49 protein-coding genes and 2 pseudogenes (1 of these 51 cut by a window edge) are annotated in these 56,402 nt (G+C 73.7%); 28 read left to right on the forward strand and 23 right to left on the reverse strand.

Annotated features, from left to right (window positions below; all coding sequences use genetic code 11):
- Positions 1-133 precede the first annotated feature (133 nt).
- On the reverse strand, positions 134-1,000 hold the full coding sequence (locus ACZ5OX_RS20775) for an SAM-dependent methyltransferase (protein ID WP_465631798.1): 867 nt from the start codon (positions 998-1,000) through the stop codon (positions 134-136).
- 255 nt (positions 1,001-1,255) lie between these two features.
- Here ACZ5OX_RS20775 and ACZ5OX_RS20780 point away from each other — a divergent pair, with 255 nt between their 5' ends.
- The 3 genes from ACZ5OX_RS20780 to ACZ5OX_RS20790 all read left to right on the forward strand — a co-directional run bounded on the left by ACZ5OX_RS20780 (position 1,256) and on the right by ACZ5OX_RS20790 (position 3,746).
- Positions 1,256-1,732 (forward strand): hypothetical protein, encoded by a 477-nt coding sequence (locus ACZ5OX_RS20780; protein ID WP_465631800.1) that lies wholly within the window; start codon positions 1,256-1,258, stop codon positions 1,730-1,732.
- Between the two features lie 276 nt (positions 1,733-2,008).
- Positions 2,009-2,809 carry an aldolase gene (locus ACZ5OX_RS20785; protein ID WP_465631802.1) on the forward strand — a complete coding sequence of 267 codons (801 nt, stop codon included), beginning with the start codon at positions 2,009-2,011 and terminating at the stop codon, positions 2,807-2,809.
- A 1-nt stretch (position 2,810) separates the two neighbouring features.
- Entirely contained in the window at positions 2,811-3,746 is a 936-nt protein-coding gene (locus ACZ5OX_RS20790; protein ID WP_465631803.1) for a dihydrodipicolinate synthase family protein, read from the forward strand.
- A gap of 82 nt (positions 3,747-3,828) precedes the next feature.
- Here the strand turns inward: ACZ5OX_RS20790 and ACZ5OX_RS20795 are convergent, their stop codons facing one another.
- Positions 3,829-4,404, reverse strand: coding sequence for a helix-turn-helix domain-containing protein (locus ACZ5OX_RS20795; protein WP_392877441.1), 576 nt, complete (start codon positions 4,402-4,404; stop codon positions 3,829-3,831).
- Positions 4,405-4,683: 279 nt separating this feature from the next.
- On the opposite strand from ACZ5OX_RS20795, the gene ACZ5OX_RS20800 reads away from it, so the two are divergent.
- Together ACZ5OX_RS20800 and ACZ5OX_RS20805 are read left to right on the forward strand one after the other, a co-directional pair.
- The gene (locus ACZ5OX_RS20800) at positions 4,684-5,871 is read left to right on the forward strand and encodes a cytochrome P450 (RefSeq protein WP_465631897.1); all 1,188 of its coding nucleotides are present in this window, start codon (positions 4,684-4,686) and stop codon (positions 5,869-5,871) included.
- A gap of 595 nt (positions 5,872-6,466) precedes the next feature.
- Entirely contained in the window at positions 6,467-8,455 is a 1,989-nt protein-coding gene (locus tag ACZ5OX_RS20805) for an ABC transporter ATP-binding protein (protein WP_465631806.1), read from the forward strand.
- An 88-nt stretch (positions 8,456-8,543) separates the two neighbouring features.
- On the opposite strand, the gene ACZ5OX_RS20810 is transcribed toward ACZ5OX_RS20805, so the two are convergent.
- Both ACZ5OX_RS20810 and ACZ5OX_RS20815 read right to left on the reverse strand, forming a co-directional pair.
- The gene (locus ACZ5OX_RS20810; RefSeq protein ID WP_465631808.1) at positions 8,544-9,839 is read right to left on the reverse strand and encodes a nucleotidyl transferase AbiEii/AbiGii toxin family protein; all 1,296 of its coding nucleotides are present in this window, start codon (positions 9,837-9,839) and stop codon (positions 8,544-8,546) included.
- Positions 9,836-10,573, reverse strand: a complete 738-nt coding sequence (locus ACZ5OX_RS20815; RefSeq protein ID WP_465631809.1) for a hypothetical protein — start codon at positions 10,571-10,573, stop codon at positions 9,836-9,838. The genes ACZ5OX_RS20810 and ACZ5OX_RS20815 overlap by 4 nt, the downstream gene beginning before the upstream one ends.
- 156 nt (positions 10,574-10,729) lie before the next feature.
- Here ACZ5OX_RS20815 and ACZ5OX_RS20820 point away from each other — a divergent pair, with 156 nt between their 5' ends.
- Together ACZ5OX_RS20820 and ACZ5OX_RS20825 are read left to right on the forward strand one after the other, a co-directional pair.
- A complete protein-coding gene (locus ACZ5OX_RS20820) occupies positions 10,730-11,530 on the forward strand; it encodes an ADP-ribosyltransferase (RefSeq protein ID WP_465631811.1) in 801 nt (266 codons plus the stop codon).
- Positions 11,531-11,719: 189 nt separating this feature from the next.
- Entirely contained in the window at positions 11,720-11,848 is a 129-nt protein-coding gene (locus tag ACZ5OX_RS20825; RefSeq protein WP_465631813.1) for a hypothetical protein, read from the forward strand.
- A 55-nt stretch (positions 11,849-11,903) separates the two neighbouring features.
- On the opposite strand, the gene ACZ5OX_RS20830 is transcribed toward ACZ5OX_RS20825, so the two are convergent.
- The 3 genes from ACZ5OX_RS20830 to ACZ5OX_RS20840 all read right to left on the reverse strand — a co-directional run bounded on the left by ACZ5OX_RS20830 (position 11,904) and on the right by ACZ5OX_RS20840 (position 13,331).
- Positions 11,904-12,128 carry a hypothetical protein gene (locus ACZ5OX_RS20830; RefSeq protein WP_465631815.1) on the reverse strand — a complete coding sequence of 75 codons (225 nt, stop codon included), beginning with the start codon at positions 12,126-12,128 and terminating at the stop codon, positions 11,904-11,906.
- Positions 12,125-12,610 (reverse strand): NUDIX domain-containing protein, encoded by a 486-nt coding sequence (locus ACZ5OX_RS20835; RefSeq protein ID WP_465631817.1) that lies wholly within the window; start codon positions 12,608-12,610, stop codon positions 12,125-12,127. Before ACZ5OX_RS20835 ends, ACZ5OX_RS20830 begins: the two co-directional genes overlap by 4 nt.
- 220 nt (positions 12,611-12,830) lie before the next feature.
- Positions 12,831-13,331, reverse strand: coding sequence for a hypothetical protein (locus ACZ5OX_RS20840; RefSeq protein WP_465631818.1), 501 nt, complete (start codon positions 13,329-13,331; stop codon positions 12,831-12,833).
- A gap of 275 nt (positions 13,332-13,606) precedes the next feature.
- On the opposite strand from ACZ5OX_RS20840, the gene ACZ5OX_RS20845 reads away from it, so the two are divergent.
- The 5 genes and pseudogenes from ACZ5OX_RS20845 to ACZ5OX_RS20865 all read left to right on the forward strand — a co-directional run bounded on the left by ACZ5OX_RS20845 (position 13,607) and on the right by ACZ5OX_RS20865 (position 17,039).
- The gene (locus ACZ5OX_RS20845; protein WP_465631820.1) at positions 13,607-14,599 is read left to right on the forward strand and encodes a Gfo/Idh/MocA family protein; all 993 of its coding nucleotides are present in this window, start codon (positions 13,607-13,609) and stop codon (positions 14,597-14,599) included.
- Positions 14,596-14,943: pseudogene (locus tag ACZ5OX_RS20850) on the forward strand (aminotransferase class I/II-fold pyridoxal phosphate-dependent enzyme); the annotation flags it as partial. The gene ACZ5OX_RS20845 and the pseudogene ACZ5OX_RS20850, both read left to right, overlap by 4 nt.
- 67 nt (positions 14,944-15,010) lie before the next feature.
- Positions 15,011-15,850: pseudogene (locus ACZ5OX_RS20855) on the forward strand (DegT/DnrJ/EryC1/StrS family aminotransferase); the annotation flags it as partial.
- Positions 15,847-16,281 carry an NUDIX domain-containing protein gene (locus ACZ5OX_RS20860; RefSeq protein WP_465631822.1) on the forward strand — a complete coding sequence of 145 codons (435 nt, stop codon included), beginning with the start codon at positions 15,847-15,849 and terminating at the stop codon, positions 16,279-16,281. The pseudogene ACZ5OX_RS20855 and the gene ACZ5OX_RS20860, both read left to right, overlap by 4 nt.
- A gap of 203 nt (positions 16,282-16,484) precedes the next feature.
- On the forward strand, positions 16,485-17,039 hold the full coding sequence (locus tag ACZ5OX_RS20865) for a GNAT family N-acetyltransferase (RefSeq protein WP_465631824.1): 555 nt from the start codon (positions 16,485-16,487) through the stop codon (positions 17,037-17,039).
- 53 nt (positions 17,040-17,092) lie between these two features.
- Here ACZ5OX_RS20865 and ACZ5OX_RS20870 read toward each other — a convergent pair whose 3' ends face one another.
- On the reverse strand, positions 17,093-18,082 hold the full coding sequence (locus ACZ5OX_RS20870) for an alpha/beta fold hydrolase (RefSeq protein WP_465631825.1): 990 nt from the start codon (positions 18,080-18,082) through the stop codon (positions 17,093-17,095).
- A 141-nt stretch (positions 18,083-18,223) separates the two neighbouring features.
- Here ACZ5OX_RS20870 and ACZ5OX_RS20875 point away from each other — a divergent pair, with 141 nt between their 5' ends.
- Complete coding sequence (locus tag ACZ5OX_RS20875) at positions 18,224-18,823, forward strand: helix-turn-helix domain-containing protein (protein ID WP_465631827.1); 600 nt, start codon at positions 18,224-18,226, stop codon at positions 18,821-18,823.
- Between the two features lie 109 nt (positions 18,824-18,932).
- Here ACZ5OX_RS20875 and ACZ5OX_RS20880 read toward each other — a convergent pair whose 3' ends face one another.
- A complete protein-coding gene (locus tag ACZ5OX_RS20880; protein ID WP_465631828.1) occupies positions 18,933-19,835 on the reverse strand; it encodes a LysR family transcriptional regulator in 903 nt (300 codons plus the stop codon).
- Between the two features lie 99 nt (positions 19,836-19,934).
- Between ACZ5OX_RS20880 and ACZ5OX_RS20885 the strand changes: the two genes are divergently transcribed.
- From ACZ5OX_RS20885 to ACZ5OX_RS20900, 4 genes are all read left to right on the forward strand, one after another.
- Complete coding sequence (locus ACZ5OX_RS20885) at positions 19,935-20,681, forward strand: SDR family oxidoreductase (protein WP_465631829.1); 747 nt, start codon at positions 19,935-19,937, stop codon at positions 20,679-20,681.
- Between the two features lie 156 nt (positions 20,682-20,837).
- Positions 20,838-22,223, forward strand: a complete 1,386-nt coding sequence (locus tag ACZ5OX_RS20890) for a carotenoid oxygenase family protein (RefSeq protein WP_465631831.1) — start codon at positions 20,838-20,840, stop codon at positions 22,221-22,223.
- A 369-nt stretch (positions 22,224-22,592) separates the two neighbouring features.
- Positions 22,593-24,794, forward strand: a complete 2,202-nt coding sequence (locus tag ACZ5OX_RS20895; protein ID WP_465631899.1) for a M4 family metallopeptidase — start codon at positions 22,593-22,595, stop codon at positions 24,792-24,794.
- Between the two features lie 260 nt (positions 24,795-25,054).
- Positions 25,055-25,867 carry an SAM-dependent methyltransferase gene (locus ACZ5OX_RS20900; RefSeq protein ID WP_465631833.1) on the forward strand — a complete coding sequence of 271 codons (813 nt, stop codon included), beginning with the start codon at positions 25,055-25,057 and terminating at the stop codon, positions 25,865-25,867.
- A 38-nt stretch (positions 25,868-25,905) separates the two neighbouring features.
- Here the strand turns inward: ACZ5OX_RS20900 and ACZ5OX_RS20905 are convergent, their stop codons facing one another.
- The gene (locus tag ACZ5OX_RS20905) at positions 25,906-26,574 is read right to left on the reverse strand and encodes a helix-turn-helix transcriptional regulator (RefSeq protein ID WP_465631835.1); all 669 of its coding nucleotides are present in this window, start codon (positions 26,572-26,574) and stop codon (positions 25,906-25,908) included.
- 161 nt (positions 26,575-26,735) lie between these two features.
- Here ACZ5OX_RS20905 and ACZ5OX_RS20910 point away from each other — a divergent pair, with 161 nt between their 5' ends.
- Positions 26,736-29,939 (forward strand): bifunctional cytochrome P450/NADPH--P450 reductase, encoded by a 3,204-nt coding sequence (locus ACZ5OX_RS20910; protein ID WP_465631836.1) that lies wholly within the window; start codon positions 26,736-26,738, stop codon positions 29,937-29,939.
- A gap of 65 nt (positions 29,940-30,004) precedes the next feature.
- Here the strand turns inward: ACZ5OX_RS20910 and ACZ5OX_RS20915 are convergent, their stop codons facing one another.
- From ACZ5OX_RS20915 to ACZ5OX_RS20945, 7 genes are all read right to left on the reverse strand, one after another.
- A complete protein-coding gene (locus ACZ5OX_RS20915; RefSeq protein WP_465631838.1) occupies positions 30,005-30,892 on the reverse strand; it encodes a S1 family peptidase in 888 nt (295 codons plus the stop codon).
- A gap of 229 nt (positions 30,893-31,121) precedes the next feature.
- Positions 31,122-32,351, reverse strand: coding sequence for an MFS transporter (locus tag ACZ5OX_RS20920; protein WP_465631901.1), 1,230 nt, complete (start codon positions 32,349-32,351; stop codon positions 31,122-31,124).
- A 50-nt stretch (positions 32,352-32,401) separates the two neighbouring features.
- Complete coding sequence (locus tag ACZ5OX_RS20925) at positions 32,402-33,493, reverse strand: PLP-dependent cysteine synthase family protein (protein ID WP_465631840.1); 1,092 nt, start codon at positions 33,491-33,493, stop codon at positions 32,402-32,404.
- Positions 33,494-33,553: 60 nt separating this feature from the next.
- Positions 33,554-33,919 (reverse strand): hypothetical protein, encoded by a 366-nt coding sequence (locus ACZ5OX_RS20930; RefSeq protein ID WP_465631842.1) that lies wholly within the window; start codon positions 33,917-33,919, stop codon positions 33,554-33,556.
- A 124-nt stretch (positions 33,920-34,043) separates the two neighbouring features.
- Entirely contained in the window at positions 34,044-34,523 is a 480-nt protein-coding gene (locus tag ACZ5OX_RS20935; protein WP_465631844.1) for a hypothetical protein, read from the reverse strand.
- 100 nt (positions 34,524-34,623) lie between these two features.
- The gene (locus ACZ5OX_RS20940) at positions 34,624-35,199 is read right to left on the reverse strand and encodes a GNAT family N-acetyltransferase (RefSeq protein WP_465631845.1); all 576 of its coding nucleotides are present in this window, start codon (positions 35,197-35,199) and stop codon (positions 34,624-34,626) included.
- An 85-nt stretch (positions 35,200-35,284) separates the two neighbouring features.
- Positions 35,285-35,980 carry a phosphoribosyltransferase gene (locus tag ACZ5OX_RS20945; protein ID WP_465631847.1) on the reverse strand — a complete coding sequence of 232 codons (696 nt, stop codon included), beginning with the start codon at positions 35,978-35,980 and terminating at the stop codon, positions 35,285-35,287.
- A 430-nt stretch (positions 35,981-36,410) separates the two neighbouring features.
- Between ACZ5OX_RS20945 and ACZ5OX_RS20950 the strand changes: the two genes are divergently transcribed.
- The 7 genes from ACZ5OX_RS20950 to ACZ5OX_RS20980 all read left to right on the forward strand — a co-directional run bounded on the left by ACZ5OX_RS20950 (position 36,411) and on the right by ACZ5OX_RS20980 (position 46,429).
- Positions 36,411-36,884: an STAS domain-containing protein gene (locus tag ACZ5OX_RS20950; protein WP_465631849.1), complete on the forward strand. Its 474-nt coding sequence runs from the start codon at positions 36,411-36,413 to the stop codon at positions 36,882-36,884.
- An 11-nt stretch (positions 36,885-36,895) separates the two neighbouring features.
- Complete coding sequence (locus ACZ5OX_RS20955) at positions 36,896-37,393, forward strand: ATP-binding protein (RefSeq protein WP_465631851.1); 498 nt, start codon at positions 36,896-36,898, stop codon at positions 37,391-37,393.
- A gap of 194 nt (positions 37,394-37,587) precedes the next feature.
- Complete coding sequence (locus ACZ5OX_RS20960; RefSeq protein WP_465631853.1) at positions 37,588-37,959, forward strand: STAS domain-containing protein; 372 nt, start codon at positions 37,588-37,590, stop codon at positions 37,957-37,959.
- 183 nt (positions 37,960-38,142) lie between these two features.
- Complete coding sequence (locus tag ACZ5OX_RS20965) at positions 38,143-42,342, forward strand: HAMP domain-containing protein (RefSeq protein WP_465631855.1); 4,200 nt, start codon at positions 38,143-38,145, stop codon at positions 42,340-42,342.
- An 88-nt stretch (positions 42,343-42,430) separates the two neighbouring features.
- Complete coding sequence (locus ACZ5OX_RS20970; protein WP_465631857.1) at positions 42,431-44,785, forward strand: PP2C family protein-serine/threonine phosphatase; 2,355 nt, start codon at positions 42,431-42,433, stop codon at positions 44,783-44,785.
- A gap of 66 nt (positions 44,786-44,851) precedes the next feature.
- The gene (locus ACZ5OX_RS20975) at positions 44,852-45,196 is read left to right on the forward strand and encodes a hypothetical protein (protein ID WP_465631859.1); all 345 of its coding nucleotides are present in this window, start codon (positions 44,852-44,854) and stop codon (positions 45,194-45,196) included.
- A 75-nt stretch (positions 45,197-45,271) separates the two neighbouring features.
- Positions 45,272-46,429: a baeRF2 domain-containing protein gene (locus tag ACZ5OX_RS20980; RefSeq protein WP_465631861.1), complete on the forward strand. Its 1,158-nt coding sequence runs from the start codon at positions 45,272-45,274 to the stop codon at positions 46,427-46,429.
- 354 nt (positions 46,430-46,783) lie between these two features.
- Here the strand turns inward: ACZ5OX_RS20980 and ACZ5OX_RS20985 are convergent, their stop codons facing one another.
- The gene (locus ACZ5OX_RS20985; RefSeq protein WP_465631863.1) at positions 46,784-47,434 is read right to left on the reverse strand and encodes a DUF4937 domain-containing protein; all 651 of its coding nucleotides are present in this window, start codon (positions 47,432-47,434) and stop codon (positions 46,784-46,786) included.
- Between the two features lie 180 nt (positions 47,435-47,614).
- Between ACZ5OX_RS20985 and ACZ5OX_RS20990 the strand changes: the two genes are divergently transcribed.
- Together ACZ5OX_RS20990 and ACZ5OX_RS20995 are read left to right on the forward strand one after the other, a co-directional pair.
- Positions 47,615-48,625, forward strand: coding sequence for a GlxA family transcriptional regulator (locus ACZ5OX_RS20990; RefSeq protein WP_465631864.1), 1,011 nt, complete (start codon positions 47,615-47,617; stop codon positions 48,623-48,625).
- Positions 48,626-48,655: 30 nt separating this feature from the next.
- Positions 48,656-49,408, forward strand: a complete 753-nt coding sequence (locus tag ACZ5OX_RS20995; RefSeq protein WP_449806835.1) for an MBL fold metallo-hydrolase — start codon at positions 48,656-48,658, stop codon at positions 49,406-49,408.
- A 55-nt stretch (positions 49,409-49,463) separates the two neighbouring features.
- Here the strand turns inward: ACZ5OX_RS20995 and ACZ5OX_RS21000 are convergent, their stop codons facing one another.
- From ACZ5OX_RS21000 to gcvPA, 5 genes are all read right to left on the reverse strand, one after another.
- Positions 49,464-50,117: a GntR family transcriptional regulator gene (locus ACZ5OX_RS21000; RefSeq protein ID WP_465631866.1), complete on the reverse strand. Its 654-nt coding sequence runs from the start codon at positions 50,115-50,117 to the stop codon at positions 49,464-49,466.
- Between the two features lie 101 nt (positions 50,118-50,218).
- Positions 50,219-50,965, reverse strand: a complete 747-nt coding sequence (locus ACZ5OX_RS21005; protein WP_465631868.1) for an SDR family NAD(P)-dependent oxidoreductase — start codon at positions 50,963-50,965, stop codon at positions 50,219-50,221.
- A gap of 72 nt (positions 50,966-51,037) precedes the next feature.
- Positions 51,038-52,213, reverse strand: a complete 1,176-nt coding sequence (locus tag ACZ5OX_RS21010; RefSeq protein ID WP_465631870.1) for an ATP-NAD kinase family protein — start codon at positions 52,211-52,213, stop codon at positions 51,038-51,040.
- Positions 52,210-53,808 (reverse strand): aminomethyl-transferring glycine dehydrogenase subunit GcvPB, encoded by a 1,599-nt coding sequence (gene gcvPB / locus ACZ5OX_RS21015; protein ID WP_465631872.1) that lies wholly within the window; start codon positions 53,806-53,808, stop codon positions 52,210-52,212. Before gcvPB ends, ACZ5OX_RS21010 begins: the two co-directional genes overlap by 4 nt.
- Positions 53,805-55,163 carry an aminomethyl-transferring glycine dehydrogenase subunit GcvPA gene (gene gcvPA / locus ACZ5OX_RS21020; protein ID WP_465631874.1) on the reverse strand — a complete coding sequence of 453 codons (1,359 nt, stop codon included), beginning with the start codon at positions 55,161-55,163 and terminating at the stop codon, positions 53,805-53,807. The genes gcvPB and gcvPA overlap by 4 nt, the downstream gene beginning before the upstream one ends.
- 96 nt (positions 55,164-55,259) lie before the next feature.
- Between gcvPA and ACZ5OX_RS21025 the strand changes: the two genes are divergently transcribed.
- On the forward strand, positions 55,260-56,402 hold the 5' portion of the coding sequence (locus ACZ5OX_RS21025; RefSeq protein WP_465631876.1) for an ABC transporter substrate-binding protein. Its footprint extends 249 nt past the window's final position; only the first 1,143 of its 1,392 coding nucleotides appear in the window; its start codon is at positions 55,260-55,262; its stop codon lies beyond the right edge, outside the window.

The following is a 56,402-nucleotide window of genomic DNA, read 5'->3' on the forward strand; positions in this document are numbered from 1 at the left end:
ACACCCCCCCCCCCCCCCCCTTCCCCCCCCCCCCCCCCCCCCCACACCCCCCCCCCCCTCCCCCCCCCCCCCCCCCCCCCCCCCCCCCCCCCCCACGGCCGTTGGCGTGCCAGCCGCGACCGCGCGACGACACTCAGGGCTTGATGGCGACGGCCGCGTAGAAGGAGACCTGAGCGTCGGTGACGGTGGCGGGGAGGGTGTCCGCGGGGGTGTCGGTGTCGTCGCCGTGCCAGCGGTGGGCGGGGACGATGCCGGGGCCGAGGAGGTCGAGGCCGTCGAAGAAGGTCGCGAACTCGGCCTTGGGGCGCAGCCGGAGGGAGGTGCCGGCCTGGTTGTAGATCTCCTGCACCTTGGAGGCGCCGGCCGGGTCGAGTTCGGCGGTGGCGTGGGAGAGGACGAGCGCGGAGCCCGCGGGCAAGGGGTCCAGGAGGTGCTTGACGATGGCGTGGGCGTCGTCGAGGTCGGGGACGAAGTGGAGCAGGGCCACCATCGAGAGGACCACGGGCCGGGTGAGGTCGAGCGTCTCGGCGACCTGGGGGGTGGACAGGATGCCGGCCGGGTCGTGGACGTCGCCGTGGACGTACGCGGTGCGGCCCTGGGGGGTGCTGGTCATCAGGGCGCGGGAGTGGGCCAGGACGACGGGGTCGTTGTCGGCGTAGACCACGCGGGCCGACGGCTCCACGGCCTGGGCGACCTCGTGGAGGTTCGGCGAGGTGGGGATGCCGGTGCCGATGTCCAGCCACTGGCGCAGGCCGCGTCGGGCCAGGGCCCGGGTGGCGCGGTGCATGAAGGCGCGGTTGGCGTGGACCGCGGTGCGCATGGTGGGGAAGACGGTCAGGACGCGTTCGGCGGCTTCGCGGTCGACCGCGAAGTTGTCCTTGCCGCCGAGGAAGTAGTCGTACATCCGGGCGCTGTGCGGAATGTCCTGACGTATCTGCAGGGCTACCGATTCTTCGGACCCGAACTCGGCGGCCGTCGCCACGGTCTCGTCGGTGCTCATTCCCCGCCCCTTCATTGGTGATCACGCCAGGCCCGCGCATTCTAGCCAACTCGCCCGCGCCGCGCGGGAAGTCCGCCTCACGTCCCTCTCCGTCGCGCTCCTTCGGCATTCGGACCCGCGAACTCGCCTGCTGTGACACGATGGTGACGTTTCGTCCACAACCTGAGTGCGGAGCGTGGCGTCTCTACGGATGACAGCGCCCGAGTCGCACCGCTCATGTCTTGGGCCGGACCCTCCGTTGAAAGAGGTGTACCCGTGATCGTCTCCAAGCGGAACTCCCTGCGCCTGGCCGCCGTGGCCACCCTCAGCACCATCTCCCTCGCCCTGGCGGGCGCCGCGATGGCGGCCGCCCCGGCCTCCCAGCCCGCCCCCGCCGTCCCGTCCGTCGCCGCCGCCCCGTCCGCCCTCGTCGCCCAGCCCGTCGCCGTCGCCCCGGCCGTGCCGTCGGCGGCCGCCGTGGGGGCCGGCATCAGCGCCACGCCGTCGGTCAGCTCCGTCCAGGCGTGGCAGCTGTTCCGCGTCACCGGCACGACCACCGGCCTCAAGGCGGGAACCACGGTGACCCTGCAGCAGAAGCAGCGCGGCGCGTGGGTCAGCCTGCCCGCGTCCGTTGCCACGACCCGTACCGGCTCCTACTCCCTCGGCGTGAAGCTCGGCATCAAGGGCCTGAACGAGCTGCGCGTCATCAGCGGAACCGCCGCCTCGCCCGTCTTCACCGTCACCGTGCGCTGACCTCCGACCCATCGACACCCGCCCGCGCGGCGCGCCGAGGCGACCCGACCCTGACGTCGGGGAACCGGCTCGGCGCCCGTGCGGGCTTCGGCGTGCCGTCACGGCGCGGCCGGGCCGTCCGGGGAGTCGCGGGGGTGAACGGTCGACGCGAGGACACAAGGTGTCCTAAAGTGAAGGACGTGTCCTCGACGCTCGAGAGGGCGTCCTCGGGCGCCCTTGAGTGCCCTCGAGCGTCCTGAGGACCGCCGCGACCGTAGAGCGAAGGAGAACCACGGCATGGCCGACACGTTCCAGACGGACAAGTCCGACCTCGTGAACCTGGCCCATCACCGGATGCGGGCCGCGATACCCGACAGCGGCTGGACGGTGCGACAGAAGCTCGCACTGACCTGCCGCATCCTGTTCGACGCCGGGCACGACTCCGGGCTGGCCGGCCAGATCACCGCCCGGGCCGAGCGTCCGGGCACCTACTACACCCAGCGCCTGGGCCTGGGCTTCGACGAGATCACCGAGGACAACCTGCTCCTCGTCGACGAGGACCTCAACGTCCTGGAGGGCGACGGGATGGCCAACCCGGCCAACCGGTTCCACAGCTGGGTCTACCGGGCCCGCCCGGACGTCAACTGCATCATCCACACCCACCCGCTGCACATCTCCGCGCTGTCGATGCTGGAGACCCCGCTGGTCGTGTCGCACATGGACATGTGCCCGCTGTACGACGACTGCGCGTTCCTGGAGAAGTGGCCCGGCATCCCGGTCGGCAACGAGGAGGGCGAGATCATCGCCGCCGCCCTCGGCGACAAGCGCGCCCTGCTGCTCGCGCACCACGGCCAGCTGGTCGCCACCGGGACCGTCGAGGAGGCGTGCACGCTGGCCCTGCTCTTCGAGCGGGCCGCGAAGCTGCAGCTCCTCGCCAGTGCCGCCGGGAAGATCCAGGAGATCCCCGAACTGCTCGCCCAGGAGGCGCACGACTGGACCTCCACCCCCAAGCGTGGCCAGGCGAACTTCTCGTACTACGCCCGCCGCGCCCTGCGGGCCGGCCACGGCGACGCCCTCGTCAACCGGAAGGACTCCTGAGATGCCCATCGCCACTTCAGCCAGTACCGCCCTCGAGGGGATCATCGCCTACCCGGTGACCCCGTTCTCCGCCGCCGACGGCGGCCTGGACCTCGCCCGGCTCACCGAGCTGATCGACCGCTTGGTCGGCTCCGGCTGCCACGCCATCGCCCCGTTGGGGTCCACCGGCGAGAGCGCCTATCTCGACGACCAGGAGTGGTACGCCGTCACCGAGGCGGCGGTGTCGGCCGTCGCGGGCCGGGTGCCCACCGTCGTCGGCATCGCCGACCTCACCACCCGCAGCGCCGTCCGCCGTGCCCGGTTCGCCGAGAAGGCCGGCGCCGACGTGGTGATGGTGCTGCCGCTGTCGTACTGGAGGCTGGACGAGCGCGAGGTCACCCGGCACTACACCGAGATCGCCGGCGCGATCGGCATCCCGCTGATGATCTACAACAACCCCGCCACCGCCGGGGTCGACCTCAGCCCGGAACTCATGCACCGGCTGGTCGACCAGGTGGAGAACATCACCATGGTCAAGGAGAGCAGCGGCGACGTTCAGCGGATGCACCGGCTGGCCCAACTGTCCGACGGCGCCCTGCCGTTCTACAACGGGTCCAACCCGATGGCCCTGGAGGCGTTCGCGGCCGGCGCGGCCGGCTGGTGCACGGCGGCACCGTGCGTCATCCCCGAACTCACCCTCGAGCTGTACCGGGCGGTGCGCGACGCCGACCTGGACGCGGCCCGCCGGGTGTTCTACCGGCAGCTGCCGCTACTGCAGTTCCTGGTTGGCGGCGGTCTGCCGACCACGGTGAAGGCGGGTCTGGCGCTGTGCGGCCTGGACGTCGGCGAGCCCCGGCGCCCGCTGCTGCCGCTGGACGAGGCGCAGACGGCGCGGCTGGCCGCGTTGCTGTCGGAGGCGGGCGTCGCTCTGGCGGCCGATGCCGGGGCGAAGGCCTGAGCGCCGAGGCCTGAGCGCCGCGGCCTGAGCGCCGAGAACGGGCCGTCGAGGCCTGAGCGCCGAGAACGGGGCGCCGGGGCCGTCAGGGCAGGGTGGGAACCCGGTCCGAGGAGCCGTCCGGGTCGTCGTGGATGACCACGAGGATCTCGGCCGGCTCCGGCCCGGTGCTCCGGCAGCGGTGGGGCAGGGCCGAGTTGAAGTACACGCTGTCCCCGGGCCCGAGTTCGACGCTCCGCTCGGGGAACTCCAGGACGGCGGTGCCCGCGTGGACGAAGAAGAACTCCTCGCCCGTGTGCGACTTGAAGGGCGAGTCCGCCGGCTCGGTCGGCGGGTACATCATGAACGGCACCATCTGCTTGCCGCTGAGGCCGGTCGCGATGCCCTCGTAGCGGGAGGCCTCGGAGCCGGCCCCGGTGCCGACGGGGGTGCGCTCGCCGGCCCGGACGACGGTGACGAGCTCGGGCTCCACCTCGTCCGAGAAGAGCCGGCCGACGTCGACCTTGAGAGCGTGGGCCAGCTTGAGCGCGGTCGAGATCGACGGGTCGCTGATGCCGCGCTCGACCTTGGAGAGGTAGCTCTTGGTGACGCCGACCTGCTCGGCGAGTGCCTCCAGGCTGAGCCTGTTCTGCTTCCTCAGCACCCGCAACCTGCTGGCCATGCGTCACCTCTCACCCACGGAATCGTTCGGTCCATTATCGGTCCGGTCGCCCGACCGGCGACGACCGGGCCGTCGGCCGGCGCTCCGCCGCCGTGTCAACCGCCCGGTCAATCGCCCGGTGCCCGCGGCCCCACGGACGGGTGACAGTCGGGTGCGGTGATGGCCCCGCGCCTGCGGCTGCCCGTAGACATGTGCCGTACCGACCTGTCGGCCAGGAGAGTTGAAGGGCCGGGGGCCTCCCCGCTCGCACGGTCCGCACGCACGGCAAGGAGCCCCGTCATCACACCCGCCAGCACGAGCACTGTCCTCCCGCCGCTGCACCGGATCCCCTTCCAGTCGGCCCGGCCGCCCCGCCCGACCGTGCTGGCCGACGGGGTCCCCGCCTGGCTGGTGACGTGCTACCGGGACGTCCGCCAGGTCCTGACCGATCCGCGCTTCACCCGGGACGACCTGCACGCCGTCGGTGTCGACGGCGCGAACGCGGAGGTGATCGGGAACCCGGAGTCGATCTTCAATCTGGACGGGACCGATCACCGGCGGCTGCGGGTCACCGTCCAGCGGGCGTTCACCCCGCGTGCCGTCGAGACCTGGCGGCCCTGGGTCGCCGAGACCGTCCAGCACGCCGTGGACGCCCTGGTGGCGGCCGGCCCGCCGGCCGATCTGGTCGCCGGCTTCACCCAGCCGGTGCCCTTCGCGGTGACCAGCCGGCTGATGGGGCTGGGCGGCCCGGGTGGGGCGGACGAGGCCTCCGTGCACCGCTGGACGGAGGCCTTCCTGGCCGCCGGGGACCGGGGCGACGGCACCGCCGCCGAACTCGCCGAGTTCACCGCCTTCGCCGCCGACCTGATCGCCCGCCGCCGCCGTGAGCGCGGCGAGGACCTGGTCAGCCGGCTCGTGCGGACCGCCGACGAGGACGGCGGGATCCCGGAGACCTGGCTGGTCCAGCTGGTCTGCGGCCTGCTCGCCAGCGGCAACGACAGCGCTTCCGGGGCGCTCGGCAACGCCCTCGTCTACCTGCTCGGCGAGCGCCGGGACTCCTGGCCGGGCCTCGCCAACCCGGGCACCGCCGAACGGGCCACGGAACGGCTCCTGCACTTCATCCCGCTGGGCGACGACGAGACCACTACCCGCCGTGCCGCCGAACCGGTCGAACTCGGCGGGCGGGTGATCCCGGCCGAGGCCGTCGTGGCGGTCAGCATCAACAGCGCCAACCGCGACCGCGCGGTGTTCCCGGACGGCCTCGACGACGACCTCGACGCGCCGCTCGCCGCCCCCACCCTCGCCTTCAGCGCCGGCCCGCACCACTGCCTCGGCGCCTGGCGGGTCCGCCTGGAGATGCGCGAGGCCCTGCAGCGCCTCGCCACCGCCCTGCCCGGCCTCCGGCTCGCCCGCCCCGCCGAACCGGTCACCTGGCTGCTCGGCCGGACCACCCGCAGTCCCGAACGCCTGCCGGTCACCTGGCTCTGAGGCCCTGGCGCGCCCGGGCTGCGCCGGGCGCACCGGGGGGCCTGGGAGCGCCTGGGGGCGCCTGGGGGCGTCGAGTCGCCCCCGGGTTTCCCCGTGCCCGAAACCTGCTCGGGGAGCTGACCAGCCGAACGGATGAATCCGGCGACGGCTGTGCGCCGTGGGCCATCCTCACCTGCCGCGACCACCTCGAAGCCTTCCGGAGGCGGCGCTCGAACAGGCTCTCGCCGTCTGCCCACTGGGCTCCGGGGCCCTCCCGATCCCGTGCGCGACCGACGGGAGTACGGCCCCGGCCGCGTGCGGAGCGTGCTCGAAATGTCCCTGTTCGACCCGGGCTCGCCCGGAGGTAATCCACTTGAGCGCCGGATTCGAACAGCACCATCATCGGACGCCGTCAGCCCGTACAGGGCGACTCCATCGAAACCGTCAAATCGGCTTTGGGAAAGCCGACTTGTGTTCTCCCCTCGGTCGGATCCGGCGCGTCGGCGCGCCGCTCTGTGTCTGGAGGATCTGTGGCCTGTCACCCCGCCCCCGCGATCCACGTCCCACCCGCGCCGGAAGCCCTGGCGGCCCGCGCGCCGCGGAAGGAGGCGACCGCTTGAGCGCCGCGACGACGGCGGCCGGGGCCGCCACCGCCGACGAGGAACTGCGGTGGCTCGCCGACGGGCGCCGCATCGAGGCGATCGAGGCGATCAGCGTCAGCGCGATGGCCCGCCGCCTGCCCGCACTCGTCGTCCGCGCGTTCCGCCTCGGCTGGCGCATCGACCGGACCGCCGTCGTGCTGCTCCTGACCTGCCAGGCCGTGTCCGCGGTGCTCGGCGCGGCCGGGCTGTTCGCGACCACCGGCACGATCTCGGCGCTGTTCGGCCCCGGCCGGGTCGAGGACAAGCTCGCCCACGCGGCGCCGTCGATCCTCGTCATCGCGGCGGCGGCCGGCGCCCGCTCCCTGCTGGGCATCACGATCAGGACCGTCACCATCCACCTGTCGCCGCGCATCTCCCGGGCGGCGGAGGCCGAGGTGCTGCGCGCCACCGTGGCCGCCGAACTGACGGCCTACGACCACGCCGGCTACAACGACGAGCTGGAGGCCGCGGACCGCGGTGCCGAGGTCTGCGTGGACATCGTCGGGGAGGCGCAGAACCTGCTAGCCTCCCTCGCCTCGCTGCTCGGCGCGGCCGGCGTGCTGACCGTGCTCCACCCCGCCCTCCTGCCGCTGCTGGTGCTCGCGGCACTGCCCCAGGGCATCGCGTCGGTGCACGCCGCCCGGGTGCAGTTCCTGGCGAACCGGGCCACCATCGGCGACCGCCGGATCATGGCCAACCTGCGCTGGTACATCCACGTCAAGCGCAACGCCGACCAGGTCCGTTCCGACACCATGGGCGAGTTCCTCCTCGCCAAGTACGACCAGGTCGGCCGGCGGCTGGACGCCAGCTCGCGGCGGGCGGCGATGCAGAGCGCCCGGGTGTCGGTGATCGGTGCCGCCGCCTCCGGCCTCGGTGGCGCGGTGGTGTGGGCGGCGATGCTGTGGCTGGTGAGCACCGGCCGGATGAGCCTGCCGCGCGGCGGGGCGGCCGTGTTCGCCCTGACGGCCGTCGGCACCAGCCTGCGGGGCATCGTCGGCTACGGCGCGGACCTCTTCCGCACCGGCATGTACCTGGACGACTGGTCGAGCTTCCTCGACACCGCCGGCGGACACCGGCTCGAACGCGGCACCGACACCACCGGGGCACCGCGCCGGATCGCGGTGGAGAACCTCGACTACGCCTACCCCGCCTCCGACCGCAAGGTGCTGGACGGGGTGAACCTCCACGTCGAGCGGGGGGAGATCCTGGCCCTGGTGGGGGAGAACGGATCGGGCAAGACCACCCTCGCCAAGCTCCTGTCAGGGCTCTACCTGCCCGACGCCGGCACGGTGCGCTGGGACGGGCGCGACACCCGGGACCTCGATCCACACTCCCTGTGGCGGCAGGTCGCCGTCGCCCCGCAGGACTACGCGCGCTGGCCGCTGACCTGCCGCGAGAACATCACACTGGGCCAGCCCACCGCCGAGGGTGACGCGGCGGTGCTGCGCGCCGCGGACGCCTCCGGGGCGGCCGACGTCGTCGCCAGGCTCCGCCGGGGCCTGTCCACCCTGCTGGCGGTGGAGTGGATGGGCGGCGAGGAGCTGTCCGGCGGCCAGTGGCAGCGCCTGGCCATCGCGCGGGCGTTCCACCGCGAGGCCGGGCTGCTCGTCCTGGACGAGCCGACCGCCGCCCTCGACCCGCGCGCCGAGCACCGGATCTTCCAGAACCTGCGGGCGGTCGCGCGGGAACGGGCGGTCGTCCTGGTCACCCACCGGCTCACCAACGTGGCCGTCGCCGACCGGATCGTGGTCCTCGAGAACGGAAAGGTCCTCCAGGAGGGCACCTTCGCCGAGCTGGTGGCCGAGGAGGGAGGCCGCTTCAGGGAACTGTGGGACCTGCAGAACGAGCGCACCGGCCTCCCCGCGCAGCGGACCCGGCCGGATCAGCGGACCGTGCCGGATCAGCGGACTCGGCCGGGCCGGCGGACCGTGCCGGTCCGGGAGGGCGAGGGGAGCGGCGGGTAGGACGACCGCTGTTCGGGGTTCGGCGTTCGGTTCCTGTGGTCGAGGCCAGGACCTCGACCACAGGAACGATCGCGGGCCGACGTCCCCGTCAGGACGGGTCGTCGGCGGTGCGGCGGCCGTCGGCCAGTTCGGCGGCGTAGCGGGCGGCGGCCTCCTCCAGAGGGGCCGTCGACCGGCCCTGCTGGTCGGCGAGGTGGTCGGCGACGGCGCGGCGGGCGGCGTCGAGGTCGCCGTCGAGCAGTTCGCGGGTGATCACCAGGCCGTTGTCCGAGAACAGGTGGTGCCGGGTCATCCAGTGCTGCACCTTGTCCATGCCCTCGACGGCCAGCATCGTCCGCAGTTCCTCCGTCACCGGGGCCAGCCACCGGGCGCGCAGTGCGTACTCGCCGAGGCCCGCGAAGGTCGGCCGGAGGGCGGTCAGCAGCCGGCCCGGGTACTCCTCGACGGGCTCGGCGAACCGCGGGTAGTCCTTGGCGAACTCGTCCCAGTCGACGTCGAGTCCGGCGATCGACCTGGGGAGGACCGGCCAGCGCGACCAGCTCTCGTCGGACTGGGTGAAGACCTGCCGCAGCAGGTCGTAGGGGACCTCGGCGGTTCGCGAGAGCAGGAGCGCGTCGTAGAGGTCCTTGCCCTGCGGGTGGTTGTCCGAGACCAGCCAGAGGATCTTCCAGGCGAGGGAGAGCTGGGGCGTGGCCCCGAACAGCGGGCCGGTGACGCCGGGGAGCCGGTAGGACTGCGGCGGGACGGGCAGGTGCTCGGTGAAGACGAAGTCGAGCTGGACCGTCCCGCCGGGGACGCCCGGCGCCGTCCACGGCAGGACGAGCCGGCGGCCGGGGATCCTGCTGTACGTCCAGATCTCGTCGCTGAGCGCCTGGTCGGCGTGCAGCCGGACCGTGCCCGAGAGCCGCTCGGCGCCGGCCGCGAGCTCCTGGAGCATGCGGTCGGTGCGCTCGTCCTCCAGCTCCCAGTCCGTCGGGCGGACCACGAAGTCCAGGTCGCCGGGCTCCCGCGCCTGCTCGCCGTACCAGGCCCGGAGCAGGACGCTGCCGCGCAGCACCAGGTGCTCGGCCCACGGCGACGCGGCGACGGCGGACAGCGCGGTGTTCAGCGCCTCGCGCCGCGCCGCGGACCAGCGCTCGGCGAGCTGCGGGTCGGCGAAGGCGGGCTCGCTGGGGCGAAGGGCCCGGACGTACCCGGCGAGTGCGGGATCGAAGACCGGTTGCTGGCTCACCGACTCGTCGTCGATCGGCCGCAGGCTCCTGGGGAGGTCCTGCTCCTCGCGGACGTCCTCCGACGGCGGCTGCCCGGGCAGCCGGAGGCCCTCCCACGGCCCGTACTGCAGCTTCTCCCACGCCACCGGCGACTGGGACTGGTTCTCGGTCATATCGACTCTCCTTCTCCGTACGGCCCGGTGCCGTGTCCGTGCTCGGTGATCCACCCCGCGTCCAGCGCCTCGTCGCTGTCCACGACGACGAACTCGCGTTCCGCCGACACCACTTCGTGGCCGTCGGCGGCGAGGTCGTGCAGCAGTGCCTCCAGCCGGCGGCCCGCGGTGCCCAGACCGACCAGTCGGCAGCGCTGGGTCACGAACCACTCGCAGCGGCCGTCCTCGCGCACCCGGCGCGGATTGCGCGACAGGTGCGCGCCGTGCCGGACGGCCAGCTCGGTGAGGGCGGTGAGGCGGGCCGGGTCCGAGGCGGGAACCGGGCCCGGGAGCAGCAGTTTGACGTGGTGCTCGAAGTACCGGCCGGGCCCGTGCGCCGCGGCGTCCTCGTCCGAGGCCGGGACGCCCTGGGCCCACGGCGTGGCCTCGATCTTCGCCCGCAGGACGGTGAACCCGGCCCGTGCCAGTCGGCCGCCGGTCCTGGCGGTCTCCGTGGCGACCTCCGCCAGCGTGCCGCCGGCGCGCAGGGTGAGCATCGGCTGCGACGGCGCCGCGCCGCGCGCCAGCAGGATCTGGGTGAACTTCACACCGTGGCGCTCGGCCCAGGCGGCCAGCGCCTCGGCGGCGCCGGGTTCGACGGTCAGGTGCACCTCGAAGTCACCCCGGACGTCGGGAGGTGCGGGCGGGGTGTCACGGCACTGGTCAGGACGGGTGGCGAGCATGGTGATCATCATGCCAAGCGCCTCTGACAACGGGGCACGCGCCCGGGTGCGCGGAGCCGCTCCACGGCGGACGCGGGCGGGGCGAGAGCGTCAACCGGAAGCGCGGACACGCCCTCGATCCGGTGGGTTGCGATGCCTGCGGGGCGCGTGGCGGCCAGGGTAGCGGTTGTGATCAACATTCGAATTCGCACTGCCACCAGCGCAGTTGCCCTCGCCTGTGCCGTCGTCCTCACCCCCGGGAGCCTCGCCGTCGCGGCCCCCGCGGCCACCGCCGGTGCCACGCCGTTCCGCTGCCTCGACCCCAGCGGGAAGGCGCTCTGGAGCGGCCCCCAGTGCGACGGCCTCATCGTCCGCGAACTCGGAGCCAAGGCCGTCGCCATCGTCCTGGACGGCCGCCGGATCGACTTCGCCGACGAGGCCGAACTGCGCGCCGACGACTGCGCCACCCGGCCGGCCCTCACCCTCCCGCCCGGCAGCCTCCGGAGCATCCCGGAAGGCCCGGACCCGCTCTACGCCGCCGTGGACCGCCAGGTGGACGTACCCCGCATCACCCCCGCACCGCACTGGCGCAAGGACTGCCACCCGCTCTTCCGCTCCGACGGCCGCGATCCGTCCGTCATCTTCGAGCAGGGCTTCGCCGCGAAGGACACCGTCAACGGCCAGTACGACATCACCAGTTACGTCCTGCAGAACCAGCCCTCGCCGTTCGTCAGCACCACCTACGACGCCGCGCTCTACAAGAAGTGGAAGAAGGTGCCCTGGGACTACTTCATCGACGCCCCCGGCGGCATCGTCGTCAACGAGACCATCGGTGACCAGCACCAGTACGCCGACCAGGTGGAGGTCGCGTTCCCCGGCGGCGTGGACCGGCACTTCATCCGCCGGGCTTGCCCGGTCGACCGGGCCACCGCCTCGCTGGTCGAGTCCGGCTGCGTGGACAACCCGAACTACCAGCCCTGGCTGCACTGACCGCAGGGTGCCCGGAGGTGTCCACCGGTCCGGCGACGGCGCGTGGCGTGCCGCTTTCGGAGTGGTCGTGGCGGTCCGTTCGGCCGCCACGCCCCGCCACTGAACGGGAGGTGCCGGCGGGTTCGACGGCGGCGCTCCGGGCGGCGGCATCTCGATCACCGGTTTCCGGGCGGAAGGCCCGGGCGGGGGGTGGGGGCTTCCAGCGTCAGCGCGGGCGACTCCCCGCTGGTGGTCGACGGAGGCGGCGGTGCCGCCGCCCACACCGCCACCGGCCCCATCACCGTCAAGCCCGACAAGCACTGCTGTCACGTCAAGTGACGGACCGGAGGTGGGGCCCGCGGATCGCTCCCGCGGGCCCCGCCTCCGTGGGCGATCAGGGGGAGGGCGGCGGCGTGGAGTCCAGACGGACGAGGTGACGGTCGGTCGCGCCGTCCGGCCGGTGCACGGTGCGGTAGCCGTACGGAACGGTGCCGCCCGGAAAGACGACCACACCCTCCTCCACGACGGGCCGCCCCTCGGCGATGGCACGTAGCAGGGCGTCGGCGTCGGTCGGGAGGCGGGGGTCGGGCGGTCGGCGGTGCCGGCCCACCGCCGTCACGCGCCGATCAGCGAGCGCGGGTCGAAGTGCCCGTCGCCCCAGCCGTGGGTGGAGAAGCCCCTTCCGCCGGACAGGTGGTCGGTGAGGGCGGCGTGGGCCGTCGGGAACATCGGCAGCGGCAGCCGGTCGGCGGGGGACCAGACCACGTCGAGGTGCTTGTCCGGCTCGGTGTTCGCCAGCTCGCCGCGCCACGCGGTGGCGAGGAAGACCGACAGCAGGAACGGGCCCCGGCCGTCCCAGCCGTCGGCGACCTGGACCGTGTGCACGAGCCGCAGCTCCTCGGCCTCGACGAGCAGCCCGGTCTCCTCCCGCAGCTCGCGGGCGGCGGCCTCGTCGAGGCGCTCACCGACCTCGACCTTGCCGCCGGGGATCGTCCACACCGGCGTCGTGCTCCAGCCGTGCGCGGCGTAGTGGACCGTCGCGATCCGGCTCCGCTCCCGGTCGTGGGCGATCACGGCGACGGCTTGGTGAAGGCTCTCCACGGCGCTACCTCCAGGTCGGCTGAGCGGACGGGTGCTTCAGGCGGTCGATGCGGGGCAGTCCGACCGGTCCGGGGCGGTGTTGACGGGCGGCCGCGGTGGTGTCGGCCGGCCGACGGTGGAGAGCGGGTTGCCTCGGGCGTGGCGCTTGGCAGCCTGGCAGCGGCGGCTCGGACCGTCCTTGCCGGGCTGCTGATCACCGCGGCTCTGATCTGAGCGTCTGTCACGCAACTCGGACGCGCTCGATCAGGTCGGCGACACCGTCAACCTGGCGGTACGGCTTGAAGGCCGGCGCGAGTTCGCGGACCAGGGTGACGCACCGCTCGGCGCCGATGCGGGTGGCCAGATCGAGGGATTCGGTGGTGACAGCGAGAGCCTGCTCGACGTCGTTGGATTGCAGGAAGCCCTTGGCCTTGTAGGTCAGGAAGATGCCGCGCGTCTTGTCCCGAGTCCTGGGTAAGAGGGCCAGTCCCTCGGCCATCCTGGCGTGCGCCTCGTCGGCCCGGCCGAGATCGAGCAGGCACTGGCCGGAGTCGACCGCGAGGTCCGCAGGGCTCATCCATGCGCACCAGCCTGGCGCGGGGTCGGTAGCCCGCATCGACAGTGCGGTCTCGGCGTCGGACAGGTCGCGGTAGCACGCCGAGCGCTCGCCGAGCGCCGCGTAGGCCCTGGCCCGCCGGAGGAACAGCAGCGACCGGGCGGTGGGGTGCTTGGTCCCGGACACGCGCCGGAGCGGAGTCCGTGCTTGCGGGCGGCCCGGTCGAGGAACACGACGAGGTCGCTCTGTGACCACCCGCGCAGTTCACGGGCGTAGGCGAGGGGGTGCCGGATCGGGTCGTCCACGGGGCCAATTCCATCATCGACGGTGACAGGCAGCGTACTGCGCGCGAGCGCGGGACAACCCCGGGACTACAGACAATGCCTGTCCAGGGAAGCGGAGTTGGCGCTGTACTCGACACGCATCGACAAGTTCCTTCACGAAGCGGAAGGAGTCAGCCCATGAAACGACGTGCTGCGGTCATCGGCCTCGGCCACCAGGCGATCGAAGACCACCTGCCCGGCCTGCTCGCCTCCAGCAGGGCCGAGCTCGTCGCGATCTGCGACAGCAACCCCGACATCCTGCGGCAGCGGCAGGAACAGCTCCAGGTCCCGGGATTCGCCCGCGCCGGTGAGCTGCTGGACGCCGTGGCCCCGGACTTCGTGGTCGTCGCCGTTCCGCACCACGCCGGCCGAGAGGTCGTCCAGGAGTGCGCCGCCCGAGGCGTCCACGTCCTCAAGGAGAAGCCGTTCGCCACATCCGTGTGGGAGGCCCGGGACCTCGCCCAGGTTTGCCAGGCAGGGCAGATCGAGCTGATGGTCACCCTCCAGCGGCGGTTCAACCCGATCCACGCGAGCGTCGCCGGTTTGTTGGACCAGATCGGCACCCCGTTCCTGATCGACGGCCAGTACACCTTCCACACCGACGACCCCGGCAGCGGCTGGCGCGGTGACATCCGACAGGCCGGCGGCGGCTGCATCATCGACATGGGCTACCACCTCATCGACCTGCTGCTGTGGTACTTCGGCCTTCCGAACCGGGTCATCGCCGACTTCTCCACCACCGCCGTCCCGGGTGGCGGTTACGACGCGGAGGACGCCGCCGTCATCCAGCTCGGCTACGACACCGACCTGTACGGCTCGGTACTGCTGTCCAGGTGGGTGGCACCCAAGACCGAGCGCCTGCACGTCGTCGGCACCCGCGGCTCGGTGCTGCTGACCAAGGGCACGGTCCAGCGCCTCGACCTGCACGGCGCCGTGGTGGAGGAGCTGACCCGCCCCCACGCCCCGGCCTCGGCCGCGACCGCGCAGATCGACTACTTCTGCCGGGTCCTGGACGGCGAACGCCCCAACACCTCCGGCCCCGACCAGCACCTCGCGCACGCCGCGTTCATCGCCTCCTGCTACCAGTCCAAGGCCGCGGGGCGCTACATCGACCCGAAGGAGACGCTGTGACGTCCACCCTCGCCCTGCTCGGCGGCAAGCCCGCCGTCAGCGCCGTCGGCCCGCACTTCACCTGGCCGCCGATCGACGGCACCACTCGTGCCAAGGTCGCCGCCCAACTGGACGAGGCGATCTCCATCCCCGGCCGGTCCGGCATCGTCGCCGAGCTGGAGGACGGCCTGCAGGACTACTTCGGCGTCCGGCACGCGGTCACCACCAGCTCCGGCACCGCCGCCCTTCACGCCACCTACTGGGCGGCGAGGATCAAGCCCGGCGACGAGGTGATCGTCCCGGCCTGGACCTTCCACGCCACCGCCTCCCCGGTGTTCCACCTCCGCGCGGTGCCGGTGTTGTGCGAGACCAGGCCGGACGGCAACATCGACCCGAACCGGATCGAGGAGCTGATCACCCCCCCGCACCCGTGCGGTCATGGTCACCCACCTGTGGGGCAAGCCCGCCGACATGACCGACCTCGTCGCCGTGGCGAACGCCCACAACCTGCTCGTGCTGGAGGACGGCTCCCACGCCCACGGCGCCGGCGTCAACGGGCAGAAGGTCGGCACATTCGGGCTCGCCTCGGCCTTCTCCCTCAACGGCCCCAAGCCGCTGTCCGGCGGCGAGGGCGGCTTCGTCCTCACGGACGACGACGACTCCTACCACCGGGTCATCACGCTCGCGCACTACAACAAGCGGGCCAAGACCGAGATCCCGGAAGGCCATCCGCTCGCGCGGTTCGCGGTCACCGGTGCCGGTCCCAAGCTCCGCATCCACCCCCTCGCCGCCGCCATCGCCCACGACCAGCTCGCCCGCCTCGACGGCTACCTCGCCGGCCGAGCGGAGATCGCCCGGTACCTCACTGGCCGGTTCGGCCGGATACCCGGTCTGGAGGTCACTGAGATGTCCGAGGGGGTGATCCCGTCCTGGTACGGGTTGACGCTCACCTACCGGCCCGACGAACTGGGCGGGCTGCCGATCGAGAGGTTCCACCAGGCGTTGATCGCCGAGGGCGCCGCCGAGTTCGACAGGCCCGGCTCCACCTGCCCCATGAACCAGCTGCCGCTGTACCAGCAGCCCAGCATGCTGTTCCCCGGCCACCCGAACTCCCACCGCCGGTACCAGGCCGGGGACTTCCCGGTCGCCGAGCATGCGCACGCGCACACGATCAAGCTCCCGGTCTGGCATCGTGAGCAGGATCTGGAAGTGGCCGAGCAGTACGTCCGCGCGGCCATCAAGATCAGCGACCACCACAAGGAGCTGCTTTGACCGTCACCTCCGCCGAGTTCGTGGCCGGCCTGGCGGCCGACGCCGAAGCCGCCGGCATCACCGGCTTCGTCGCCGCCGCAGTGATCAACCACGATGGCCGGGTGTTGCTCGTGCGACGCAATCCTGACGACTACATGGGCGGGATGTGGGAGATCCCCTCCGGAACGGTCGAGGCCGGCGAGACCATCCTGGATGCCCTGCACCGGGAGACCGCCGAGGAGACCGGCCTGACCATCGACCAGGTCACCGGATACATCGGGCACTTCGACTACCAGAACAGCCGCGGCGAAATCACCCGCCAGTTCAACTTCGCCGTCACCGTGGAGAAGACCGGACCGATCGTTCTCACCGAACACGATGCCCACCAGTGGGCCTTGCCCACCGGCCTCCCTGAAGTCAGCGACGCGGTCCGCCGCCTGATTGCCTCCTGAGCAGGTCCTTCCCCGCCCGGCTCCGCAGAACGGCCCGCTCCTCGACGCTTCGAGGAGCGGGCCGTTCTGCGGAAGCGTGCCCGCCGACGGCCGGGTCGTCTGTGTAGACGAGTTCAGCCCGCTCAACCTCCGGCCCTGCAAAGGCAAGGCCAGGCAGCTCCTTCGCGCGCCGCGCCGCCTGACGCCAGCCATACGATCTCCACATGAGCGATCAGCACCCGGCCGGCGAAGAGCTGACGACCGTTCGACTGTCTTTGCGGCGCCCGACCGCGGTCGACATCGACGCCATCTTCGCGATCCACAACGATCCCGCCACCTGTGTCCACAACCCCTCAGATGCGCTTGCTCAGCATCACGAAGCCCAGGAGCTCTACCAACGCTGGAATGACCAGTGGCAACGCTTCGGCTACGGATACTGGGTCGTCCGACATCATGAAGCACCTCGCCAACTGGGCTTCTGCGGAGTAAAACCAATGAACCTGGCGGGGATGGAGATCCTCAATCTCTTCTACCGCTTCGACGCCTCTACTTGGGGCCAAGGCCTGGCCGGTGAGGCTGCGGCGGCCGTTGTCGCTTGGGCAGCTCAGCAGGTTCCGGACCTGCCACTGATCGCCCGAGTTCGTCCGGCCAACATCGCTTCCCAGCGCGTGGCGCTTCGTGTCGGCCTGAGTCGAGCAGCACATCTTGACGGACCTGGCTACGACGGCTTCGACTGGATCTTCGCCACGAATCTGCCTGACGGTCACGAACCGCGATAGCCGTCCAACGTTCCGAGTAGAGGCCACTGGTTGTCACATCGGCGTCGCCTGGTTCAGCCCTTGACGGTGGCGAGCCAGTCGGTCAGCAGGCTGTTGACTTCGTCCGGTCGTTCCTGCTGGACCCAGTGGCCGCAGCCCTCCAGGAGGTGGGAGGCGGACAGGGCGGGAAGAGTGGTGGGGTGGGCGTCGATGGCGTCGGCCATCCAGGTGGTGGAGGCGTCCAGTGCTCCGCCGATGAACAAGGCGGGCTGTTCGATCGGGGCTCCGCGGTAGGGGGCGAGGTCTTCCCAGTCGCGGTCCATGTTGCGGTAGCGGTTGAGCGCGCCGGTCAGGCCGGTGCGCTCGAACTCCCCGGCGTAGACGTCGAGGTCGTCCTTGCCCAGCCAGGCCGGGAGGACCCCGGTGGGGAAGCGGTCGCGCAGTCGGCCACCGCCGCGGGCGACGAAGTGGGGGTCGGGCTCCCCTTGGGCAGGCATGGTGTCGGCGGACAGGGCCGCGTAGAAGCCCGCGAGCCAGCCCCGGACATCGGGCTCGATCTCCGCCTCGGCGCGGCCGGGCTCCTGGAAGTAGGAGACGTAGAACTCCTGCTCGGGGCCGCCGATCCGGTCGAAGATGCCGCTGGGGCGGGGGCCGCCGGGCGGCGCGTAGGGGACGCTCAGCAGGCCGACGGCGCGGAAGACGTCGGGGTGGAGCAGGGCGGAGGCGGAGGCGATGTTGGAGCCCCAGTCGTGGCCGACGACCACCGCGTTCTCCTCGCCGAGGGCGCGCACGACGGCGACGTTGTCCTCCACCAGGTCGAGCATCCGGTAGGCAGCTGTCGCCTCCGGCTTGGAGGAACGGCCGTAGCCCCGCACGTCGATCGCCACCGCTCGGTACCCGGCCGCGGCGAGGGCCGGGAGCTGGCGACGCCAGGAGTACCAGGACTCCGGGAAGCCGTGCACGAGCAGGACGAGCGGGCCGGTGCCCTGCTCGACCAGGTGCAGGCGTCCGGCCGGGGCCTCGACGGTGCGGTGGCGGAGCGCGGCGTTCGGTTCGGATGGCATGGGGCTTCTCCTCGGTTCGCGGGCAGGCGCGGCTACCCGTCGATCATGCGGCGCGAAGCCCACCCGACGCGATCAGCGTTGCCATCCTGGCAAACGTACAGTTGGGCGATGGGAGCGGCGCGGTCGGAAGGAACGGTCACGGTGGCAGTCGACGAAGTGGACGGCGCATTGGCGGCGATGGGGCCCAGGCTCCGAGCCGCGCGCGAGCAGCACGGCGCCACGCTCGCCGACATCAGCTGTGCGACCGGCATTTCACCGAGCACGTTGTCGCGGATCGAGACCGGTCGGCGCAAGCCCACCCTGGAGGTGGTGCTGCGGCTGGCGAAGGAGTACGGCGCCTCTCTGGACGAACTGGCCGGTACCGCGACCGTCCCGGCGGCCGAGCCGCGCACCTCGGCGCCGCCGGCCTTCGGCGACGGCAAGGTGGTGCTGCCGCTCACCCGGTACGTCGGCGGCCTGCACGCCCACAAGCATGTCCTGCCTGCCGTCGAACGGCCGCCCGCGCGGCCCCGCCAGGCCTCCCACGAGGGCTACGAGTGGCTGTGCGTCCTGTACGGGCGGCTGTGGCTCGCACTCGGTGACCAGGACCTCGTCCTGACTGCCGGAGACGCCGCCGAGTTCGACACCCGCGTCCCCCACGGAGTCGTGAACGCCGGATCCGGACCGGTCGAGTATCTGATCTTGTTCGGGCCGCAAGGGGAACGCCCACGGCCGCGCACCCCTCCGGCCGCCGGTCGCTGACCGCCGGCCTCCGCCGGCGGGAACCGGGGCCGTTGATCGTCCGGCTGGTCAGGGCCGACGAGGGCGGCGCGGCGACAGCCCTGAGGAACACCTCGCAGAGGCAAGGGGGTCAGTTGACCGGCAGCTCGTTGTTCTCCCGGCGGGAGGCTGTGCCGAGCAGCGTACGTGCGACGTCTTCCAGTGATCGGAGCAGCGGGTTGGGGTCGTCAGCGCGCGTGACGAGCACGACCTCGCAGGGATCGATGTCGATGACGGGCACCAGGGCGATGTCCTCGCGCACAGCAGCGCGTCGGTCGCCGGCGGGGAAGATCGCGACACAGTGGCCGGTGGCGATGAGTTCCAGCTTGTCCTCGTAGCTGTCGTCGATCGCGGGCGGGGGTGGTGCCGGGCGGTCGCCGACCGGCCTGGGCGTGCTCCAGACAACCGGAGTGCTGACGCAGGTCACCAGTTCCTCGTCCGACAGAGCTCGCAGGCTGACGGGTTTCCCGTTCGCCAGATGGTGACGTGCCGACATGACAAGTACCCGTGACTCCTCATGGAGCTTGGTCACCCGGAAGCTGTCCGTGGGCAAGGGCAGGGGCCCGTAGGCGACGAGGGCGTCGACCCGCCCCTCGGCGAGGGCGTGCGCGTCCCGCCAGTCGAGGTGCCGGGTGCGGACCTGGCTGTCGGGGTGCCGGCGGCGCAGTTCCTGCACACAGGCGGTGATGACCAGTCCTTCGGCGTAGCCGACGGTGATGGTACGGGGCTGGACGGCGGCTCTGGCCGTGCGCGCGGCCTGCTCGGCCTCTTGGAGCAGTACCCGGGCCCTGGGAAGGAAGGCCTGACCGGCGTCGGTGAGGCTGCTGCCCTGCGGCGAGCGGTTGAAGAGCCGGACCCCGAGCTGAGCTTCCAGCCGCTGGATCTGGCGGCTCAGCGACGGCTGCGCCAGGTGCAGCTTGGTGGCGGCCCGGCCGAAGTTGCCGTACTCCGCCACGACCGTGAAATAGCGCACCAGCCGCAGATCGACGTCCATGCGCCCAGGGTACGTCGCGCGCTGCCATGCGCCTGGGACATGACGGCATGCGGAACAGGTCTTGGACACGGTGTGCGGGTGGGTATTTGGCTGGAGGGCATGACCACTTATGAGGGCAAGAAGATCGTGATCACGGGCGGAAGCAGCGGTATCGGCCTGGCTGCGGCCCGGTTGTTCGCGGACGGTGGGGCGCACGTACTGATCACCGGCCGCACCAGGTCCACCCTGGACGCCGCGTTGGAGCAGTTGGGGAAGAAGGCGATCGCCGTCTGTAGCGACGCCGCGTCCCTGAAGGACATCGAGGCGCTGGCCGGTACGGTCCAGGAGCGGTTCGGCGCGGTGGACGCGCTGTTCGTCAACGCCGGCGTCACCGCGTCCGCGCCGTTCGACTCGACGACGGAGGAGATGTACGACGAGCTGTTCGGCATCAACGTCAAGGGCCCGTACTTCACGGTGCAGGCGTTGGCGCCGCTGTTGCGCGAGGGCAGCGGCGTGGTCCTCACCACGTCGGTGGTGAACGTCCTGGGCCTCGACGCGCTCAGTGTCTATTCGGCGAGTAAAGCAGCCCTGCGGTCGATGACGCGCACCCTGGCCCGTGAGCTGCTTCCGCGCAAGGTACGCGTCAATGCCGTGAGCCCCGGCCCGATCGACTCGGGCATCCTGGACCGCTCCTCGCTGCCCGCCGACGTCGTCGAGGCGACGAAGGACACCTACCGGAGCGCCAACCCGATGCGGCGGCTGGGGACGTCCGAGGAAGTGGCCGCCGCAGTGGCGTACTTGGCGTTCGACGCGACCTTCTCGACGGGAACGGAGTTCCCTGTCGACGGCGGGGCTTCGCAACTCTAGGGCCTGTCTCCTGGTCCTTGCCTGACAGGACGCCCGCCGGGCTTCGGCCGTCACCCGGGGGCGGTTGGGTCGTTGGTCCGGGCGTGCTGCTCCGTGAGCGCCCGCCGTAGCCGCGGGGCAGCAGCGGAAGTCGGAAACGGCCTGGAGGAGTTCGCGGTGTCCACCGTCACCAATCCGTTCACCGGGGCGTACACGCCGGTGGCCGAGGAAGTCACCGCGTTCGACCTGCCGGTCACGGGGACGCTGCCGCCCGAGCTCAACGGTCGGTACCTGCGCAACGGGCCGAACGGGATGCGGGCGGAGGACCGCCGGCCGCGGCACCTGTTCGGCGGGTACGCCATGGTGCACGGGGTGCGGCTGCTCGACGGGCGGGCCCGGTGGTACCGCAACCGGATGGTGCGCAGCGCCGCCGTGGCCGAGGCCCTGGGGGAGCGGCCGCGCTCCGGCGCCGTGCCGCGGATCGCCGACGTCGCGCCCAACACCCACGTCATCGGGCACGCGGACCGCACCTTCGCGCTGGTCGAGGGCGGCTTCCGGCCGTACGAACTCTCCTACGAGATCGAGACGGTGGGCGCGAGCGACTTCTGCGGCACGCTGCCCGAGGGGTTCGCCGCCCACCCCAAGCTGGACCCGGTCACCGGCGAGCTGCACGCCGTCACCTGGCAGCGGGACGGTGAGACGCTGCGGCATCTGGTGGTCTCCCCGCAGGGCGCCGTCGTCCGCGCCGTGGACGTCCCGGTGCCGCACCGGCCGGTGGTCCACGACATGGCGCTGACCAGGAACTTCGCCGTCGTCCTCGACCTCTCGGTGAGCCTCAGCCTGCCCGACAACCGGGCGCGCAGGACCTATCCGGCGGTCTGGGACGAGAGCCGCGGCGCGCGGATCGGGCTGCTGCCCCGCGACGGCACCGAGGTCGCCTGGTACGAGGTCGGGCCCTGCTTCGTCTTCCATGTGCTCAACGCCCACGAGGACGGCCACCGGGTCGTCATCGACGTCGTCCGCTACCCGCGGATGTTCGTCGGCGGCGCGCTGCACGGCCAGAGCAGCCCCACTCTGGACCGCTGGACCGTCGACACCGTCTCCGGGAAGGTCACCGAGACCCGCCTGGACGACCGCCCGCAGGAGTTCCCGGCGGTCAGCCCCGCGGTGGTGGGCGGCGCCCACCGCTACGGCTACTCCACCGTGACCACCGACCTGCTGGGCCACCTGGCCCGCCCGGTCGGCCTCGGCGCGCTGCCCCCGGCTGCCGACGGAGACGCGCTGATCAAGCACGACCTGCGGCGGAACTCCAGCGTGGTGCGGCAGTTCGGCGTCGGCAGCTACGCCGGCGAGGTCTCCTTCGTCCCGAGGCAGGGCGCCCGCGACGAGGACGACGGCTACCTGCTGGTCTACGTCCACGACCCCGAGCGGGGCGCGAGCGACCTGGTCGTCCTCTCCGCCGAGGACTTCACCGGCGCGCCGCTGGCCACCGTCCACCTGCCGGTGCGGGTGCCGGCCGGCTTCCACGGCAGCTGGATCCCCGACCCCGTCCGGGAGGGATGAGGGGCGCGCCGGTCGTCTGTTTTCCGCCTGCATTGCCTGTCTTCTGGCGGCGCATTACCTCGACATTACGTCTATGACGAAGCATTTCGGCCAACTTGTTGCCGTACGGGTGACGCGTTCTCAACAAAGCTGGCACTGTACCGTCCCATCACCGCAGAGACCCTTGCGGTCGCACGCGTACCGCCCGACGCGGCGAATCACGTCGGACACCGTTCCACCCGTTCGAACCACCAGCTCTACCGGGCGGCACCACCCTCGGCCGCCCGGCTGACTCCGGCCGCCCCAACCCGGCCGTCGCAGAAGGAGTTCAGTGTGACTCGATCCCCCAGGAAGACCACTGCCGCAGGCGCGTTGATAGCCGGCGCCGCGATGATCGTGGCTGCTCTGACGTCCGGTGTCGCCATCGCCGACGAGACCCCCGCCGAGGCCCCCACCGAGGTCCAGGCCATCGCCGGCGCGCTGCCGGTGCAGCTGTCACCGGAGCAGCGCGGCGAGTTGCTGGCTTCGGCGGACGCGGCGCTGGCGGAGACCACCAGGTCACTGAACCTGGGCCCGAAGGAGGCGCTGATCGTCAAGGGTGTCACCAAGGACGCCGACGGCACCCTGCACACCCGCTACGAGCGGACCTTCGACGGACTGCCGGTCCTCGGCGGCGACCTGGTCGTCCACACCGCCGCGGACGGCTCCACGAAGGGCGTCACCAAGGCCACCGAGGCGGACATCGCCGTCGACACCACCGCCAAGGAGAGCGCCGACTCGGCGAAGGGCCTCGCGCTCGACAGTGCCGGGAGCGCGAAGGTCGCGGAGCCGGCGGCCGACGACGCCCGCAAGGTGGTCTGGGCCGCGTCCGGCACCCCGCGACTCGCGTGGGAGACGATCGTGACGGGCACGCAGGAGGACGGCACGCCGTCCGAGCTGCACGTCATCACCGACGCGAACTCCGGCAAGAAGATCTTCGAGTACCAGGGCATCGAGACCGGCGTCGGCAACAGCAAGTACTCCGGCCAGGTCACCATCGGCACCTCGGCGGCCGGCGGCGGCTTCGCGATGACCGACAACACCCGCGGCGGCCACAGCACCTACGACCTGAACGGCACCACCGGCTCCACCAAGAAGCTGTTCACCAACCCGACCGACACCTGGGGCGACGGCACCGTCGCCAACCGGCAGACGGCCGCCGTGGACGCCGCCTACGGCGCCCAACTCACCTGGGACTACTACAAGAACGTCCACGGCCGCAACGGCATCAAGGACGACGGCGTCGGCGCCTACACCCGGGTCCACTACGGCAAGAACTACGTCAACGCGTTCTGGTCCGACAGCTGCTTCTGCATGACGTACGGCGACGGCGCGGGCAACGTCAAGCCGCTGACCTCCATCGACGTCGGCGCCCACGAGATGACCCACGGCGTCACCTCCGCCACCGCGGGCCTGATCTACAGCGGCGAGTCCGGCGGCCTGAACGAGGCCACCTCCGACATCATGGCCGCCGCCATCGAGTTCTGGGCGGGCAACTCCGAGGACCAGGGCGACTACCTGGTCGGCGAGAAGATCGACATCAGGGGCGACGGCACCCCGCTGCGCTACATGGACAAGCCCTCCAAGGACAGCCGCTCCAGGGACTACTGGTCGGCGGACCTCGGCTCCGTCGACGTGCACTACTCATCCGGCCCGGCCAACCACTGGTTCTACCTGGCCTCCGAGGGCAGCGGCGCCAAGACCGTCAACGGCGTGGCCTACGACTCCCCGACCTCCGACGGCCTGCCGGTGACCGCCATCGGCCGGGACGCGGCCGCCAAGATCTGGTACCGGGCGCTCACCACCTACATGACCTCGTCGACCAACTACGCGGCGGCCCGCACCGCCACCCTCCAGGCCGCCGCCGACCTGTACGGGCAGACCAGCGCGACCTACATGAACACCGCCAACGCCTGGGCGGCCATCAACGTCGGCCCGCGCGTCGTCGACGGCCTCCTGATGGACCCCGTCGCCGGCCAGATCACCGCGATCGGCGCCTCCGCCGATCTCCAGATCAAGGCCGTCAACTTCAACCCCGGCATCGTCACCTACCACGCGACCGGCCTCCCCGAGGGCCTGACGCTCCACCCGGTCACCGGCCGCGTCACCGGCGTCCCGGCCCGTACCGGCACGTACACGGTCACCGTCACCGCCAAGGCCTCCCACCACAGCAGCCTCGCGACGACGTTCACCTGGAAGGTCTCCCGGGGCATCTACACGAACTCCACCCCCCTGCCGATCCCGGACGGGGGCCCGGCGGTCTTCTCGGACATCGTCGTCGACCGGATCCCGGGCCAGGCGCCGAGCGACCTCAAGGTGGCCGTGGACATCAAGCACACCTGGCGCGGTGACCTGGTCATCGACCTGGTCGGCCCGGACGGCACGGTGTACTCGCTGAAGAAGGGCAACCTCGGCGACTCGGCCGACAACGTCATCGAGACCTACACGGTGGACGCCTCCGCCCAGCCCGCCAACGGCACCTGGCGGCTCCGGGTGCAGGACACGTACCGCAGCGACTCGGGCCGCCTCGACGGCTGGAAGCTCATCTTCTGACCGCGTCCGCGCTGAGCGCTGAGCGCTGAGCACTGAGCGCTGAGTACTGACCACTGAGCTGATCCGGTCGGCGAAGGCAACCACTTCGTCGGCCGGATCACCTCGGAAGGAGGGGCCGCGGCGGCGGACGGGCGGCGTCATCCCGACGGGACCAACGGGCCGGTCTCGTACCCGGCTTGTGGAATCCCGCAACGGGGCGGAGCCGGACCGGTGGCCGGGCCGGGCCGGGCGCGTGGGGCGGGCCGCGTAGATTGCCGGGCATGAGGACCTCCGAACCGCTCAGCCCGGTCTCCCGCACCGCCCTGTCCGTCGCCCGGGTGCGGGCGTACGAGAGCTCCCGTCCCGACCCGCTCTTCGTCGACCCGTACGCCGCCGCGTTCGTCACCGCCGCCGGCCTCGAACCGGGCCCCACCCGCCCGGACAGCGCACTCGCCAGGGCCCTCGTCGCCCACGGCATCCTGCGGACCCGCTTCTACGACGACCGGCTGCTCGCCGCCGGCGCCGACCAGGTCGTGCTGCTGGCGGCGGGCCTGGACACCCGGGCGTACCGGCTGGACTGGCCGGACGGCACCCGGGTGTTCGAGATCGACCTGGCCCCGGTGCTGGCCTTCAAGGCGCAGGTCCTGGACGGGCTCGGCGCCGTGCCGCGCGCGGAGCGCACCGCCCTGCCCTCCGACCTGCTGGAAGCGCGGTGGCCCGAGCGGCTGGTCGCGGCCGGGTTCGACCCGGCGAGGCGCTCGGTCTGGCTCGCCGAGGGCCTGCTGGTCTACCTCACGGCCGAGGAGGCGGCCGCACTGCTCACGGCCGTGACCGGGCTGGCGGCCCCGGGCAGCCGGCTGCTGGTGGAGCAGGGCGGGGACCTGAGCCGCGTGCCGCACGACCCGGCGCTCGCCCGGCTGACCGGGCTGTGGCGGGGCGGGCTCGGCCCGGGCACCGACGGGTGGCTCGACGGGCACGGCTGGACCACCGGGATCACCCCGCTCGTCCGGATCGGGGAGGCCTACGGGCGCCCGCTCCCGGACCTCTCCGCCACGAGGGCCTTCATCGAGGCGCAGCGGCGCACCGCGCACTGACGTCCCGGCAGGCCGCACCGGACCCACTGCCCGGCCGGTCACACCGGACGGGCCGGCCGCGGCGGCCAGGTGTCCGGCGCCAGGACGCCGGTGGCGTACGCCCGGGCGACCAGGGCGGTGCGGTTGGGGACGCGCCAGCGCCGGGTGAGCCGGGCCAGGTGGTAGTTGACCCCGTCCGGGGTGACACCGATCTCCCGGGCGATCTGCGCCGTGGTGTCGCCCCGGGCCGCCGCGGCCAGGATCCGGGCCTCGACCGGGCTGACCTCGGCCTGCGGGCCGGGCGGAGCGGCCGCGCCCGCCGGCGCCGCCTGCAGCGACAGCAGCATGCTCGGGGTCTGCTCCGGAGTGTCGCCGACCAGGGCGACGGTCATCTCGCCGTACCGCTCGCGGCCGTCCACGGGTGTCCAGGAGACCCGCGCCGGGTACTGCGAGCGCCGGTGCAGCCGGACGGCCTCGGCGAGGGCCTCCAGGGTGCCGGTGTCCCGCAGGGTGAAGAACTCCAGGATCCTGCGGTTGTGCAACTGGCCTGGCAGACGGCCGAATTCGGCCGCCATCGCACGGTTGACGATCAGGATCTTCCCGCCGAACTCGCACACCGCGATCGGCAGCGGCATGTGGTCCAGCAGCCGCAGTGCCCGGTTGCGCCAGATCACCGCCGCCTCTCGCGGGTCGTCCGGCACCGGGCCGCAGCCCTCGGTCGTCCTCATCCGTGTTTCTCCTTCCCCGGGGCCATGACTGACGGTCCGTGGGCAAGCCCGCGACACCCCCGGGGACTACACAATCATGTAGTGATCGGGACCGGGCCTCCCGCCCGATGGGCGCACAGTGGTGGAAGCAGAAAGTTTCCTGCCGTGGGAGGGGCACAGCGATGACCGAGACCGTCGAGACCGTGGAGAGCACGACCGAGGACGAGCGGGGAGGCGGGGCCGCGGCCCGGGCCGTCCCCCTGGTGGACATCTCGTCGATGCCGCCGGTCGCCGCCCCGGTGCTGCGCATCATGGAACTGGCCAGAGAGCACGGCCCGGCGTACGTCCAGCGGCTGTACGGCCGGGACCTCCTGATCGTCAGCGGCCTGGAGCTGGTCGAGGAACTGGCCGACGAGGCCCGCTTCACCAAGTCGATCAGCCCGACGCTGGAGCTGGTGCGGCTGTTCACCGGCGACGGCCTGTTCACCGCCTACAACGACGAGCCCAACTGGGCCCGGGCGCACGACATCCTGATGCCGGCCTTCGCGCTCGGCTCGATCCGCACCTACCACCCGGTGATGCTGAGGGTGGCCCGCCGGCTGCTCGACTCCTGGGACCGCCGGGAGGCCGCCGGGCTGCCGGTGGACGTGCCCGGCGACATGACCCGGATGACCCTGGACACCATCGGACTGGCCGGCTTCGGCTTCGACTTCGGCTCCTTCGAGCGGGACGAGCCGCACCCCTTCGTCGAGGCGATGGTGCGCTGCCTGAACTGGGCGATGACCAAGCTGACCCGGGACCCGGACGCCGACCACCGCGAGCGCGACGAGGCGTTCCGGGCCGACGCCGCCTACCTGGCCGGCGTGGTGGACGAGGTGATCGCCGCCCGCGCCGGGGAGGACGTCCAGGGCCCGGCCGAGGACCTGCTCGGCCTGATGCTCGGCGCGGTCCGGCCCTCGGACGGCTCCCGGCTGGACGCCGAGAACATCCGCAACCAGGTGATCACCTTCCTGATCGCCGGCCACGAGACCACCTCCGGCGCGCTCTCCTTCGCCCTGTACTACCTGCTCAAGAATCCGGTCGTGCTGCGCCAGGTGCAGCGCGAGGTGGACGAGTTGTGGGGCGACCGGACCGATCCGGAGCCCTCCTACGAGGACGTCGGACGGCTGCGCCACACCCGCCAGGTGCTCAACGAGGCGCTGCGGCTGTGGCCGACGGCGCCCGCGTTCAACCGGGAGGCCCGCGAGGACACCCTGCTCGGCGGCCGCATCCCGCTGCGGGCCGGGGAGACGGTCGTCGTCACCACGCCGATGCTGCACCGCGACCCGGCATGGGGCGACAACCCGGAGCTGTTCGACCCGTCCAGGTTCGACCCCGAGCGGGAGGAGGGCCGCTCCCCGCACGCCTTCAAGCCCTTCGGGACCGGCGAACGCGCCTGCATCGGACGGCAGTTCGCGCTGCACGAGGCCGTCATGCTGCTCGGCATGGTGGTCCACCGCTACCGGCTGATCGACCACGCCGACTACCGGCTGAGCATCAAGCAGACGCTCACCATCAAGCCCGACGGGTTCACCCTCGGCCTCGCCCGGCGCACCCCCGCCCCGGCGCCCGCCTCCGCCTCCTCCGCCGCTTCCCCCCTCGCCACCGCCGCGCCGGCCACCGGCCTCCCCGGGCGGGTCCGCCAGGGCACCGGGCTGCTGCTCCTGCACGGCTCCAACTACGGCGCCTCCCGGGAGCTCACCCGGCAGCTCGCGGAGGCCGCCGCCGACCTCGGCTGCGAGACCGCGGTCGCCCCGCTGGACGCGTACGCGGACGGGCTGCCCACCGACCGGCCGGTGGTGATCACCGCCGCCTCCTACAACGGGCAGCCGACGGACGACGCGGCCCGGTTCTTCCGCCGCCTCCAGGGTGACCCGGAGTCCGGCGAGAGCCCAGCGGCCGACGGCGTCGAGTACGCGGTCCTCGGCATCGGCGACCGCACCTACGCCGCGACCTACCAGCGCGTCCCGGCGCTGATCGACGACCGGCTCGCCGCGCTCGGCGGCACCCGGCTGCTGGCCCGCGCCGAGGCCGACGCCTCGGGCGACCTGGCCGGCACCGTACGGCAGTTCACCGAGGCGCTGTGCGAGACCCTGCTGGCGCGCTACGGGGACGCCGACGCACCCGCCGCGGCGCAGCCGGAGGCCGCCTACTCGGTGACCGAGGTGACCGGCGGCCCGCTGGCGGCGCTGGCCGCCCGGCACGACATGGCGGAGCTGACCGTCACCGCCGTCGGCAGCCTGACCGACCCGGCCTACCACCGGGTCAAGCGGCTGGTGCGGCTGGCCCTGCCGGAGGGCGCCGAATACCGGACGGCGGACCACCTCACCGTGCTCCCGGCCAACGACCCGGCGCTGGTGGAGCGCGCCGCCAAGCTGTTCGGCGCCACCCCGGACACGGTGCTGTCGGTCGTGGCGCACCGGCGCACCGGTCTGGCCTTCGACCGTCCGCTGACGGTGCGCGAGCTGCTCACCCGCCACGTCGAGCTGCAGGACCGCCCGAGTGCCGAGCAGCGCGCCGTGCTGGCCGCGCTCAACCCCTGCCCGCCCGAGCAGGCCGCCCTGCGGGCGCTGCCCGAGGACGACCCGCGCACCCTGCTGGACCTGATCGAGGACCACCCGGCGCTGCAGGAGCGGCTCACCTGGCCGGTGCTGCTGGAGCTGCTGCCGCCGATGCGGCCGCGGCACTACTCGATCTCCTCCTCGCCCGCCGGCGACCCGCGCCAGGTGGAGCTGATGGTCTCGGTGCTCAGCGGGCCGGCCCGCTCGGGCCGGGGCACCTTCCGCGGCTGCGGCTCCGGCTACCTCGACCGGGTGGCCGTCGGCGACACCGTGCTGGCCCGGGTCCGGCCCTGCCGGGAGGCGTTCCGGATCGGCCACCGCACCCCGGTGGTGATGATCGCGGCCGGCACCGGCCTGGCGCCGTTCCGGGGTGCCGTCGCCGACCGCCGGGCGCTGCTCGCCGAGGGCGCCGACCTCGCCCCGGCGCTGCTGTACTTCGGCTGCGACGACGAGGCGGCGGACTACCTGCACCGCGGCGAGCTGGAGAGCGCCGAGCGGGCCGGGGCGGTCTCGCTGCGGCCCGTCTTCAGCGAGCGGCCCCGGCACGGGCGGCGTTTCGTGCAGGACCGGATCGCCGCCGAGGCGGCCGAGGTGTGGGAGCTGCTGGAAGCCGGCGCCGAGGTGTACGTGTGCGGCGACGGCGCCCGGATGGCGCCGGGCGTTCGGGAGGCCTTCCGGACGCTGTACCGGGAGCGCACCCCGGGCGCCGACGAGCAGCGCGCCCAGGCCTGGCTGCAGGGGCTGACCGAGGCCGGGCGGTACGTCGAGGACGTGTACGCGGGCTGACCGGCCGCCCCCGGACAGGCCTGTGGGCCCACCGCACCCGGTGCGGTGGGCCCACGGGCGTCGGGTCAGTACACGCTGACCTGGTACGCGGAGAGCGCCGCGTTGACGGGCTGGTAGAAGGTCGTCCCGCCCGAGGTGCAGTTGCCGCTGCCGCCCGAGGTGAGGCCGAGCGCCTTGGTGCCGTCGAACAGCGGGCCGCCCGAGTCGCCGCCCTCGGCGCAGACGTTGGTCTGGATCAGGCCGCTGACGATGCTGCCGTCGGAGTAGCGCACGGTGGCGTTGAGGCCGGTGACGGTGCCGCCGTGGGTGCCGGTGGTCGAGCCGGTGCGCTTGACCGCCTCGCCGACGAAGGCGTTCGGGGCGGAGGTGAAGCCGCCGGGGTTGCTGAGGGCGCTGTTGTCGTAGCGGACCAGCGCGTAGTCGTGGCCGGGGAAGGTCGAGCTGACGGTCGGGCCGATCCGGGTGGTGTGGTTGAGATCGGTGTACCAGTCGGGGGCGACGTTGCCGCAGTGCCCGGCGGTGAGGAAGTAGTGGGTGCTGCCGCTCACCACATTGAAGCCGAGCGAGCAGCGGTACTGGCCGCCGTAGATGGCGTCGCCGGCGGCGACCAGCGGGGCGAACACGCCGGGGACGCGGTGGACGTCGACGGTGGGCGCGTCGGGTCCGACGGCGCTCATCAGCTTGGCGAGCGCGAGCGGGGTGACGGTGCTGTCGGCGGTCACCACGACGCGTCCGGCGGTCTCGTCGACGTACCAGGCGGTGCCGTTGACCTCGGCTTTCAGGATGGTGTCGCTGATCGCCGAGAGCTGTTCCGGTTTGGCGGTGCCGACGGGACCGGTGGCGGCGGCGACCGGCGTGGCGACCGCCGTGGCGGTGAGCAGGCCGAGGGCCGCGGCGAGCAGGCGGAAGCGGCGCGTGGTGCCGGTGCGGGCGGTGGTGCGCATGGTCCTCACCGATGTCCTCCTGAAGGGGTGACGGCCCTGAGGGTTGGGGCCGTGAAGCGCGGTCAGGCGGTGGGCGGACCCCGGCCGGTGCTCTCCGGAAGCACGACGGATGATCTGCTCCTGACAGGCGCTGACCGGAAGTATGAGGAAACGGACCGTTCGGTACAAGCTTTCTGATGGGGTGTCGGCGGACCCGCGGGCCCCGGGGTGACCTCGCGGATCCGCCGTTCGGAGGCCCCTACCGGGCGGGCACCGGCTCGGGGCCGGTGAGCCGCCGGCCCCGGTGGAGGGCGTGCAGCGAGAGCGCGCATATCACCCCGAGGGCGCACAGCGCCAGCCAGGGGAGCGCGGCCAGCCCGGCCGCGCGGGCGGCGTCCAGGGCCGCGCCGGTCAGCAGGTTCCCCACGGTGATGCCGATCCCGCAGACGGTGTTGTAGAGCCCGTAGTGGGTGGCGACCAGGCGGTCCCCGGAGAGCCGGACCACGGTGTCCATCTCGAACGGGTAGGCCAGCATCGTGCCCAGGGCCAGCAGGAACGCGGCCAGCGCCGGCGGCCCGGCGGCGAGCGCCCAGCGCCCGGGGCCGGCGCCGGGGACGGGCAGCGCCGAGGCGGCGAGCAGCGGCAGGAACGCCGAGCCCATCACGGCCACCCCCGCGACCAGGGCGGTGCCCGGCGCGATCCGCGCCCGGCACCAGGCCGTCACCCGGGTCTGGAGGACGATCGTGCCCAGCCCGGACACCACGAACAGCGCCGCCGTCGCCACCGTCCCGCCGGTGCCGTCGCCGCCCAGCCGGCGGACCTCCAGCGGCAGCGCCAGGTACACCTGGAAGGACAGCACGTACGAGCCGGTCATCGCGCCCGCGAAGAGCAGGAACGGGCGGTTGGCCAGCACCCCGCGCCACTGCGCGAGGACACCAGTGCGCTCCGGGCCCCCGACCGGCCCGTCGCCACGGCGGGCCGGCAGCGAACGGATCTGCACCGCGCTGAGCACCGCGAACACCCCGGCCGCGACCAGGCAGGTGGAGCGGAAGTCCACCGCGGTCAGCGCCATGCCCACCAGCGGGCCGAGCAGGATGCCCGCCTGGTAGAAGACGTTGAACAGCGCGAACGCGGCCACCCGCTGCTCGCCCGCGTCCCGTGCCAGGTACGCCCGGACGGCCGGGTTGAACAGCGCCCCGGCCAGGCCGGTGGCCGCCGAGGCCGCGACCAGGGCGGGCAGCGAGGAGGAGAGGCCGAGCGCGGCGAAGCCGGCGGTGCGCAGCAGGCAGCCCGCCACGATCAGCGGCTTGTAGCCGAACCGGTCGGCCAGCGTGCCGCCGACCAGGAACATGCCCTGCTGGGTGAAGTTGCGCACCCCGAGCACCAGCCCGACCGTCCAGCCGGCCAGTCCCAGGCTCCCGGACAGGTGGGCGGCCAGGTAGGGCATCAGCATGTAGAAGCCCAGGTTGATGGTGAACTGGTTGACCATCAGCAGCCGGACGCTGCGCTCGTGGCCGCGGAACTGGGCGGTCAGCTCCCTCACTCGGCACCGCCGCAGGTGCTCGCCAGGGTCAGCGGGTCGACCACCTCGGCGCAGCGGGTCCAGCGGGTCACCTCCCGTTCGTCCGGCCGGGCGAGTTCGTCCGGTTCGTCGGCCGGCGGGCGGTCGAGCAGGTCGTGCGCGGCGCCGTACTCGTCGTCGTAGACGGTGCCGAGGTAGCGCTGCGGCCCGTCCGGGAAGACCGCGGCGATCCGGGTGCCGGCGGGCTGGGTGCGGGCCAGCCAGCCGGCCACCAGGGCGACCGCGCCGACGCTCCAGCCGCCGGTGGCGTAGTGCGAGGCGGCCAGCCGGCGGCAGGTCCAGACGGCCTCGGCCGGAGCGACCCAGTGGACCTCGTCGAAGGTGCGGTAGGCGACGTTGCGCGGGTAGATGCTGGAGCCGAGGCCGCGCATCAGCCGGGTGCGGGCGGGCTGGCCGAAGATCGTGGAGCCGACGGTGTCCACCCCGACCACCCGCAGGCCCGGGTAGAGCTGACGCAGCACCCGGGAGGTGCCGGCCGAGTGCCCGCCGGTGCCGACGCTGCACACCAGGACGTCCAGGTGGCCCAGCTGGGCGGCGAGTTCGAGCGCCAGCGGGGTGTAGGCGGTGGTGTTGTCGGGGTTGTTGTACTGGTCGGGGCACCACGAGCCGGGGTGGCGGGCCAGCAGCTCGGCCACCCGGTCGCGCCGGGCCTGCTGCCAGCCGCCGCTCGGGTGCGGGCTGGCGACCGTCCGCACCTCGGCGCCGTACGCGGTGAGCAGCCTGGTCATGGCCGGCTCCAGACCGGGATCGGTGACCAGTGTGACCGGGTGCCGGTACACCATGCCGGCCAGCGCGAGGCCCAGGCCCAGGGTGCCGCTGGTGGACTCCACGATCCGGCCGCCCGGAGCCAACTCGCCCCGGGCCCTCGCGCGTTGGACCATGTGCAGGGCCGGGCGGTCCTTGATGCCGCCGGGGTTGAAGCCCTCCAGCTTGGCCCAGAAGCCGCGGCCCGCCGGGGCGAGCGGCTCGCCGATCCGCAGGACCGGGGTGTTGCCGACCAGGCCGCCGAGGGCCGGGTGGTCGTCCGTGTGATGGGTGAGGGACGTCATGTCGCGTCTCCTGTCGGGAGGTTGGCGGAAGTTCGGCGGTTCGGACGAAAACCGGACCGGCTATATCCGCCACCGACCGGTGACCAGCAGCGGGCCTCTCGGCCCGGGCGCACGGGCGGCGCGCACGACGGCCGCCGCAGGATGCCGCGTCGGAAGAGCCGCCCGGCCGTCGCCGTTGACGGCCAAGGGGCAGGGCGCGGGAACGCAGACGGAGCGGACGGACCGGGACGGCCGCTGCGTGGGAACGGCGGCCTCCCCGACCGCGCAGTGCAGCTCCGGGGATCCGGAGGAGGAATCGTGCGGATCGACCGGGCCGCTCACCCCGGCCGGATGGAACTGCCGGGCGTCGAAGTGCTGCTGGGCGCAGCCGACGGGCAGCAGGGAGAACAGGCCGAGCAACAGCGCGGCCAGGAGCCTGATCGGCATGACGGGACTCCGCGCGGCCGCGCGACGGCGGCAGCGGATCGGCGAGGACAGGGGGCGGACGCGGGCAGCGCGCACCGGCCCGCACCGCGAGGCGGGCGTGGCGGGGCGCGGCCCGGAGGCCGGTCTAGATCCTCAGCAGGGCGATCCGGTGCGGGAGTTCGGGCACGCCGGCCTCGGCGCTCCCGGCTGTCGGCGCCACCCGGCCGGGCGCCGGTGCGACGTCCCCGAGGGCGGGCTGGACGGCGACGGCCGACCGGGCGGCGTCGGCGCGGGGAGCGTCCTCGGGCTTGCCGGACAGGCACTCGCCGCCGGGGTGGTCGGCGTCCTCGTCGTGCTCCTGGTGCTGCGCGGGCAGGGTGGGCTGCGGGGCCTGTGGGGTCTGCTGGGCCTGCGGGCCGTCGTCCGTCGGTACGGCCTGTTCGGTCTGTTCGTTCTGGGCGGACCAGACGATCCGGATCGGATCGGTGTGCCCGGCGCCGTTCTCGACGCCGAACCCGTGCGCCGCGAACACGGCCGCCAGCAGGGCGCCCAGCCAGAACAGCCGTGCCGCCACCCCTCGGGGGCGGGCGCGTCGTGTGCGCAACGGAGACCGGGCGGTGACCATGCCGTGATCCTAGCCCGACTTCCTGCTCCGCCATAGCGTGCCTCAGTTGATGTGATGAATCGTCAACTGGCGTCGCCGTGGAGCGGAGGGTGGTGCCCGGTCACCCGGCGGAGGCCCGCTCCCAGGCGAGCGCCTGGTCCCTGGTGAGCCGCCATACCAGTTCCTCGCCGGTTTCGCTGGGGGCGAGCGCCTCGGCGGGGCGGCGCCGGTGCTCGGTGAAGCCGAGGCGGGCCGGTACGGCGCCGCTGGCCCGGTTGGCCGGGTCGTGCACGATCTCGACGCACTCCACCCCTGGCAGGCGGAAGGCCTCGACGGCCAGGGCCCGCGCGGTCCGGGTGGCCAGCCCGTGCCCGGTCGCGGCCGGGTGCAGCCAGTAGCCGATCTCGCGGGCCTCGGCCGGGGTGTCGTCGCGGCGGAACAGGTCGCAGGCGCCGACGATCGCGCCGTCCCGCACGATCGCGTAGGTGAAGTCCCGTCCGCTCGCCCAGAGTTCGGCGCGGCCGGCGAGGAACTCGGCGGTCTTGGCGCGGCTGTGCTCGGCCACCCAGGGCATCCAGGGCCGCAGGTGCTCCAGTGACTCCTCGATGGCGGCGAAGTACTCGGGCAGGTCCGACTCGCCGTCGAAACGGCGCAGGACGCCCCCGTCCAGGGCGATGACGTGCGGTGGATGGTTCATGGCGGAAGGATGGTCCGTGCGCCCTTCGCCCGGCAACGGGTTTTGGCGGGGCCCGGCAACCGGCCTTGACGGGGACGGACGCGGCTCAGCTCCGGGCGGCGTGCCCCGGCGTGCGGCCGGCCCGGGGGCGGTCGCCCGGCGGGGTGAGCCGGTGCAGGAGGACGGCCGCCTCGCGGTCGGTGACCTCGTGGAACTCGCCGTACCAGGGCCCGGCGGCGTGCGCGTAGCGGGGCAGGTGGAGGCAGACCACCGCGTCCGCGTCGTGGCGCAGGTCGGCCGCGACCCGGGCGTCGCCGACCGGCGCGGCGAGGATCAGTCGCTCCGGCCGGTCGGCGGCCAGGGCGTGGAGGGCCGCGCGGGTGGTGAGGGCGTCGGTCAGTCCGTCGGAGACCAGGAGGGCGGTGCGGCCCTGCAGCGGCAACCGGTTCCGGCCCTGGCGGTACAGCGCCTCGCGGCGGTGCACCTCGACCCGCTCGCGCTTGACGCTCGCGCCCAGCTCGGCCGCGGTGACGCCCAGGCTCCGCAGGGTGTACCGGTCGAACAGCGGTGGGTCACCGTCGGCGATCGCGCCGACCGGACGGTCGTGGCCGCGCACGGCCAGCGGCCGGACCACGGTGGCGTCGAGTGGGGCGCCCAGGGCCTCGGCGACCTCGGCGGCCACCGGCAGCCCGCCGGGCGCGAGCCCGAGGACCACCACCCCGCCATCGGGCGGCCCGTCCAGCAGCGGGGCGAGCCTGCGGGCCAGTTGGTGTCCGGCGGTGCTGCGGTCGAGGAATATCACGGGCCTGTCCTTGTCCTCCAGGTGTCCGAGCGCCCCGGTCGGGGCCAGGGTCTGTCTCCAAGGGGCGGTACGAACCGGCGAGCGGCCCACGGGCCCCGCCACAGGGCGGATTCCCGGTCGCGGCGGGCTCTAACACCCGGGGCGCGAATCAGGGCGAACCGGGGCGGGCGATCCGGTGATCCGGGGGCGCGAATCAGGGTGATCCGGGGGCGCGGACCGGGACCTGCGACGCGATGCGTCCGTCCCGGCGGGTGTGTCCCGGTGGCGTTGGGGCAGGCGCGCAGGCATGGACGGTCGACGAACGGTGCCCCCGCCCGTACCCGCGGTGCTCACGGGTACGGCGGTCCGCGCGGCCCGGCACGGTGCGCGCGATGATGGTCGGGACGGCGCCCCGCCGTCCTCACCGTCCCCGTCGCACCGGGAGCGAGCCATGGCAGGGTCACCCGAGCACGAGCCCGCCGGCCAGGACGGCCCGGGGCGGGGCAGCCCGGGTGGGAACGGCGGCGGCGAGTTGGCGTCCGGCGATCTGCGCGTCGCGGTGGGCGACCGCGGCCCGGTCCGGATCGTCACCGTCGCCGGGGAGCTGGACCACGACAGCGCGGACGGGCTGCGCGCCGTGCTGGCCCGCCCGCCGTCGGCGGCGGGCATCGAGCGGATCGTGGTCGACCTCGCCGGCCTGCGGTTCTGCGACTCGACCGGGCTGAACGTCCTGCTGCGCGCCCGGCTGGATGCCGAGGCGGCCGGGCTGCGGCTGGAAGTGGCCGGTCCCCTCCCGCTGGTGGCGCGGCTGTTCGCGATCACCGGGGCCGACGGCGTGCTGAGCGTCCACCCCGACCTCCGCACGGCGCTGGCGGCCTCCGGTGAGGGCCCCACCGGGCCCGGCGCCCCGCCCGAGCCGAGCTGAGGAGGCAGGCCGTGAACCGCCCCGGGAACAGTGGCCCGCCAGGCCGGGAGGAGACCAGGCGACTGGTGCTGGGCGGCATCGCCGGCGCGGTGCAGCGAAGCCGCGAGTTCAGCCGGCGGGCGCTGGTGTCCTGGCACTGGCTACCGGCCGTCGACGAGAACCGGCGGGCCGCGGCCGAGGACGTCCTGCTGATGGTCTCCGAGCTGGTCACCAACGCCTGTCTGCACGCCCCCGGCGGCCCGCGCGAGCTGCGGCTCCACTGGGACGGCGCCCGGCTGCGCGTGGAGGTCGCGGACGCCAGCCCCGTCCCGCCGCGGCTGCGCCCGTCCGCCGCGACGAGTCGGCCGGGCGGCCACGGGCTGCGGGTGGTGGACCGGCTCGCCGCCGCCTGGGGCTCCCGGCCCGAGGACGGCGGGAAGCAGGTCTGGCTGGAGGTGTCGCGCCCGCCGGCCCTGACGGTCGCCGGTGCGGACGGGGACAGGGCGTCGGGGCGGTCGGACTGGGGCTGATCGCCGCCCTTCGCGTCGCGCCGTCCTCGCGTCCTCCTCGCTGCGTCCTCCTCGCTGCGTCCCTTCGCGCCGTCCGGAAGGGGTTTCCGGCGCCCCGCAGCGGATAACCGCGTGGATGTGGGAGCGCCGGTCGCGAACCGGCGCGGGATCCGGGCGGCGCGAGCGGCCGGACGGAGCGAGAGGAGCGCGCAGCCATGACGCAGCGCCGGTCGAACTACGGGGGCCCGGTTGCCGACCGGTCCGAGGAGCTCACCATCGAGAGCCGGCCGTGGGCCCTGGGCACCGTGCTGGTGCTGCTCGGCGAACTGGACCTCGATTCGGTGGCCGCTCTGCGGTCCGCCCTCGACCGGGCCCTCGCCGAGCCGGCCACCGTGGTGGTGGTGGACTGCGCCGGGCTGGAGTTCTGCGACTCCACCGGGCTCAACGTCCTGCTGCGCGCCAAGGCCAGGGCCGAGGTGGACGACAGCCGGATCGAGCTGGCCCGGCCGCGGCCGCTGATCCTGCGGATGCTCGAACTCACCGGCGCCACGGATGCCTTCCCGATCCGCGAGACCGTCCCGGGCTGAGGCACTGACGCACTACGGCGCCGGGGCCCGCCGGCCCCGGCGCCGCAGTGCGGGGCCTCCTCCCCACGTGTCACCCCCGGCCTGCGGTGGCAGAGTGGGAGCAGGGCGGCGGCCCGCCGCCCTCGGTGCCGAGGTGCCCGGACGGCGCACCCCGGCCGTGCGAGCGATCCGGACGGTGGACGGATGGACGAGCACCCGGTAGCCGGAGCCCCCGCGTCCGACCCGGCTGAGCAGGCGCTGCGGCAGCTGCTCGCCGGGCTGACCGCCGTGCGCGACGGGGACTTCCGCATCCGGCTCTCCCCGGACCGGCCGGGGGTGCTGGGGGAGATCGCCGCGGTCTTCAACGGCATGGCCGACCAGCTGGCCCGGGTGACTTCCGAGGTGACGCGGGTGGCCCGGGAGGTCGGCACCGACGGGCGGCTCGGCGGCCAGGCGCAGGTGCCGGACGCGACCGGGACCTGGCTGGAGCTGACCGACGCGGTCAACGCGATGGCCGGCAACCTGACCTGGCAGGTGCGCAACATCGCCCAGGTGACCACGGCGGTGGCCCGCGGCGACCTCACCCAGAAGATCGAGGTGGACGCGCGGGGCGAGATCCTGGAGCTCAAGAGCACCGTCAACACCATGGTGGACACCCTGTCCTCGTTCGCGGACGAGGTGACGCGGGTGGCCCGGGAGGTCGGCAGCGAGGGCCGGCTCGGCGGCCAGGCGCAGGTGCCGGGCGTCGCCGGGACGTGGCGCGACCTCACCGACTCGGTGAACGCGATGGCGGGCAACCTGACCTGGCAGGTGCGCAACATCGCCCAGGTGGCGACCGCCGTCGCCGAGGGGGACCTCACCCAGAAGATCTCGGTCGCCGCCCGTGGGGAGATCCTGGAGCTCAAGACGACCATCAACACCATGGTCGACCAGCTGTCCTCGTTCGCCGCCGAGGTGACCCGGGTGGCCCGGGAGGTCGGCACCGAGGGCCGGCTCGGCGGCCAGGCGGACGTCCGGGACGTCTCCGGCACCTGGCGGGCGCTGACCGAGTCCGTCAACGTCATGGCCGACAACCTCACCGCCCAGGTCCGCTCGATCGCCGAGGTGACCACCGCCGTCGCGAAGGGCGACCTGACCCAGAAGATCCGGGTCGACGCGCGCGGCGAGATCCTGGACCTGAAGGAGACCATCAACACGATGGTCGACCAGCTGTCCTCGTTCGCGGACGAGGTGACGCGGGTGGCCCGGGAGGTCGGCACCGCCGGGAACCTGGGCGGCCAGGCCACCGTCCGGGGCGTCTCCGGGACATGGAAGGACCTCACTGACAACGTCAACGTGATGGCCTCCAACCTGACCGGCCAGGTCCGCTCGATGTCCGAGGTGGCGACGGCGGTGGCACGCGGCGACCTCTCCCGGAGGATCACCGTCGAGGCCAAGGGCGAGGTGGCGGCCCTCGCCGACGCCATCAACACCATGGTGGACACCCTCTCCGTCTTCGCCGACGAGGTCACCAGGGTGGCGCGCGAGGTCGGCACCGAGGGCATCCTGGGCGGCCAGGCCCGGGTGCCCAACGTCGCCGGGACCTGGAAGGCGCTCACCGACAACGTCAACTTCATGGCGCACAACCTGACCAGCCAGGTGCGCAACATCGCCCAGGTCACCACCGCCGTCGCCGACGGCGACCTGACCCGCAAGATCGACGTGGACGCGCGGGGCGAGATCCTGGAGCTCAAGACCACCGTCAACACCATGGTCGACCAGCTGTCCTCGTTCGCCGCCGAGGTGACCAGGGTGGCCCGGGAGGTCGGCAGCGAGGGCCGGCTCGGCGGGCAGGCCCGGGTGGAGGGCGTCTCCGGCACCTGGAAGCGGCTCACCGAGAACGTCAACGAGCTGGCCGGCAACCTGACCCGGCAGGTCCGGGCGATCGCCGAGGTCACCAGCGCCGTCGCGGCCGGGGACCTGACCCGCTCGATCAGCGTGGACGCCTCCGGCGAGGTCGCCGACCTCAAGGACAACATCAACGCGATGGTCGGATCGCTGCGCGAGACCACCCGGGCCAACCTGGAGCAGGACTGGCTCAAGAGCAACCTGGCCCGCTTCTCCGCCGCCATCCAGGCCCGGCGGGACATCCGCGCCGTCGCCCGGATGATCACCGACGAGCTGACCCCGCTGGTCGGCGCCCAGTACGGCGCGTTCTTCCTCGCCGAGGAGGGCGCGGACGGCACCGAACTCGCCCTGATCAGCGCCTACGGCCGCCCGGAGGGGGAGCACCTGCGGCTGCGCCTCGGGGAGTCCCTGGTCGGGCAGGCCGCCCGGACCAGGCGGACCGTCGCCGTCGACGACCTGCCGCCCGGCTACGCAACCGTCTCCTCGGGCACGGGCGGTACCGACGTCCGCTCGGTGGTCATCCTGCCGATCGCCCTGGAGGAGTGGCTGATCGGCGTGATGGAGTTCGCCTCCGTCCACCCGTTCACCCAGGTGCACCGCGACTTCCTGGGCCAGTTCGCCGAGGCCTGCGGGGTCAACCTCGGCAACCTGCTGGCCAACGCCCGCACCGACGAGCTGCTCGGCGAATCCCAGCGGCTCACCGCCGAACTCCAGTCCCGGTCCGAGGAGTTGCAGGACGGGCAGGAGGAACTGCGGCGCTCCAACGCCGAGTTGGAGGACAAGGCCGCACTGCTCGCCCAGCGCAACCGGGACATCGAGGCGAAGAACCTGGAGATCGAGCAGGCCCGTCAGGAACTGGAGGAACGGGCACGGGAGTTGACCCGCACCTCGATGTACAAGTCGGAGTTCCTGGCCAACATGAGCCACGAGCTGCGCACCCCGCTGAACAGCCTGCTCATCCTCGCCCAGCTGCTCGCCGAGAACAGCGGCGGCAACCTCACCCCCAAGCAGGTCGAGTACGCGGGCGTGATCCACTCGGCCGGCACCGACCTGCTCCAGCTCATCAACGACATCCTCGACCTCTCCAAGGTGGAGGCCGGGAAGATGGAACTCGCCATCGAGTCCTTCACGCTGCGGGAACTGCTGGAGTACGTGGAGTCCGGGTTCCGGCCGCTGGCCGACCAGAAGGGGCTCGCCTTCGAGGTGTCCGTCGACCGGGCCGTGCCGGAGCGGATCGTCACCGACCAGGCGCGGCTGCGCCAGGTCCTGCGCAACCTGCTCTCCAACGCCGTCAAGTTCACCGACACCGGCCGGGTCGAGCTACGGATCGAACGCGTCGAGGAGGCGGAACTGCCGCCCGGACTCGGCCGGACCCACGCCGCGGTGGCCTTCCACGTGGACGACACCGGGATCGGCATCGACCCGGACCACCTGGACACCATCTTCGGCGCCTTCCAGCAGGCCGACGGCTCCACCGCGCGGCGCTACGGCGGCACCGGCCTCGGGCTGTCGATCAGCCGGGAGCTCGCCCGGCTGCTCGGCGGCACCATCACCGTCCGCTCCGCGGCGGGGCAGGGCAGCCGGTTCACGCTGTACCTGCCGCTGGGCGCGCAGGCGACGGCGGGCGGGGACTCCGCGGCGGACGGGGCCGAGGCGCGGGTCCTGGTGGTGGAGCCCGACCCGCCGGGGCTGCTCACCCAGCTCGCCCGGGCGGCGGTCGGGGCCCTGGCGAGCTCGCCGGGCGGCGCGTCGCCGCCGGGCGGTGCCTCCTCGCCGGGCGGTGCCTCCTCGCCGGGCGGTGCCTCCTCGCCGGGTGGTGCGTCGGAGGTCGGGACGGCGGAGGCGGTGCGGGTCGACGGGGTGGGCGACGAGGCCGGGCTGCGGGCCGCGCTCACCAGCGGGCCGTACCGGTGCGTCCTGCTGGACCTGGTCGCCTCCGCGGACCTCGCCCCGCTGCTTGGCGAACTCGCGGCGGGCGGCACACCGGTGCTCGGGTACGGGCCCGGCGGCGCGCCGCCCGAGGGCGTCGAGCAGGTCGGCGGACTGGACGAGCTGCGGGTGCGGGTGATCCGGGCACTCGGCGGCGAGCCTCCCGCGCCCGTCGAACGGCCCCCCACGGCCCCGGCCCCGGCGGGACCGCTCGCCGGACGGACCGTACTGATCGTCGACGACGACATCCGCAACGTCTTCGCGCTCACCGCCGCCCTGGAACGGCACGGGCTGAGCATCCTGCACGCCGCCGACGGCCGCGCCGGGCTCGACCTGCTGCGCAGCCACCCGGAGACCGACCTGGTGCTGATGGACGTGATGATGCCCGGAATGGACGGCTACGCGGCCATCGCGGCGATCCGCGACGACGCGCGCTTCGAGCGGCTGCCGGTCGTCGCCGTCACCGCCAAGGCCATGCCCGGCGACCGGGACCGCAGCCTGGCCGCCGGTGCGGACGACCACGTCACCAAGCCGGTCGACACCGACCGGCTGCTGGAGCGGATGCGGGACTGGCTGGGCGCGTCATGACCGATCCTCGGCATGGGGGAACCGCGGCCCGGCGCGCGGGTGCCGCAGATCAGTGCCCCGGCACCCTGCCCCGGATCAGGGGTGCGCCGTGACCGCCGGGCAGGAGTCCTCCGCCCAGGAGGCCGCGGAGCGCACCGCCCGGGCCCTGGCCGAGACCGTCCGCCGCCTCCAGGCGGCCACCGCCCGGGCCCACGCCGAGGCGCGGACCAGGGCCGCCGTCGACCTCGCCACCGGCATCCTGGCCGAGCGGCTCGGCCTGCCGGTCACCGAGGCCGCCGCACACCTCGCCCGGCTGGCCCGGGAGGCCGGCGTGCCGGTGCTCGCGCTGGCGGCGGACATCGCGGGGCTGCCGGAGCCGAAGCCGGGGCCGGGGTTCGATGCGGGCACCGGACCTGGACCCGGCCCCGGGCCCGCGGCCTTCGGCCTCCCCGTCGCCGAACCGCCCGACGCCGGCCCGCCCGTCGCGCCCGCGCTCGCCGCCGCGCCCGACCTGCAGCACGCCGCCGGGGCCGTGCTGGACCAGGCCGCGGCGGCGCTCGGCGTCCGCGCCGTGGCCGTCTGGCAGCGCCTGCCCGGCGGCGCGCTCGCCCTCGCCGCGCACGCCGGGCTCTCCGCCGAGGAGGCCGCCGACTGGGCCCGGGTGCCGCCCGGCGTCCCCACCCCGGCGCAGCGGGTCGTCGGCGGCGCGGCCGAACTGTGGCCCGGCGAGCCGGAGACGGAAGGCCCCTCGGTGGGCGCCGGCGCCGCCCGGGCCGTCCTCCCGCTGCTCGACCGGCGCCGCCGCCGGGGCGCGCTGGAACTGCTCTGGCCGGCCGCCGGCCAGGACCCCGCCACCGGCTCCGTCCCCGTGCTCGGCCCGGCCCAGCGCCGCGAGCTGTACGCCCTCGCCGACCTCTGCACGACCCTGCTCGGCCGGCCCCCCGAGCCCGTCGCCCCCGAGCAGGCCGGCGCCCTCCTGGAGGGGCAGCTCACCCCCGCGCTGCTGCTGGACCCCGTCGTCCGGGCCGACCGGATCGCCGACTTCACGGTGCTGCGGGTCAACGCCAGGTTCCGCGACCCGCTCGGCCGGCCCCGCGAGGCACTGGAGGGCGCCTCGCTGCTGGAGACGTACCCCGTCGCCTGCGCCGCCGGGCTGCTCGACCGCCTGCTGCGCGCCTACGAGACGGGCGTGCCGTCGACCGCCGAGCCGGTCCGGCTGGCATTCCGGGGCCAGGGCCCGGCCGTCCCGGTGGCCGTCCTGCTCTCGGCCGTCCCGGTCGGCGGCCGGCTGCTGGTGTGCTGGCAGCTGGACGACGAACGGGAGGAGGACGAGCGCGTCGCCCTGCTGCGCCAGGCCCAGCGGCTGGCCCGGGTGGCCGGGTTCGAGGAGCGCCTCGCCGAGGGCCGGATCCGCTGGAGCGACGGGCTGCGCGAGCTGTACGGGCTGCCGCCGGACGCGCCGCCCGTACCGCTGGACCGCCTCGCGCGGCACACCCACCCGGACGACCGGCCGGCGATCCGGCGCCTGCTGGACACCGTCCGGCACCACCACCGCACCGCCTCCGCGGTGGTCCGGCTGGACCGCCCCGACGGCACCCACCGCTTCACCCGGGTGATCGCCGAGCCGGAGGTCGACGAGACCGGCCGGCTGGTCGCCGTCCGCGGCGCCTACCACGACGTCTCCGCCCAGCACTGGACGGAGGTCGCGCTCGGCGCCACCCGGGAGCGGCTGGCCGACAGCGAGCAGGAGTCGGCCGAGCGGGAGCAGCTGGCACTGCGGCTGCAGCAGGCGATCCTGCCCGCCGCCCCGCCCCCGCTCGGGGTCACCGGCCTGCACGCCGCCGTCCGCTACCGGCCCGCCGCCCAGCGCGACCGGGTCGGCGGGGACTGGTACGACGTGCTGGTGCTGCCCGACCGGCGGGTGCTGCTCGCGGTCGGGGACGTGGCCGGGCACGGCGTCGGCGCGGCCACCGGGATGGTCGCACTGCGGCACGCGCTGCGCGGCCTCGCCGTCACCGGCGCCGGCCCCGGCCGGCTGCTGGCCTGGGCCAACACCGTCGCCCTGCGCGAACCCGGCCAGGTCACCGCGACCGCCGTGTGCGTGCTGCTGGACCCGCTCGGCGGTGAACTGCGCTGGGCCAGGGCCGGCCACCTGCCGCCGATCCGGCTCGGCGCGGACGGGGCCCAGGTGCTGCCGTTGCCGCACGGCGTGCTGCTCGGCGCGCTGGACGACGCCGAGTACGAGGAGCACACCGCCCGGCTCGACCCGGGGGACGTCCTGCTGCTCTACACCGACGGGCTGGTCGAACGCCGGGACCGCCCGGTGGAGGAGTCGGTGGAACAGTTGCTCCGGGCGGCCGGCGCCCCCGGCCCGGACCTGGAGCTGTACCTCGACCGGCTGCTGGAACTCAGCCCCGCCGACACCGACGACGACACCTGCCTGATCGCCGTCCAGCCCGAATAGGGGGCGCCGGAGGCGGGTAGGCGCGAGCGGACGAGGGGGGCCGAGAGTAGGACGGAAGCGATCCCCATGTTGCTGCTGGGACTTCTGCTGATGGCGGCGTCCGGCGCGTTCGTCGGACTGCTGATCGCGGACAACCTCTCCGGCGGGCCCGACTACCAGGTGATGATCCTCGGCCACCACCTGGTGGTGCTGAACAGCCTGAGCATCTTCCTCGCCGGCGTCGCGCTGGCGCTGCTCTTCTGCCTCGGCCTCGCGCTGATCCGGCTGTCCGGGCGGGTCCGGCGGTCCTCACGTGTGGCGCCCGCCGCGCCCTCCGAGCGTACGGACCTCACCGGCCGTACGGACCCCGCCGAGCCCGAACAGCGCGCCGCCACGCAGGGCGGCCGGATGCGGCACCGACCCGGACACTGAGCACCGACCGGGGCCGACCGGCGCGCCCCCGTCGGCCCCGCCCACCGACCCCGCACCCCCTCCCGGGAGGCCACCATGGACCTCGCCATCCTCACCCCGCTGCTCGACCGCCCCGGCCCCTGGGCGTCCGTCTACCTCGACACCTCCCGCGCCACCGAGGACGCCGCCCGGCGCCGGGCGCTGCTCGACCGCGCCGCCGTCCAACGGCTGGCCGACGCCGGGGCCGACGACTCCACCCGCGCGGCCGTCCGCGACCACCTGGCCGCGGCACCCGCCGCAGGGTCCCCGCCCGGGCGGGCGCTGTTCGCGGCGGACGGCGAGGTGGCGCTGGACGTCCCGCTCGCCGCCTCCCCGCCCGACGTCGCCGCCACCTGGGCCCCGCTCCCGCACACCGGCCCGCTGCTCGGCCTGCTGGACGACGCGGTGCCCGCCTGCCTGGTCGCCGCCGTCGACCGCACCGGGGCGGAGCTGGAACGCCACGAACTCGGGCGCGGGGCGCCGATCGGCACCGTCGAGGGCCCGCAGTGGCAGGGCCGGGGGCACCGCGCCCCGCCCGCCGACCGCTACGAGTGGCACTACCGGCACCGGGTCGAGGACACCTGGGAACGCACCGCGGGGATCGTCGCCGAACACCTCGGCCGGACCTGGCCGCGCAGCGGCGCCCAGCTGCTCGTCCTCACCGGCGGAACCAGGGAACGCCGGGCCGTCCAGGACCGGCTGCCACCCCGACTCCGTGCGGTGACCCTTGAGTTGGACGGCGGAACCGGAGCCGCCGGCACCTCCCGGGAGGCCTTCGAGTGCCGTCTCCGCGAGGCCTGGGCCCGGCACCGCGCCCGGCACCTGGCCGAGCTGCTCGACGCCTTCCACACCGGCGTCGGCCGGCCCGGCGAACACCGCACCGACGCCGCCGGCACCCAGACCGCGCCCGGCCAGGCCGCCCAGGGCATCCCCGCCGTACTGAGTGCCGCCCGGCAGCACCAGCTCGCCGCGCTGCTCGTCCAGACCGGCGGCCACGACCCCGAGCGCCCGGTGTGGATCGGCCCCGAACCCGAGCACCTCGGCGTCCAGCGGGCCGACCTGCGCGACATGGGCGTCCGCCACCCGGCCCAGGCCCCCGCCGCCGACGCCCTGCTGCGCTCCGCGACGGCCTCCGACGCCGAGGCCGTCCTCGTCCCCGAACTCGCCGACGGCCCGCCCGGCGGCCTCGGCGCGGTGCTGCGCTGGCCCGCCTGACGCCCGTCCGGTGGTCAGACCCGCCGTGGCACCACGGGACCACCGAAGCCGCGCGGCTGCCGCTCGCGGGATCTCCCGGACGGTGTCGGTGACCGGCTCCGGTCGTCGATGCGGGCGCGCAGGAAGTCGAGCGCGCCGTCGGCGATCGGGGCCGGCCACCCACCCGCCGGCACCCACCCGCCGGCACTCACCCGCCGGCATCCGCTCCCGGGCTGCCGCCCGCGGGATCTCCCGCCAGCGGGCCGGCCGCCCCGCCTCCTCGCCGATGATCCGGACCTGTTCCGCCTGGGTGGGCGAGTGCGGGCAGAGAGCCGGGAGACCGACGCGACTCCTCGGCCCGGCGCGGTGGGTGCGTCATTCCGTGGTGGCCGCCGGCTCGGGCACGACGCGCCAGGTGGGTTCGAGGGGGAGCAGGTGGCCCGTCAGCGTCCGGACGTCGGACGGGACGTCGGCGCGGGCGAGGAGGGCGGGGAGGTGGTGGACGGTGTACGCCTGGTGGGCGGCGGGGGTGGTCCAGAGGGTGGTGACGAGGTAGCGGTCGGCGGCGAGGCGGGTGACGGTGCCGCCGAGCATGCCGTCCGCCGCGGCCATACCCGGGGCCCAGACCTCGTGCTGGACGGCGAGGAAGTGGTCGGCGCGGCCGGGGCGGAGGAGGCAGTCGGCGGCGCGCAGGGCGGTGGCCCGGGCGAGGGCGGAGGGGAGGGAGGGGGCCGCGCCCGGCATGGTGAGCACGACCGGGCCGGTGGCGACCGCGATCTCCGTGCAGCTCGAGCGCTGGTCGGCGTGGGCGGCGGCCGGGTCGTGGCGTTCGCGCAGGAAGCGGGCGTACGCGGGCTCGTCGCTCCACAGGGCGAGCAGGAGGGCCCGGTCGCCGTCGGGCGCCCAGCCGCCGGCCTGGCCGATCAGGCCCGGCTGGTCGGAGATCGCCGACCAGCGGCGCTGGCCGGCGGCGAACGCCTCGCGTGCTCCGGGTCGTACCCGGCAGTCGATCCACTTGCCGTACATGCGGGTCATCATGCTGCGGGGAGGCGGCGGGGCGTCAATCGGGCGCTGGTCCGGGGGAGGGTCGGGCCACAGGCGTAGGGCCGGTGGCCGAGCAGCGGCGGGGCAGCGCGCCGGGCAGTGGCCGAATCCTGCAGAGTCCCGTCATTGCCGCCACCGGCGCCGCCGGGCGAGGGTGGGGGCATGAACGACGCACCCCGCCTGCCGCATCTGGTCGTGATCCCGGTGTTCCCCGGAGTGAACGCGCTGGACGTGACCGGGCCCGCCGAGATCCTCGCGTTGGCTGGACGGCTGCTGCCATCCGGGCGGCCGGGGTACGACGTGCGGGTGTGCGCGGAGCGGCGCGGTCCGGTGGCGACCTTCTCGGGGGTGCCGCTGTACGTGACCGACACCCTGGCCGAGCAGCGGGTGGGGCCGGACACCGTACTGGTGCCGGGGCGGGTGGACCTGGGGCCGGACGGGCCGGTGCCGCAGGTGGACCGGGCGGTGGTCGGCTGGCTGAGGGAGGTCGGGTCACGGGCCGGGCGGATCGCCTCGGTGTGTGCGGGCGCGCACGTGACGGCGGCGGCCGGACTGCTGGACGGGCACCGTGCGACCACCCACTGGGCGACCGCCGAGCGGCTGGCCGCCGACCACCCGGCCGTCGAGGTGGACGCCGACCCGGTGTTCATCCGCTCCGGGCGGATGTGGACCAGCGCCGGCCTGACCACCTCGATGGACCTCACCCTCGCGCTGGTCGCCGAGGACCACGGCGACGACCTGGCCCTGGAGATCGCCCGGGTGATGGTGATGTACCTCCAACGCCCGGGCGGGCAGAGCCAGTTCAGCGTCCCGTTGGCCCACCGTACGGGCGGCCGGGCGGACCTGGGCGACCTGCGCCGCTGGATCGGCGAGCACCTGGAGGCCGATCTGTCGGTGCCCGTGCTCGCCGCGCGACTCGCCATGAGTGAACGGCACTTCGCCCGGGTCTTCCGCGCCGAGACCGGCACCACGCCCGGGACGTACGTGGAGGCGCTGCGCGTGGAGGCCGCCCGCAGGCTGCTGGAGCGCAGCGACCACCCGCTGCCGGGCGTCGCCCGGGCCTGCGGCTTCGGCTCGGTGGAGACCCTGCACCGGGTCTTCAGGGACCGGCTTTCCACCACGCCGGGGGACTACCGGCGCCGCTTCAGGCTTCCCGGCCAAAAGACTGACTGACCATCAATTCACCAGTAGAAAAGGAAGACTGTGAAGATCGAGGCCACCCACATCGGAACCGCGACCGTCCTGCTGGAGGTCGGCGGCCTGCGGCTGCTCACCGACCCGGTCTTCGACCGGGCCCCCGCCGAGTACCGGCACGACCCGGTCGTGCTGCGCAGCACCGGCGGTCCGGCGATGGGCGTGCACGAGCTGCCGCCGGTGGACGCCGTGCTGCTCAGCCACGACGAGCACCCGGACAACCTGGACGCCACCGGCCGCACCCTGCTCGCCGGGCGTCCGGTGCTGACCACGGTCAGCGGCGCGGCCAGGCTCGGGGGCGGCGCGCTCGGCCTGGCCCCGTGGCAGACCCGCGAGCTCACCGTGGACGGCCGCACCCTGCGGGTGACCGGAACGCCCGGCCTGCACGGGCCGGTCGGGGACGTCACCGGGTTCGTCGTCGAGGTGCCGGGCGAGCAGGAGGCGCTGTACGTCTCCGGGGACACCGTCCACATCCCCGAACTGGACGAGGTGGGGCGGCGGTTCCGGATCGGTACGGCGCTGCTGCACCTCGGCGCCGCCCGGATCGAGGCCTTCGGCGGCGGCGAGCTGATCACCATGGACGCGGCGCAGGCCGCCGCGCTCACCGCCTCGCTCGGCGCCCGCCGGGTGGTGCCCGTCCACTACGCCTCGTGGGAGCACTTCACCGAGGGGCGGGCCGAGACCACCGCGCGGTTCGCGGCGGCGGGCCTGGCGGACCGGCTGCACTGGCTCACCCCGGGCGTCGCCGAACAGCTGGGCTGACGGGCAGGTGACCGACCGGCCGGTGGACCGAGGGGCCGGTGAACCGCGGGGCCGTTCAGACCGCGGCGACCGGGGGCAGCCGGTCCAGGATGCGTTCCATGCCGCTGGTCCAGTTGGCCTCCAGCGCGGTGACGGCCTGGTCGAGGTCGCCGTCCAGCAGGCACTGGGCGATCCGTTCGTGCTCCTCGGCGGCGCGTTCCAGGATCTCGTGGTCGCCGACCACCACCCGCTCGTAGCGGTGCAGGGTGAGCTTCAGCGAGTCGATCATCCCGCGCAGCCGGGCGTTGGAGCAGCCGGAGAGCAGCAGGGCGTGCCAGGCGTCGTCGTAGCGCTCTATCGTGCCGTGCGGGGCCTGGGGGGCGGAGAAGGCGCGGGCCTCGGCGAGCAGCCGGGGGGCGATCTCGGCCAGGTGGGCCGGGTCGGAGGTGCGCAGGGCCAGCGACTCCAGGGCGATCACGATCGCGGTGAGGTCGAGGAACTCCTGTTTGCCGGTGGGGGCGAAGCGGAAGCCCTTGCCGCGCTCGCTGGTGATGATGCCCTCGCGCTCCAGGCTGATCAGGGCCTCGCGCAGGGGCGTGCGGCTGACGCCCAGTTCCTCGGCGAGCTGGACCTCGTTGATCGACTCGCCGGGGGTGAACCGGCCGCGGCCGAGCTGCTCCAGCAGTTCGTCCTTCACCTGCTCGCGCAGCGGACGCCGCTCGATCGCCATCAGGCTTCCCTTCTTCCCTCGGTCCGTAGCGTACCGGCCGGGCGACGCACGCCGTCGCCCGGCCGCCGTACGGGGCTGCGGTGCTGTACGGTGTGCGGTCGTCAGGCGGTGCCGGCGCCGTCCACGGCGATGACCGCGCCGCTGACGAAGGCGGCGGCGTCGCTGGCCAGGAAGGCGACGGTCTGGGCGATGTCTCGGGGTTGGCCGATCCGGCCGAGCGGGCGGTCGGCGGCGTCGGTGTAGAAGGCGTCCGGGTTCTCACCGAGCTGGCGGGCCTCCTCGGCGAGCATGCCGGTGTCGGTGTCGCCCGGGCAGACGCAGTTGACCCGGATGTTGTCCGGGCCGTGGTCGATGGCCATCGCCCTGGTCATGTTGACCACCGCGCCCTTGGAGGCGCAGTAGGAGACGGCCCGGCCGCCGCCCTTGATGCCCCAGCCGGAGCCGGTGTTGACGATGCTGCCGCCGCCGTTCGCGGCCATCAGCGGCACCACCAGCCCGCTGAGCAGCATGATCGAGCGGACGTTGACGGCCATCACCTGGTCCCAGTCCTCGTCGGTGATCTCGGTGACGGTGGAGCGGCGGATGATGCCGGCGTTGTTGAACAGCACGTCCACGCCGCCGTGTTGTTCGACGGCGGTGCGGACGGCGTGCTCGCAGTCGGGGCGCCGGGAGACGTCGCAGCGGACGAAGGTGCCGCCGATCTCCTTGGCGGCCCGTTCGCCGCGCTCGGCGTCGAGGTCGAGGAGGACGACGGCGGCGCCGAGTTCGGCGAGCAGGGCGGCGGTGGCCCGGCCGATGCCGGAGGCGGCGCCGGTGACGATCGCGCGCTTGCCGTGCAGGTCGATCATGGGGGCTCCTTCAACTGGCCTGGGGGAGGCGGAGGTTCAGGCGGGTGGGCGGGATCGGACGAGTGGGCGGGTTCAGGCGGAGAGACGGTAGACGGCGCCGGAGCGGCGGCCGGTGATCACCCGGACGTGGCCGGCCAGGGCGTCGTCCAGTTCCGGGTCGCCGGTGTCCAGCAGCAGGGGTCGCCCCGCCAGGGCCGCGAGCTTCGCCTCGGTGGCGAGCACCAGCAGCCGCTCCCGGCCGGCGGCGCGCAGCAGTTCGGGGGTGAGCTGCTGGTTGCCGCGGCCGAGCAGGAAGCCCTGGCCGCCGATCGGGGAGAGCGCGATGTGCGGGGTGGTGGGCAGGGTGCGCAGCTGGTCGGCGCGGGCGTCGCGGATCAGCACCCGGGCGGCGCGGGCGAGGCCGTCGGCGTGGCCGGGGCCGAGGGCGCCCTCGGGGCCGAGCCGCAGCAGGTCGACGCCGGTCAGGCTGGCGCCCGGTGCGCCGAGTGCGGTGGCCACCGCGTAGGTGGTGCTGCCGGGCCCGAGGAGCAGCAGCCCGCCGGGGCCGACCCGTTCGGCGACCTCGGCGGCGATGCCGGCCGGCGCCCCCGGGCCGGGCCCGGAGCTGCCGGTCTTGCGCTGCTGCACCCGGGCGGGCAGCACCGGGACGGTCAGCCGGCCGTACAGCCGGGCGGAGACCCGGCCGGCCCGCAGTGCGGCCTCGTCCCGGTCCACCACCTCGGCGGCCTCCAGGCGCACGCCCCGGCCGGCCGCCCAGGCCGCCGCGACCTCGGCGGCGGCCCGGGGGTGGACGGCGAACACGGCTGAGTGCATCTTGACCCCGGCCGGGATGCCGAGGGCCGGCAGGCGGGGCTCGGGCCCGAGTGCGTCCAGGACGTCGCGGGCGGTGCCGTCGCCGCCGCAGAACAGCAGCAGCCCGGCGCCGGCCGCGACCAGGGCGCGCACCGCGGCCCGGGTGTCGGCGGCGGTGGTCCGCGCCCCGGCGGGCCGGTGGACGATCCGCGCGGGCCGGCCGGCCGCCCGGGCGGCGTCGGCGCCCATCGCCCCTTCGGCGGTGATCAGCTCGATGTCCGAGGGGAGTTGGCGGAGCGTCAGTTCGGACCGGGCGAGGGCCTGGGGGCGGGCCCCGAGCGCCAGCGCCCGCCGCTGGACCTCGGCGCCGTCGCTGCCCTGGAGGCCGACCCGGCCGCCGAGGCCGGCCACCGGGTTGACCACGAGCCCGATCCGGGCGTTTGGGGCGGGCGTCACGGCTGCTCGCCGAGGACCTTGCGGCGGTAGGCGCGCCAGCTGACCGCCCAGAGCGCCGGATCGTCCAGCGGCTCGTGCCGGATCCGGTGCACGGTGGAGTGGTGTGGTGCGGTGCGGACGGTCTCCGGGTCCTCGTACGCCTCGCGGGCGACCTCGGTCAGGATCGCCGCGTACTCGTCCAGGTCGGCCCGGGAGTAGGACTCGGTGGGCTCCAGGGTCATCGGCTCGGGGACGACGTACGGGTGGTGGCTGGTCCAGTAGTGGGTGCCGAAGTCGGCGGCGCGGTAGCCGAGGTCCTCGCTGTGCAGGCCGGTGTCCTCGTTGAGCTGCTGCCAGCTGTAGCGGACCTGCTCGACTCGGGGGCGGCCCTCGGCGTAGGGGACGGAGACGCCGCGGATCTGCCGCACCCGGTGCAGCAGGTAGTTGTTGTTGAGCACGGCGGTCTCGGCGACCTCGCGCAGCCCCTCGGCGCCCAGTGACATGATCCAGGCGTAGGCGCGCACCAGGTTGGGCACGACGCCCAGGTACGGGCGGATCTTGCCGACCGATTCGGGCCGGTCGTCGTCCAGGACGTACCGCTCGCCGTCGAACTCGACGGTGGGGCGCGGCAGGTAGGGCGCCAGCTCGGCGGTGACGCCGCAGGCGCCGGCCGCCGGGCCGCCGCAGGCGTGCGGGGTGGAGAAGGTCTTGTGCAGGTTGAAGTGGCACAGGTCGAAGCCGGCCTCGCGGGCCCGGGTGATGCCGAGGATGCCGTTGGCGTTGGCCTGGTCGTAGGCGCACAGGCCGCCGGCCTCGTGGACGATCCGGACGAACTCGGCGATCCGCGGGTTGTAGATGCCGGTGTCCTCGGGGTTGGTGATGAGCAGCGCGGCGGTGCGCGGGCCGACGGCGGCGCGCAGCGCCTCGATGTCGGGGTAGCCGTCGGCGTCCGGGTGCAGGGTGATCACCCGGAAGCCGGCGGTCTTGGCGCAGGCGGCGTTGGAGGGGTGGGAGAAGGCGGTGGTGATGATCTCGTCGCGCTGCTCCAGCTCGCCGCGGGCGGCGTGGTGGGCGCGGATCACCGAGACGTTGGTCCAGATCGCCGCCGAGCCCGCGCCGGGCTGGAGGCTGACCCGGTCCATGCCGGAGATCTCCTTCAGCAACTGCTCCAGCCGGTGGACGAGTTCGAGCACGCCCTGGACGGTGGAGGCGTCCTGCGCCGGGTGCAGGGCAGCGATCCTGGGGTCGCGGACGAAGGTGTCGTTGACCTTCGGGCTGTACTTCATGGTGCAGGTGCCCTGGCCGACGTCCACGTTGAGGTCGGCTCCCAGGTTCTCCTGGGAGAGCCGCAGGTAGTGCCGGAGCACCTGCTGCTGGCCGAGTTCGGGCAGGGCGGGCGGTGTGCGGCGGCGCAGCGCGGCGGGCAGCCGCTCGGCCGGGTCGCCGACGGCGGCGGTGACGGCGGGTTCGGGCAGCGGGGGCAGGATGCCGCGCTCGCCGGGGGTGCCCAGCTCGAAGATCAGCTTCTCGTCCCAGCGGGCCTGGTGGAAGCGTCGCAGGGCCGGTTTGGGGGCGATGCGGGGGTTCACCGGGGCGGAGTCATGGCTGGTCGTCACTTGACGGTCTCCTCAAGCGCGTCGGCGAGGCGGTCGATGTCCGCCGCGGTGTGCAGCTCGGTCACGCAGTAGCGGCCCTCGTCCGGCCCGGCCGGGGTGCCGCCGTGCAGGCCGTGGGCGAGCAGGGCCTCGGCGATCTCGGCGGCGCCGCGCTCGCCGGTGTAGCGGACGGTGAAGTCGGCGAAGTGCACGGCGTGCGGGTCGGCCAGTTCCACGCCGGGGACGCGGGCCAGGCGTTGCCGGGCGTAGGCGGTGTTGGCGAGGATCGTCTCGCCGATCTCGCGCATGCCGTGCGGGCCCATCAGGGCGAGGTAGACCCCGGCGGCGATGCCGTGCAGGGCGGCGGCGGTGCCGACCCACTCCTTGCCCTCCTCGCGCAGCGCGAAGGAGGTGCGCTCGTACGCGACGTCGCCGAAGCCGTACTCGCCGGGGACGTCGGTGGGGGTGAGGCCGAACAGCCGGCTCGGGTACTCGGCGACCAGGCGCTCGTCGTCCGGGCTGCCGATGAAGCCGGCGTTGCCGCCGCCGAAGCTCGGGTGGATGCCGAGCGGCTGGAGGTCGCCGCAGGTGAGGTCGGCGCCGAGTTCGGCGGGCGGGGTGAGCACACCGAGGCTGAGCGGGTTGACGTGGGCCACGGCCAGCGCCCCGGCCCGGTGGGCGAGTTCGACGTACTGCGGCAGCTCCTGGTCCACCCGCCCGCGGTGGTCGGTCAGTTGGGCGTAGACGGCGGCCACGTCGCCCTCGGCCAGCGCGGCCCGGACGGCGGTGGGCTCGGCCGGGACGGGCACCAGCTCGTGGACGCCCCGGACGTAGTCGTGGATCCGGGAGAGCCGGTCCGGATCGATCGCGCCGACCAGCACCAGCCGGCGCCGCCCGGTGGCCCGTCCGGCCATCCGCAGCGCCGTCGCGGCGGCCTGGAACCCGTCGTACGTCGGCACGTTGACGACCTCGACGGCCAGCAGCTCGGCCATCAGCGACTGGTACTCCCACAGTGCCTGGAAGCGGCCGTGGTCCTCGTAGGGCTCGCCCGCGTAGGCGGTGAGGAACTCGCTGCGGTTGACGATCTCGTCCACCACGGCGGGCACGTGGTGGCGGTAGCAGCCGGCGCCGAGGAAGCTGCGGCCGGGCGGGACGGCGGTGTTGCGGGAGAGCAGCTCCTCCATGTGCGCGACCAGCCGGGCCTCGGAGCCGAGCGGTTCGGGCAGTCGCAGCGGGCGGTCCAGCCGGAGGGCGGCGGGGATGTCGGCGTAGAACTCCTCGACGTCCTGGGCGCCGACCGCCGCCAGCATCGCTTTCCTCACCTGCGGCGCGGAGTTGGGGATGTACGGGTGGGTTCGGGGGACGCGTGTGCTCATGCTGGCACCTTCCGCGATTTCAGTCACAAGCCTTGACGGGGTTGTGAATGCTGAGTTCTGTATACAGCATTCGGCATTCACCAGTCGGGAGGCAAGATGTCCGCACCAACCCGGCCCGAAAAACATCCCCAACTACCCGGTGAGCAGGGCGAATCCACTGGCCGTCCGGCCCGCCGGCGAATCCTCTCCGCCGGACTCGCGGGCGGCGCGCTACTGCTGACCGGCGCCACCGGCTGCGCGACCGGCGGGGCCGGCGGCACCAGCGCCAAGCAGCTCACCGGAAGCCCGGGCGCCGCCCTCGCCGGGAAGGTCACCATCTGGTCCTGGGACGTGGCCGCCAAGGCCATGCAGCGGCTCGGCAAGGCCTTCGAGCAGGCCCACCCCGGAACGACCGTCGAGGTGGTGGACATCGGCTACGACAACGCCTACGACAAGATCACCGTCGGGCTCGGCGCCGGCAGCGGCCTGCCCGACATCCTCACCGTCGAGGGCAGCAGACTACCCACCTACATCGGCAACTTCCCGAACGGCCTGGTCGACCTCACCAGCCGCTCCGCCGACCTCAAGTCCCAGTACGCGGACGCCTCCTGGCGCACCGTGACGGACGCCAAGGGCAAGGTCTTCGCGCTGCCCTGGGACAGCGGGCCGTGCGCCCTGTTCTACCGGCGCGACCTCTTCCAACAGGCCGGCATCGACCCGGCGAACCTCGGCACCTGGGACGACTACCTCACCGCCGGCACCACCCTCAAGGCCGCCACCGGAAAGAAGCTGCTCATCCTGGACTCCAAACAGGACAGCCTCTTCGCCATGCTCCTCCAACAGCAGGGCCAGCGCTGGTTCACCGACGGCAAGGTCGCCGTCGCCACCCCCGCCGCCGAACGCGCCCTCACCCTGATGAAACAGCTCGTCGACCGCGACCTGGTGGACTTCGAGAACGGCTGGGACGGCCTCGTCTCCGGCACCCACGACGGCAAGGCCGCCACCACCCCCACCGCGGCCTGGTGGGACGGCACCCTCACCGCCGAAATGGCCGACCTCAGCGGGAAGTTCGGCGTCGTCCCGCTGCCCGCCTTCACCCCCGGCGGCACCCGCACCTCCAACAGCGGCGGCTCCACCCTCTGCGTCACCGCACAGAGCCGCAACCCGGAGACAGCATGGGCGTTCCTCTCCTTCCTGCTCGCCGACAAGGCCAACCAGGCCTCGATGATGCAGCACGAAGGACTCTTCCCCGCCTACCTC

Source organism: Kitasatospora sp. NPDC032121 (assembly GCF_055580145.1).

Excerpts from the sequence above, each read along its gene's own strand:
- ACZ5OX_RS20775 (WP_465631798.1), bottom strand. The coding sequence starts at position 1,000 with ATGAGCACCGACGAGACCGTGGCGACGGCCGCCGAGTTCGGGTCCGAA.
- ACZ5OX_RS20785 (WP_465631802.1), top strand. The coding sequence starts at position 2,009 with ATGGCCGACACGTTCCAGACGGACAAGTCCGACCTCGTGAACCTGGCC.
- ACZ5OX_RS20790 (WP_465631803.1), top strand. The coding sequence starts at position 2,811 with ATGCCCATCGCCACTTCAGCCAGTACCGCCCTCGAGGGGATCATCGCC.
- ACZ5OX_RS20795 (WP_392877441.1), bottom strand. The coding sequence starts at position 4,404 with ATGGCCAGCAGGTTGCGGGTGCTGAGGAAGCAGAACAGGCTCAGCCTG.
- ACZ5OX_RS20810 (WP_465631808.1), bottom strand. The coding sequence starts at position 9,839 with ATGACCGAGAACCAGTCCCAGTCGCCGGTGGCGTGGGAGAAGCTGCAG.
- ACZ5OX_RS20815 (WP_465631809.1), bottom strand. The coding sequence starts at position 10,573 with ATGATGATCACCATGCTCGCCACCCGTCCTGACCAGTGCCGTGACACC.
- ACZ5OX_RS20845 (WP_465631820.1), top strand. The coding sequence starts at position 13,607 with ATGAAACGACGTGCTGCGGTCATCGGCCTCGGCCACCAGGCGATCGAA.
- ACZ5OX_RS20865 (WP_465631824.1), top strand. The coding sequence starts at position 16,485 with ATGAGCGATCAGCACCCGGCCGGCGAAGAGCTGACGACCGTTCGACTG.
- ACZ5OX_RS20870 (WP_465631825.1), bottom strand. The coding sequence starts at position 18,082 with ATGCCATCCGAACCGAACGCCGCGCTCCGCCACCGCACCGTCGAGGCC.
- ACZ5OX_RS20880 (WP_465631828.1), bottom strand. The coding sequence starts at position 19,835 with ATGGACGTCGATCTGCGGCTGGTGCGCTATTTCACGGTCGTGGCGGAG.
- ACZ5OX_RS20885 (WP_465631829.1), top strand. The coding sequence starts at position 19,935 with ATGACCACTTATGAGGGCAAGAAGATCGTGATCACGGGCGGAAGCAGC.
- ACZ5OX_RS20895 (WP_465631899.1), top strand. The coding sequence starts at position 22,593 with ATGATCGTGGCTGCTCTGACGTCCGGTGTCGCCATCGCCGACGAGACC.
- ACZ5OX_RS20900 (WP_465631833.1), top strand. The coding sequence starts at position 25,055 with ATGAGGACCTCCGAACCGCTCAGCCCGGTCTCCCGCACCGCCCTGTCC.
- ACZ5OX_RS20905 (WP_465631835.1), bottom strand. The coding sequence starts at position 26,574 with ATGAGGACGACCGAGGGCTGCGGCCCGGTGCCGGACGACCCGCGAGAG.
- ACZ5OX_RS20910 (WP_465631836.1), top strand. The coding sequence starts at position 26,736 with ATGACCGAGACCGTCGAGACCGTGGAGAGCACGACCGAGGACGAGCGG.
- ACZ5OX_RS20920 (WP_465631901.1), bottom strand. The coding sequence starts at position 32,351 with ATGGTCAACCAGTTCACCATCAACCTGGGCTTCTACATGCTGATGCCC.
- ACZ5OX_RS20925 (WP_465631840.1), bottom strand. The coding sequence starts at position 33,493 with ATGACGTCCCTCACCCATCACACGGACGACCACCCGGCCCTCGGCGGC.
- ACZ5OX_RS20930 (WP_465631842.1), bottom strand. The coding sequence starts at position 33,919 with ATGCCGATCAGGCTCCTGGCCGCGCTGTTGCTCGGCCTGTTCTCCCTG.
- ACZ5OX_RS20935 (WP_465631844.1), bottom strand. The coding sequence starts at position 34,523 with ATGGTCACCGCCCGGTCTCCGTTGCGCACACGACGCGCCCGCCCCCGA.
- ACZ5OX_RS20940 (WP_465631845.1), bottom strand. The coding sequence starts at position 35,199 with ATGAACCATCCACCGCACGTCATCGCCCTGGACGGGGGCGTCCTGCGC.
- ACZ5OX_RS20950 (WP_465631849.1), top strand. The coding sequence starts at position 36,411 with ATGGCAGGGTCACCCGAGCACGAGCCCGCCGGCCAGGACGGCCCGGGG.
- ACZ5OX_RS20960 (WP_465631853.1), top strand. The coding sequence starts at position 37,588 with ATGACGCAGCGCCGGTCGAACTACGGGGGCCCGGTTGCCGACCGGTCC.
- ACZ5OX_RS20965 (WP_465631855.1), top strand. The coding sequence starts at position 38,143 with ATGGACGAGCACCCGGTAGCCGGAGCCCCCGCGTCCGACCCGGCTGAG.
- ACZ5OX_RS20975 (WP_465631859.1), top strand. The coding sequence starts at position 44,852 with ATGTTGCTGCTGGGACTTCTGCTGATGGCGGCGTCCGGCGCGTTCGTC.
- ACZ5OX_RS20980 (WP_465631861.1), top strand. The coding sequence starts at position 45,272 with ATGGACCTCGCCATCCTCACCCCGCTGCTCGACCGCCCCGGCCCCTGG.
- ACZ5OX_RS20985 (WP_465631863.1), bottom strand. The coding sequence starts at position 47,434 with ATGTACGGCAAGTGGATCGACTGCCGGGTACGACCCGGAGCACGCGAG.
- ACZ5OX_RS20990 (WP_465631864.1), top strand. The coding sequence starts at position 47,615 with ATGAACGACGCACCCCGCCTGCCGCATCTGGTCGTGATCCCGGTGTTC.
- ACZ5OX_RS21000 (WP_465631866.1), bottom strand. The coding sequence starts at position 50,117 with ATGGCGATCGAGCGGCGTCCGCTGCGCGAGCAGGTGAAGGACGAACTG.
- ACZ5OX_RS21005 (WP_465631868.1), bottom strand. The coding sequence starts at position 50,965 with ATGATCGACCTGCACGGCAAGCGCGCGATCGTCACCGGCGCCGCCTCC.
- gcvPA (WP_465631874.1), bottom strand. The coding sequence starts at position 55,163 with ATGAGCACACGCGTCCCCCGAACCCACCCGTACATCCCCAACTCCGCG.